The organism is Pseudenemella bisphenolivorans, assembly GCF_051133435.1.
Classification (GTDB): Bacteria; Actinomycetota; Actinomycetes; order Propionibacteriales; family Propionibacteriaceae; genus JAAYAO01.
In genome coordinates this window covers 512,844-560,805 of the sequence record NZ_JBPGNY010000002.1, presented here as the reverse complement: position 1 = coordinate 560,805, position 47,962 = coordinate 512,844, and the positions used below count along the sequence as shown (strand labels likewise).

Here is a 47,962-nt window from a genome sequence, read left to right as displayed (position 1 = left end):
AACTCGGCCAACACCGCCAACTCGACCACCCGATGCCGTGGCCTACCCGCCCGTTTCCTCATAGCCAAACACCTCCTGCACTCAGCATCTGACTGGGCATATCCGGGTCCCGCGACCCGAAATCAGGCCGGTTGCAGCAGCATGGGCGAGGTCCACACCCCCAGGGACCGCCGCACATCTTCAGTCGGCGCTCGGCAGGCACCCCGGGGACCAAAATCCCCAACTCACCCGCGCGAATCGGCCCGAAACACCCAGAACCGCCGGCTGAGTTGGGGATTTTGGTACCCCGACTTCCCCAGGAGAGCCCGAGAGCCCGGCCCTGAGCGAGCGCACGGGACGGGGGACGGTTCGGGGTCACCCCCGATGTGATTGCCGCGCCGCACCGGGCACGATGGAGCCATGATTGCGCGCTACCTGGCCTCCCTGATCGGGCTCGCCGTCGCCACCTGGTTGCTGCCCGGCATCACGATGGCCGACGGATCCCTCACCCAGAAGGTGCTGATCCTCGCGGTCGTCGCGGTGATCTTCAGCCTGGTCAACGCCCTGGCCAAGCCGGTGCTGAAAGTGCTGAGCCTGCCGCTGGTGCTGCTCACCCTGGGGCTGTTCCTGCTGATCATCAACGCCGCGATGATGCTCCTCACCTCCTGGCTGGCCGGAGCGTTTGGCGTAAGCTGGCATGTCGCTGACCTGCTCAACGCGATTGGAGGATCGGTTGTCGTGTCCCTGGTGTCGATGGTGGCGCTGAAACTGTTCGGTGAGGACGAGAAGAAGAGGGATCGCCGATGACCGCCCCGCTCGAGGTCGTCTTCGTCTGCCTGGGCAATATCTGCCGCTCCCCGATGGCCGAGCGGATCGCCGAACACCACGGCGGCGACCGTCCGGTGCACTGGTCGTCGGTGGGAACCTCCCGTGAGAACCAGGGCCTCGACATGGATTCCCGGGCCGCCCGCCGGCTGGAACGCTCCGGCTACCGCGGCACCGACCACGAAGCCCGTCAGGTCACCCGAAGCGATCTGGACGCCGACCTGCTGATCGCGATGGAGGAACGGCACCTGGCCCACCTGCGCCGGATGGGCGCCGATGAGGCCAAGCTGGCCCTGCTCACCGATTTCGACCCCGGGGCCGAGCCGGGCAGCGGTGTGCCCGACCCCTGGTACGGCGACGAGGACGGTTTCGACGACACCCTGGCATCCCTGGAGGCCGCCATGCCCGGCATTATGGCTCGTGTCGACGAGCTACTCGGGCAACGCGCGAGCGCCGTCGATGACGATGATGCAGCACGGCATTAAGGTTCGATCATGGAGATCCTGGTAGTCGACGACGACAAGGGTGTGCGCGAGTCGTTGGCTCGCTCATTGCAGTACAGCGGCTACGAGGTGGACACCGCCGCCGACGGGGTGGAAGCACTCGCCCGGCTGTCGGCCACCCGTCCCGAGGCCGTCATCATGGACGTGATGATGCCGCGGCTGGACGGGCTGGAAACCACGAAAATGCTGCGCTCCACCGGCAATGACGTGCCGATTCTGATTCTGACCGCCCGCGATGCCGTGGACGACAGGGTCGACGGATTGGACGCCGGGGCCGACGACTACATGGTCAAGCCCTTCTCCCTGGACGAGTTGCTGGCTCGCCTGCGGGCGCTGATCCGGCGCGCCGAACGTCAGGGCGAGACCGACGACCCGACCGCGTCCAGCCTCAAGTTCGCCGACCTGACGCTGAACCCGCACACCCGCGAGGTGTTGCGCGGCAGCCGCCACATCACGCTCACCCGCACCGAGTTCGCCCTGCTGCGGGCCCTGATGGAGCACCCCCGCCGGGTACTGGAACGCAGTTGGCTGCTGAACGAGGTCTGGGGTTTCGACTTCCAGACCACCGCGAACTCCCTGGATGTCTACATCGGCTACCTGCGCCGCAAGACCGAGGCCGAAGGAGAACCCCGGCTGATTTACAACGTACGCGGCGTCGGGTACGTGCTGCGTGACACGCCACCGTGATCAGCCTCCCGGCGCGCGAGAGCCGGCGCACCCGGAGCAACGACGATCGGGCCAACCGCAGCCGGGGTAATCGCATCAGGGCCAACCGCATCAGGGCCAATACAGCTCCGCTGCAACGCCGGGTCTTCCAGCTCACCGCACTCGCGGTGACGGCGGCGGTGGCGATCACCTCCATCGCCGGATATGTCGTCGCCCGGATCGCGATCTACCAGCAACTCGACCGCGAACTGCTTCACGCGGCCAATGAGGCTGCCGTGCCGATCGTGCAGGACTACCGCACGATGGGCGGGCTGCGCAACGACAACCTGCGCAGTATCAACGTGGTGGTGTCGCTGGTGCGCGCCGACGGTTCGGTGGTGCTGTCCTCCGCCGGGCCGGACGGCGAACTGGTGATCACCGCCGATGACGTCGCGATCGCGCGGCTGCAAACCGGGTTGTCCACCCGCACCGGTACCACCGTCACCGGGGCGCGACAACGGATCGCCGCCGTCCCACTGCCCGGCTTGGACGGCCGCTATGCCTTGGTGCTCGGACGTCCGCTGGCCCCCTACGACGCGATCCTGCGAACCCTGTTGGTGGTGTTGTTCACCTTCTGGCTGTTCGGCATCACCGCGGCCAGCGTGATCGGCAACCGGGTCGCCCGCTCCAGCCTGCGCCCACTGAGGCGACTGTCGGCGGCGGTCGCGCGGGTGACCGAGACCGACGACCTGCGTCCGATCACGGTGCGCGACCAGGACGAACTGGGCTCGCTGACCCGCTCGTTCAACACCATGTTGCGTTCCCTGGCCGACTCCCGCGACCGGCAACGCCAGTTGATCGCCGACGCCGGCCACGAACTGCGCACCCCGCTGACCAGCCTGCGCACCAACATCGAACTGCTGGTCGCCGACGAGAAAACCGGCATGCTGCCCGAGGGTGCCCGCGGCCAGATTCTCAAGGACATCGCCGCCCAACTGTCGGAGTTCACCTCGTTGATCGGTGACCTGGTGCTGTTGACCCGCGAGGACGGGATGGCTCCCGAGCCCGAGCCGATCGACCTGGCCGAGGTGGTCGACCAGGCCCTCGAACGGGTGCGGCTGCGTGGGCCGGGGCTGAACTTCGACGTTTCATTGGAGCCCTACGAGTTGATGGGCGAGCCCGATTCGCTGCAGCGGGCGGTGCTGAACCTGCTCGACAATGCGGTGAAGTTCAGCCCCGAGGCCGGCACCATCCGGGTCACGCTGCGCGACGGCCGGTTGGTGGTGTGCGACGAGGGCCCGGGCATTCCCGACAGCGACCTGACCAAGGTGTTCGACCGGTTCTACCGGGCCGAGACCGCGCGCAATACCCCCGGCACCGGGTTGGGCCTGTCCATCGTCGCCCAGACCGTCGCCCGCCACGGCGGCACCGTGACCGCCCGCAACGGCGCCACGGGAGGTGCCGAGTTCACCCTGGAACTGCCCCTTCAGTTCGAGGCGGCGGACGACACGTCCACTCGTCCGGGGTAGTAGCGTGTCTGCAACCACGAAGTCGACCACCGAGGCATAACACCGATGGCTCATTCACATTCACACACTCCCAAGGGCGAGTTGAGCGAGGAAGCAATCGCCCGCCAGCGCAAAGCCCTGCGGGTCATGATGGTGATCCTGATCCCGATCGGGATCTGGACCCTGGTCGGGTTGATCGTGATGTGGCCCGGCAATGTCGAGGAGCACATCAAGCAGGACGCCTCGGCCTACACCGTCGACGGTGTGACCATCGAGAACGGCAAGATCGTCGGGGTCGCCGAGGTCGACTGTTCCGGTGTCGAGGGTGGCGGATCGGGCAATACCGAGGCCCCCTGTGCCGACATGACCGTCGAGGTCACCAGTGGCCCCGAAACCGGTCAGCAGGTGCAGATGCAGTTGACCGCCGCGCACTATCAATCGGGTGCCGAGATCGGCCAGAAGGTGCGGATCTTCCGGATTCCGGTCGAGGGCGGCCCGGCCTCCTACCAGTTCTCGGACTTCTCCCGCTCGATTCCGCTGATCATCTACGGCTTGGCGTTCCTGGTGGCGGTGGTCGCGGTGGCCCGGCTGCGTGGTCTGATCTCGGTGCTCGGTCTGGCGTTCGCCGGATTCATCATGGTGAAGTTCATGTTCCCGGCGCTGATTTCGGGGGCGAACCCGATTCTGGTCGGCCTGATCGGATCTTCGGCGATCATGTTCGTGGTGCTCTATGCCGCGCACGGGTTCAGTACCAGAACCACCACTGCTCTGGTCGGCACCCTCTTCGGTCTGGGGCTGTCGGCCCTGCTCGGCTGGGTGGCGACCTCGTGGGGCCACCTCACCGGTGTCAGCGGTGAGGACGACTTCGTGCTGCTCGCCTCGGCCCCCGACATGCAGCTCACCTCGGTGGTGATCTGCGGCATGATCCTGGCCGGCCTCGGTGCCTTGAACGACGTCACGATCACCCAGGCCTCGGCGGTCTGGGAGCTGGCCGAGACCGACCCCGAGGGCGGCAATATCTTCCGCCGGGCGATGCGCATCGGCCGTGACCACATCGCCTCGTCGGTGTACACCCTGGTCTTCGCCACCGCCGGTGCCAGCCTGTCGGTGCTGCTGCTGATCTCGATCTACAACCGTCCGCTGCTGCAGGTGATCGAGTCGGAGCAGTTCGCCGTCGAGATTCTGCGCACCCTGGTCGGCTCGATCGGTCTGGTGCTGGCGATTCCGCTGACCACCGCGATCGGCGCAGCGGTGGTGGGTGCTTCGAAGAAGACCGAGTCGCTCAAGCCGGTGGTGACCACGAGCACCGATCGCCTGGTCGACCTCGACTGATTCCGCAGATGCAACCGTTACTCGTTCCTGCGTCACCTAGTTCATGACGCAGGAACGAGTTTGAGTTGCATGTGCAAAGGGGACGGGGTTACTCGTAAGTATTACTGGCCGGTACTTACACGCGTGTGATTCATCCACACCTGTGGATAACTCTGTGGAACAAGCTCGTGCCGCCGGCCACTATGGTGGGCCTCATGATCACCGAAGCTGACCTGCCCTACCTCGAACAGGCCGTCGACTTGGCCGAAGAGGCTCTGGCCGCCGGCGACGAACCCTTCGGTTCGGTGCTGGTGTCGGCCGCCGGTGAGGTCTTGTTCACCGACCACAACCGGGTCTCCGGCGGCGACCGCACCCGGCACCCCGAGTTCGAGATCGCCCGGTGGGCCGCCGAGAACGTCTCCCCCGAGGAGCGCGCCCGCGCCGTGGTCTACACCTCCGGCGAGCATTGCCCGATGTGTGCGTCCGCGCACGCCTGGGTGGGGCTGGGACGGATCGTGTACGCCACCTCGTCGGAGCAACTCACCGCCTGGCGTCGCGAAATGGGCGGGCCGGCGTCCCCGGTGGCCCCGCTGCCGATCCACCAGGTTGCCCCGGGCATTGAGGTGGACGGCCCCGAGCCCGGGCTGGCCGACCGGGTGCGCCGCCTGCACGAGCAACGACTGGCCCGCTGAGCCCGGGCCTCCCGGAGCGGCGCGCTGCCCCGGGACCCGGACAGCACACTCAGAGAGTGGCGGTGACCTTGAGCTGTACCGGGTCGGCGATCTTCAACGCACCGAGCATCGCGCTGAAGGGCTTGATCCCGAAGTTCGTCTGCACCACGGTGCCGGTGAGGGCATAACCCTCGGGCCCATGAGTGAGGGCGAGCTCCAGCGGAGCGCTGCGTCCGGCCAGATTCAGGGTGCCGGAGACCTGGGCCGCATCCCAGGTACCGGAGATCGTCTGTGACGTGAACTCGGCGCTCGGGTGACTGCCGGTGTTCAACGACTTCGCCGCGTTCTTGACGATCTCGCGGCGGTCCTTGTCGGACAGCGGTTTGGCGCCGCCGGTGCCGTCCACCACCTGCAGTGAGGTGAGGTCGATGGTGGCGGTCACCGAGCAGTCGGCGACCTCCTCGGCCACGGTGACGGTGGCCGTCCAGGTGCCGACCTCGATGGTGAGGTCGTGGCCGAGCTTGCCGGCCACACCTTCCCGGGAGGTGTTGAGGGTCATCCGGCCGTTGGCCGCGGAGAGCTGATGGGTGCCAGTTTCAGGTTTCACCCCTCCAGTGTGGTTCACCGACCCCAACGACCCGCAACCGGACCCGTTGCGTGGAAGGGCTCTTGCCAATCCGGCGTGGGCAAGCCATCGTCCGACCATGCGCACACCAGCCGAGGTTCAGATCCACAACCTGATTCACCGCTATGCCGACCACATCGACAACGCCCGCTTCGAGCAGGCCGCGGACCTGTTCCGGCGAGCGGTGGTGGTGATGGGTGGCGAGGAAACCGACGCCGACGGGGCTTTGGCCAGATGGCGCTCCGTCGTCACACTGCACGACGGCCTGCCGCGCACCCACCACCTGATGCACAACGTGATCATCGACTTCAACGACGACCACACCGCGGCCGAGGTCGACACCAAGTACACCGTCTTCCAAGGCCTCGACGGGACGATCCGGCCGATCATCACCGGCGGATACCGCGACGCCTTCGCCTGCGAGAACGACGAGTGGTTCTTCACCCGCCGCGAATACCGGATGGGCCTGCTCGGCGACCTGTCGCAACACCTCGAGTCCCGGGCGACCTGACTGCCCCGTCCCGGTCGGCGTATGGTGAGCCGACGTGACCCGTCCGCCCGCCACCCGTCGCCTCGACCGGGAGATTTTCGCCCTCGCCCTGCCGGCCCTGGCCACCTTGATCACCGAACCGTTGCTGGTGGTCGCCGACTCGGCGATCGTCGGGCACCTGGGCACCACCGAACTGGCCGGGCTGTCACTGGCCTCCAATGTGATGGGCGTGCTGCTGGGTCTGTCGGTTTTCCTGGCCTACGGCACCACCGCCGCAGTTGCCCGGCGCCTGGGAGCCGGTGATCGACGCCGCGCGATCGAGGGCGGCATCGACGGGATGGTGCTCGGCCTGATCGTGGCCGCCGGCATCGCCCTGCTGGTGTCGGTGTTCGGACGCACCGTGCTCGGCTGGTACGACGCCCCCGTCGACGTACAGGACGCTGCCTGGAGCTACCTGCGGATCACCGCCTTCGCCTTCCCCGGTTTGTTGGTGAACCTGGCCGCGACCGGGGTGCTGCGGGGGCTGCAGAACACTCGCACCCCACTGGTCGTGGCGATCGCGGTGAACCTGATCAATATCGCCCTGACCCTGACCTTCGTCTATGTCGTCGGGTTGGGCCTGCCCGGCGCTGCCTTCGGCACCACGATCGCGGCCACCGGCGGCGGTATCACCCTCGCCACGGTGTTGCTGCGCGGGGCGGTGCGCGAACGAGCCTCGATCGCGCTGCGTCCGCGCGGGGTGGCCGAGGCCGCCCGGTCGAGCAGTTGGCTGATCCTGCGGGCTCTGGCCCTGCAGATCAACATCACCATCACCACCGCCACCGCGGCCACCACCGGGGCGATCGGGCTGGCCGCGCACCAGGTCGCCAACACGCTGTGGAATGCGATGGCCTTCGTGCTGGACGCCTTCGCGATCGCAGCACAGGCCCTGATCGGGCACCGGCTCGGGGCCGGGGACGCCGACGGTGCCCGGGCGGTCACCCGCCGGGTGATGCTGTGGGGTGCCGGATCGGCGGTACTGGTCGGCGCCCTGCTGATTCTGGTGCGGCAACCGATCGCGGGCTTCTTCACCCCCGACACCGAGGTGCAACGGTTGCTGATGTCGGTGCTGGTGGTGTTGGCCCTGGTGATCCCGATCGGCGGGGTCGTTTTCGTCCTGGACGGGGTGCTGATCGGGGCCGGCGACGCGAAGTACCTGGGCCTGGTCGGGCTGATCGTCACCGCGGTCTACGCCCCGGCCGCCTGGGTGGTGTGGCACTACGAGCTCGGCCTGACCTGGTTGTGGGTGGCCTACGGCATCTCGATCCTGGCCCGGATGATCACCCTCGTGGTGCGCCAACGCGGCACCGCCTGGATGCGGCTGGGCGACTGACGCCCCAATACCCAACAAAACACCTGCGGACCGCCCCGTGGTGGGACGGCCCGCAGGTGCAGGTTCGCGGACGACGAACGTCCGGATTCAGCGGGTCAGGCCTTCGCGGTGACCTCGACCGGGATGTGCGCGGTAACCGCTTCGTGCAGCTTGACGCCGACGATGTGGGTACCGACGGTCTTGATCGGCTTGGCGATCTCGACCGAGCGACGGTCGATGTTCGGGCCACCGGCCTTCTTCACCGCCTGGGCGACGTCGGCGGCGGTCACCGCACCGAAGAGCTTGCCCTCGGCGCCGGCGTTGGCCTCGACCGACACCGACAGGCCCTCGAGCTGGCTGCGCACCTCGTCGGCGTGCTCCTGGTTGCGGATGTCGCGAGCATCGCGGGCACGCTTGATGCCCTCGATCTGCTTCTCCGCACCGCGGGTCCAGCGGATGGCGTAGTTGCGCGGCAGCAGGTAGTTACGGCCGTAGCCGTCCTTGACCTCCACCACGTCTCCGGCGATGCCGAGGTGGTCGACAGCAGCAGTCAGAATGACCTTCATGAACGTGTCGTCCTTTCTCAGCGAGCCGTCGAGGCGTACGGCAGCAGGGCAACCTCGCGGGCGTTCTTGATCGCGATGGCAACCTTGCGCTGCTCCTGGACGGACAGTCCGGTCACCCGGCGGGCGCGGATCTTGCCGCGCTCGGAGATGAACCGGCGCAGGGTGGCGGTGTCCTTGTAATCGATGTGCCCGACCCGGGTCGTCTTGACCGGGCCGGTCTTCTTCTTGATCGGCTTGCGTGAAGCGGCCATTGTGGTGCTCTCCTTTTCGAGCCCGGCGTGAGCCGGAATGTGCCTGGTGGTTCAGTGAGCGATCAGAACGGAGGTTCTTCGCTCTGGGCCGAGGCCCACGGGTCGGCACCGGCGCTGCGGTTGCCGCCCTGATCGGACTGCTGCGACGATCCGCCGCCCCAGTCGCTCTGGTATCCGCCGCTGCGCTGACCGCCGCCGCCCCCGCCGCTGGTCTTGGTGACCTTCGCGGTGGCGTAGCGCAACGCAGGGCCGATTTCGTCGACATCGATCTCGAAGACCGTGCGCTTCTCACCCTCGCGGGTTTCGTAGCTGCGGGCCTTCAGCCGGCCTTGCACGATCACGCGCATGCCCTTGGTCAGGGATTCGGCCACGTTCTCGGCCACCTGGCGCCACACCGAGCAGTTCAGGAACAGCGCTTCGCCGTCCCGCCACTCGTTGGTCTGGCGGTCGAAGGTGCGGGGGGTGGACGCAACGGTGAAGTTGGCCACCGCAGCCCCCGAGGGGGTGAACCGAAGTTCGGGATCGGCAGTCAGGTTGCCGACCACGGTGATGATGGTCTCGCCGGCCATGATGTCTCCTGTCGAAGTCGCTGGTTACAGCCTGCCAGTTGGCTCTGACAAAGCTGCTATGGGCAGCTGATCAGTGCAGGTCGGGGCGGATGACCTTCGTCCGCATGATCTGCTCGTTGATGCCCATCAGCCGGTCCATCTCCTGCACATCGGCAGGGTTGGCGGTGACGTTGAGAACCACGTAAATGGCCTCGGACTTCTTGTCGATCTCGTATGCCAGTCGGCGCCGGCCCCACACATCGACATTGTCGACGGTGCCGCCACCCTTGGTGATCGTCTGGGTGTACTGCTCCACCAGCGGGTTGACCTGACGCTCGTCAAAGCTCGGGTCGATGATCACCATGATCTCGTAATTGCGCATGCGCGTACCCCACCTCCTACGGTCTCTGCGGCCACGGGACGTCCCCGTGACAGGAGGGCGTATGCCGACCCGGAGCATTCGAAGAACCGGGCCAGCGCGCCACTTTACCGCCCCCGCACGCTCGGCGGCAAACGCCGGACGGCCCGGGACGGTCGGTTGAAATCGAGCTCGGTTGCTCAGGCCTCTTCGGCCGGTTGCACCTGCTTGCGCACCTCGTCCATGTCGAGTTCGCGCACCGCGCCGATCACCTGCTCCAGCGAGGCCGCGGGCAGCGCGCCGGCCTGGTTGAACACCAGGATGCCGTCACGGAAAGCCATCAGGGTGGGAATGGAGCGAATCTCCAGGGCAGTGGCGATCTCGTGCTCGGCCTCGGTGTCGACCTTGGCGAAGGTGATGTCGGAATGCTTCTCCGAAACCTCTTCGAAGATCGGCCCGAAGGTACGGCACGGACCGCACCATTCCGCCCAGTAGTCGACCAGCACGATGCCGTCCGCGCTGATGGTTTTGCCGAAGTCGTCCTTGGTGAGGTTGATCGTGGCCATCGGTGAGGGCCCCTTCCACGTTGCTGTCGATTCGAATGAGACGGTATCCCACAGGACATCTCACCCAGCTCCAACACCGATACAGCCCAGGGTATTCCCGGCCCACCCACGGCAGTGTTGTGGCGCCGTGTTGTGGTGCCCCCGCGCAGCGGAAGAATTGCCTTCGCGCAGCGGGAGAATTGCGGCGCAACGGGAGAGCTGTGGCGCTCGTCACACGAAGCTGCTAGGTGTGGAACATGCACCGCCGCATCGCGATCGTGGGCGCCGGCCCGTCCGGACTCTTCGCAGCACAGGCCCTGGTCGCCGCCGAAGCGCCCGGGCTCGAGCTCAGCGTGGACCTCATCGACCGGCTCCCGACCCCTTACGGCCTGCTGCGCTACGGCGTGGCCCCCGACCACACCTCGATCAAATCGGTCGCCAATGCCCTGGCCCGCACCTTCGAATCCGAGCGGGTGCGGTTTCTGGGCACCGTCGATTTCGGCACCGATGTCACCCGCGAGGAGCTGCTGGCGTCCTACGACGCGGTGATCTACGCGGTCGGGGCCAGTGAAGACCTGCGGATGAACATTCCCGGCGAGGACATGGCCGGCAGCATCTCGGCCCGCGAGTTCGTCGCCTGGTACGGCGGACACCCCGATGCCCGGCCACAGATCCTGGACGGAGTGACTTCGGTGGCCACCATCGGGGTCGGCAATGTGGCGGTCGATGTGGCCCGGGTGCTGGTCAAGGATCCGCACGATCTGCACGTCACCGACATGCCCCAGGCCGTCCTCGACACCCTCGCCGAGCACACCGTCACCGAGGTACACGTGGTCGGCCGCCGCGGCCCCCAGCACGCCTCCTTCACCAGTAAAGAACTGCGCGAACTGGTGAATCTGGACGGGGTGCAGGTCGCGATCGACCCGGGCGCCTTCGACGGCATCGACCTCGATGAGCTCGACCGGCGCACCAAAACCAACGTCACCGTGCTGCAGGAGGCCGAGACCCGACAGGTCGACAATCCGCGGGCCCGGCTGGTGTTCCACTTCTGGGCCCGGCCGGTCGAAGTGCTGCACGCCGAGGACGATTCGGTCAACGGCCTCGTATTGGAACGCACCACCCTGGACGACAACGGCCGGGTGGCCGGCACCGGAGCGACCTTCGCGATCGCGGTGCAGCGGGTGCTGCGCGCGATCGGCTACCGCTCGGTGCCCCTGCCCGGGGTGCCCTTCGACGACCGCGCCGGCATCGTGCCCAATATCGAGGGACGGGTGGTCGACGCCGAGGGCACAGTGCAACCGCGCGAGTACGTCGCCGGCTGGATCAAGCGCGGGCCGGTCGGGGTGATCGGGACGAACAAGTCCGATGCCGCCCAGACCGTGGGCCATCTGCTGGCCGATCTGGCCGATCAGCCCGCCACCGAGCGTCCGAGCCTGGACGATGTCTTCGCCGCCCGGGGCTTCCGGGCCTCGACCTTCGCCGACTGGCAGGTGATCGACGCCGCCGAGATCAGCCTCGGTGAGAGCCGTGATCGGGAGCGCACCAAGATCGAGGGCTGGGCCCAGTTGCTCGACCTGATCCGGGCCGAACAGGACGCCAACGCCTGAGCGGATGACCCGAGCAGGCCGACCCGGTTCAGCGCAGCATCGACTTCCAGGGACGGCGCAGTTGGTAGGCCCGTCCGGTGATCTCGGTCGGATCGACCCGGATGAAGATGTCCCGCGGCGGAAGGTCACCGGTGGTGTCCAACCAGGGCCGCACGCGAACCTGAGTGAGTTCGATCTCGTCCTCGGCGGCCACCACCGAACCCCGTCCGCGCACGATCACACTGCGGCCGATCTCACCGTCGATCTCGTCGATCTCGATCACCACATCGTGGCCGGTGAGCACCCCGGCGAGTTTGCTGTCGGGGGCGGTGGCGAACACCAACTCCCCCTCGTGGGTGCCGTAATTGATCGGCATCACATGCACCCGATCGTCCAGGAGGTAACCCAGCCGGGCGAGCTCGTGGCGTTCCAGCATCTCCCAGCATTGCTCGACATCGAGGACTTCCGCCTGTGTCATGAGCCACCGCCTCCTTCGCCTGTGCCGTTCAGCCTATCTGTCCGGTCGCAGCGACGGCAGAGCACCGCCCGCGTTCCCGCCTTGACCGGTGTTAGCAAACGCCAGCTAACGCTCTAGACTGGGCTCCGCCAGCGTCGGCAAAAGAGGTCGGCGGGATTCGAAGGAGTTTCATGTCTGACAGCAAAGTCGTCATTGTCGACGGCGCACGTACCCCGGTGGGATCGTTCGGCGGCGTCCTGAAGGATGTGCCGGCCCACGAACTGGGTGCGACCGCCACCCGCGAGGCCCTCAACCGCGCCGGCGTCACCGGAGCAGACATCGACGAAGTGATCATGGGTTGCATCGGCCAGGTCGGCCCCGATGCCTACAACGCCCGCCGGGTTGCCCTCGCCGCCGGGCTGCCGCAGAACGTGCCCGCCTTCACCGTGAACCGACTGTGTGGTTCGGGTCTGCAGGCGATCTGGTCGGGTCAGATGGAGATTCAGACCGGCGCCGCCGACATCGTCGTGGCCGGTGGGGACGAGTCGATGAGCCGGATGCCGTACCTCGATTTCGGCGCCCGTAACGGTTACAAGCTCGGTAACCGCACCCTCTACGACGGCACCGTCGGGATGGTGACCGACCCCTTCAACGACATCCACATGGGTGTCACGGCCGAGAATGTGGCGGCCAAGTACAACGTCAGCCGCGAGGATCAGGACGCTTTCGCCCTCGAATCGCAGCGCCGGGCCGCCACCGATGCCGCCAAGGCCGCCTTCGCCGAGGAGATCACCCCGGTCGAGGTGGGCGGGCGCAAGCCCTACACCGTCGACACCGACGAACACCCCAAGCCGGACACCACCCTGGAGGCCCTGGCGAAGCTGCGTCCGGCCTTCCAGAAGGACGGCACCGTCACCGCCGGTAACGCCTCGGGCATCAACGACGGCGCCGCCGCGCTGGTGTTGGCCCGCGATTCGGTGGTGGCCGAGCGGGGTCTGACCGGTCTGGTCACCATCGAGAAGGTCGTCGTGGCGGCCAACGAGCCCGAGTTGATGGGCTACGCCCCGACCCTGGCGGTGCGCAAGCTGCAGGAGGTCACCGGCACCACGGTGGCCGACTGGGGCACCGTCGAGCTGAACGAGGCCTTCGCCGCCCAGGCGCTCGCGGTGATCCGCGATGCCGGCCTGGATCCGGAGAAGACCAACCCCTACGGCGGCGCGATCGCCACTGGTCACCCGGTGGGCGCCTCCGCGGCCATCCTGACCCTGCGCGCGGCCAAGGACATGGTGCGCCGCGACCTGGAACTGGGCGTGGTCACCATGTGCATCGGTGGCGGGCAGGCCCTGGCCGCCCTGTTGCGCCGGATCTGAGCCTCCGACGTCCTGCGAGGGCGCTGAACGGGTCGGCGCGGCCATGTCGTGCTGCCTCGCCCAGCGCCCTCGTCGGCTAACGCGCCTGGAAGTCCAGAATCCTGCCGACCGCCTCACGCAACACCGACTCCCCCGCCGCCAACGACAGCCGCACCGCGGTGCCGCCGTGCACGGTGTCGAAGTCGACCCCGGGGGTGACCGCCACCCCGGTGGCCTCCAGCAGCGCGTCGGCCCAGGCCCGGGTATCGGCGAAGCCGCCGAGCACCGGGGTGATGTCGGCGTAGACATAGAACGCGCCGTCGGCCGGGGCGATGTCGGCCCAGCCCAGCTCGCCGGCGGCGTCCAGCACGACCTGCCTGGCGCGGGCGTGGTCGGCGACGGCGGCGAACCCTTCGGCGTAACTGGCCTCGGTGAAGGCCTCGACCGCGGCATGTTGGGCCGGTACCGGGGCGCACAGGGCGTAGTTGCCGGCCAGGGCATCCATCGCGGCGCGCAGGTCGTCGGGCACCAGGGTCCAGCCGAGTCGCCAGCCGGTCATGCCCCAGAACTTGGAGAAGGATTCGATCACCAGCGCCGACCGATCGGTCGCCCAGGCGCAGGCCCCGGGGTCGGACGGGTCGGCGGTGATGCCGTGGTAGATCTCATCGCTGACCAGCCGCACTCCGTTGTCGGCACACCAGGCGGCAATCTCGGCGAGGTCGTCGGCCGACACCATCGTGCCGGTCGGGTTGGCCGGTGAGGCCAGCACGAAACCGGCCAGCGGCGCCTCGGCATGGGCGGCGGCGAGTTGTTCCACCGTGGGTCGGTAGTGCTGCTCGGGGCCGCAGTCGAGTTCGACCACCGTGCAGCCCAGGGAGCTGAGGATGTTGCGGTAGGCCGGGTAGCCGGGACGGGTCAGTGCAACCCGGTCACCGTGGTCGAAGGCGGCCAGGAACCCCACCAGGAAGGCGCCGGAGGCGCCGGTGGTGATCAGGATGTTGGCCGGATCCACGTCCAGGGAGTACCAGCGTCGGTAGTGTCCGGCGATCGCCGCACGCAGTTCGTGCAACCCGAAGGTGGTGGAGTACCCCAAGGGGGTGCCGTCGGTGAGCACCTCGGCGGCCCGGCGGCGCACATCGGCCGGGGCTCCCTGGGCCGGTTCCCCGGCGCACAGCGAGATCACCTCCCGGCCCGCGGCCCGCAACGAGGCGACCTTGTCGAGCACGGTCATCACTTCGAAGGCCGGCACCTGGGAGCGTTGGGAAGCCATGACGGTCAGCGTAATCCCACCGGCTCCGGCCCGGGTTCAGTGCCCGGGCTCGTCCGTCCGGTTTGGATCGGGTTCCACGATCGGTTGGGGCGGAATCTCCGGAAAGGTGAAGCCCGGGACGGGGTGGCCGTGTTTCTGCTCGTACCAGGCGGCGTAGGCGGCGACGGCGGTGGGCAGGGTGGCGTAGAGGTGTTCCCCATTCTCATCGGTGAAACCGGCAGCGGTGAGTTCATCGCGCACCTCTTGTTTCACCCGGGCCATCGCGAAGACGATGCCGCGGGCCTCGAGTTGTTCGCGTAGCTTCTTCAGCGCGTCCACTGCGGTGAGGTCGATGTGGGTGTTGGCTTCGGCGTTGAGCAGGAACCATTCGGTGGGTGTTTCGGCGACGGCCACCGCGATCAGTGCCCGTTCGGTGAAGTCCTCGGCGTTGGCGAAGAACAGCGGGCTGTCGTAGCGGTAGGCGACCAGGCCGGGAATCTGGGTGGTGTGCTCGTGGTCGTCGATGTCGTGCATGCCGGCCATGCCGCGGACGTAACCCAGGATCGCGTCGTGCGGGCTGGTGATCCGGCGGAACAGGTCGAGCAGCGACAGCGCGATCGCGATACCGATGCCGGCCAGCACGTCGAACAGCAGCACCGCGACGGTGGTGCCCAGGGCCAGTACGAGTTCGCTGGTGCGAAAGCGCGCGATCCGTTTCAGTTCGGCGATGTCGACCAACCGGATCGCGGCATAGACCACCACGCCCCCGAGGGCCGCCATCGGAAAGGCGGCGAGCACCGGCCCGGCCAGATACATCGCGGCGATCACCGTCATCAGGGTGACCAGTGAGAACAGTTGGGTGCGCGAGCCCATCGAGTCACCCAGGACGGTGCGCGACCCGCTGCTGCTGACCGGAAAGCCCTGCATCATGCCCGAGGCAACGTTGGCCGCACCGAGGGCCAGAAACTCCTGGTTGCTGTCGATCGTCTCGCCGCGCTTGGACGCAAACGCCCGTCCGGCGAGCACGTTGTCGGAGTAGCCGACCACCGCCACACCCACCGCGGCCGGGATGAGTTGCCACAGGTCGATGCCGTCGAAGGACGGCACTTGGGGCATCGGCAGGCCACGGGGTACCTCGCCGATGACGGTCAGGCCGAAGCGTTCGAGACCGAACAGTGCGACCGCGGCTGCCGACACCAGCATCGCGATCAGGGGGCCCGGCCAGTTCGGTGCCCAGCGTTGGAAGACGAACAGGGTGACCACGACCAGCCCGGCCATCACCACCGTGGGCAGGTGCGCCTGCGGGAGTTGGTTGATCAGGCTCCACAGTTTGGCGGGCAGGTGGGAGCCGTCCAGTTCGAGTTTGGTGATCTCGTCGAGTTGGCTGACGATCATCAGCGCCGCGATGCCGGCCATGTACCCGACCAGCACCGGACGTGACAGCAGTTCGGCGAGGAAGCCGAGCCGGGCGATGTAGCCCAGCAGGCAGATCACCCCGACCGCGATGGCCAGTACCGCGGCCACGGCGGCGTACCGGTCGGGGCCCCCGGCGGCACCGAGCAGGGCGGCCACGGCGGCGGCCGACATCAGCGCGGTACTGGATTCCGGGCCCACCGACAGTTGCCGCGAGGAACCGAGCAGGGCGTAGGCGAGCAGCGGTCCGATCGCGGCCCACAGGCCCACTATCGGTGGCAGGCCAGCCACCTCGGCGTAGGCCATCACCTGAGGAATCAGGTAGGCGGTGACGGTGATTCCGGCCAGCAGATCACCGCGCAGCCACCTGCGGTCGTAGTGCCGCAGCACGTGGACGCCCGGCATGACGCGTCCCCACCACGGCACGTCGTGATTGCGACGTTGGGCGCGGCGCCGTTCCTGGTCCTCCGCGGAGTGCGGCATGGCCCGAATCTATCCGCACCGAGCGTCCATCGGCACCGGGCTCTATCGACAGCCCCGCCCCCTTCTCGCAAATGCAACCCGTACTCGTTCCTGCGTGGCCTACTACGTGACGCAGGAACGAGTACGGGTTGCGCGAGCGTGAATGAGCGCGGTTGCCGGACTGCGCTACTGGACGACCGCCGAGCTGTATTCGAAGGGTCCGCCCAGGAAGGCGCGCGGCCCGACCGGGGTACGGCCGTCGATATCGGTGATACCGAGTTCGGCGCCGACCTCGGCCGAGATCACCACGGTGCCGGAGCGCTCCATCAGGTCGTCGGCACGCCAGAGCCCGTCGATCACCCGTCCGACGAACTCGGGGGTCTCCGAACCGTCGGCGGCACCGGCGTAACGCTCATCGTCGGATTCGAAAATGTGGGCGGTGCGTTCGGTGCGCAGCAGTCCCATCCACACCGACATCGCCGCCACCCCGTGGGGCTTGAAGTCGACGGCCATGTCGTGGGCCATCTTGTCGACCCCGGCCTTGACCATGCCGTACACCGGCCCGTGCATGTACGCGTTGGCACCCGCCGAAGAGGTATTTACCACCAGGCCGCGCTCGGAGTTCACCAGCAGTGGGGCGGCGTACCAGCTCGCCACGTAGCTCGACCGCAGCCCGACGTCCATCATCTGCAGCATGTCCAGCGGCTTCTCCCAGAAGGGGCCGGGCGTGGTCAGGTCGTCGTGGATCATGTACGCGTTGTTGACCAGCAGATCAACGCGGCCGTGCTCGGTGCGGATCTGCTCGAAGAGGGCCTCGACCTGGGAGTCGTCGGCGTGATCGACGTGTACCGCGATACCTCGTCCGCCACGTTCGTTGATCTCCTCGGCGGTGCGGCCGACCGATCCGGGCAGAGGCGCGTCGCCGTCGTTGCGGGTGCGGCCGGTGACATAGACGGTGCTGCCGGGAGTACCCAGGGCCAGGGCGATGCCCTTACCGGCTCCTCGGCTGGCTCCGGTGACGACGACGATGCGTTCGTTGTCCGACATGGGTGTCCTCCTGGGTTCGGGTGCGCCCCACGGTAGAGAAGGATCACTCCGGCGAGGAATGTCGGCTCCCGGGCACCGGGAAAGCGGTTACGTGCGTCGAGATCGGTTCAGTTGAGCGGTACGCGGGGTTCCTGGCCGGGACGGGCCGACCCCCGATAGGTGGTCACGACGAGTTGGTCGTCCATCACCGCGATCCAGAAATCGTCGATCTTGCCGACCTTCTGCTCGAGCGCGTCCCGTGCCGCCATCACCCGGTCACCGGTGATCTTGGTCAGGTCGAACTCCGGATCGAAGTCCCACGAGGACTCGCCGCGGTCACAGGTCGTGAGCAGGTGACCGAGGTCGTTCGAGTTCGGGCCCCCGTACCGGGTGACGCTCGGAGTGCAATTTCCTCGTCGCGGTCCGTAGCCGTGCACGTCGTGGGTCTCGGTGGCTGCCGGGTCGGAGCCGCCCGGGCCGGTGAACATCACCTTCACCGCCTTGTCGCCGACCGAACCGCGGATGATGCCCAGGGCTTCGTCGATCGCTTCGGGCGACCAGTCGTCGACCGGGCCGAGTTCTTTGCCGTCGAACTCGGTGGTCCAGGTGCCGAACTCCGATCCCTGTGCGCAGGTGCTGCGCACCACCATGCCGCCACCGAGCAGCGAGTCACTGTGCACCACCGGCACCCAACCGTCCTCGCAGTCGAGCTTGTCGCGGATGGCGCCCAACTTCTCGAGATCGAAGTCCGCCAGTGGACGGCGACGCTGTTCGTAACGCTGCTCGACCCGGGTGACCTCGCCCTTCTCGGCCCCGATCTCGGCGCCGGCTTCACGGTCGAGGCTGCGGATCGTCAACCGGGTGTCGATCAACGTCACGCTGGTCACCTGATCGTCGCCCAGCTCCTCGGCCAGCATCTCGGCGGTGTCGGCCATGTCCTTGCCCGGCGCACCACACCCGGCCAGTAACACAGCAGTAGCCATGGCCAAGGTGATCGCACGGCGTTTCATGCGCTCACTGTAATCATCGAGCGTCTCAGTGCCGCTTCCTCCGACAGCCCTGCTGCAACCTGCCCGTTTTCGGGCGAGCAAGCCATATCCGGGGTCGGTGCCCGATTCTCAGGCTGTTTGCAGCAGCACTGTTGGTTCCCAGCACCTAGACTTGGCCCATGGCGTGGACGCAGAAGCACCCGATCACCCGCTGGGCGGTACCTGCTGCTGCCGTGGCCGCGATCGCGGCGATGACCGTGATCCCGATGGCCGGGGCGGACCCGAAGCTGCCCCCGAAGAGCCCCGAGCAACTCCTGGTCGACATCCACAACTCGAATGTCGACGAGTTCCACGGCACCGTCGAGACCAGCGCCGACCTCGGTCTGCCCGCCCTGCCGGGCGATTCGGACTACACCGCACTGCTGTCGGGCACCCACACCGTGCGGGTCTGGCAGGACGGTGCGGACAAATCCCGGGCCTCGCTGATGGGTGAGGACAGTGAAACCACCGTGGTGCGCAATGGCGACGACGTGTGGCAGTGGTCGAGCAAGGACAAGACCGCCAAGCACGCCACCGTGCCCGAGCACGAAGGCGAATCGGGCAAACACGCCGGCGACACGACACCCCAGCAGGCCGCCAAGGAGATCCTGGCCGCGGTCGAACCCAGCACCGAGGTGACGGTGACCGATTCGGAACGGGTCGCCGGACGCCCGGCCTATGTGCTGGTGCTGGAACCGAAGTCCGACCAGACCCTGGTCGAGCGGGCGACCATCGCGGTCGACAGCGAAACCAGCACTCCGCTGCGGGTGCAGGTATTCGCCTCCGGCACCGAGCGGCCGGCGATCAGCGTCGGCTACCGGTCGGTGGACTTCACCGCACCCGACCCGTCGGTCTTCGACTTCACCCCGCCGTCGGGGGCGACGGTCGAGGAAGTCACTCCCGAGAAGCACCCCGACAAGAAGCACGAGAAGTCGCAGCCGGAACCGACCACGGTCGGTGAGGGCTGGAACCGGGTGACGGTGATGACCATGCCGCCGATGCCGCCCCCCTCCGAGCCGTGTGCCAAGCCGACCGATCTGGAACAGTGGCTCGACCAGTTGCCCGAGGTCTCCGGCTCCTGGGGCAAGGGCAAAGTGGTGAAGACCAACCTGGCCACCGCGGTGCTGACCGATGACGGCCGGCTGGCGTTCGGCCTGGTACCGGTCGACACCGTGGTCGACGCCATTTCGTGAACGAACCGGAATCGGCCGTCCTGACCTCGGGGCTGACCAAGAACTTCGGCGCCCAACGCGTGGTCGACAACATCGACCTGCAGGTTCCGCGCGGTTCGGTGTACGGCTTCCTGGGCCCCAACGGTTCGGGCAAGACCACCACGATCCGGATGCTGCTCGGGCTGATCCGCCCCAGCTCCGGCACCGCCACCGTGCTCGGTGAACCGGTCGGTCGCGGCGACGCCCGGGTGCTCGGCCGGGTCGGTGCCCTGGTCGAAGGGCCCGGCTTCCACCCCTACCTGTCCGGACGGGAGAACCTCACCCGGCTCGATGCCGCTGACCTCAACGCCGACCCCGCAACCTGCCGCACCCGGGTTGATCAGGCCCTCGACCGGGTCGGCCTGGCCGCGGCCGCCACCAAGCGCTACCGCGCCTATTCACTGGGCATGCGCCAGCGCCTCGGCATCGCCGCCGCCCTGCTACAACCCCGCGACCTGCTGATTCTGGACGAGCCCACCAATGGTCTCGACCCGCAGGGCACCCGCGAGGTGCGTTCCCTGCTGGCCGATCTGAATGCCGACGGGCTGAGCGTGCTGGTCTCCAGTCACCTGCTCGGTGAGGTCGAACAGATCTGCTCCCACGTCGGCATGATGCGCACCGGCGTGCTGGTCAGCCAGGGCCCCCTGGCCGAGGTGCGTTCCAGCGCCCAGCCGCGGGTGAATCTGCGCACCCCCGATCAGGAAACCGCCGCCCGGGTGCTGACCGGCCTGGGCGTCGTCGATGTAGAACCGGTCGAGGACGGGGTCACCGGCTTCATCGATGCGGACGAACCCGCCGAGAAACTCGTCGTCGCCCTGGTCGACGCGGGAGTGGCGGTACAGGGTTTCGAGGTGGCCCGGCCGAGCCTGGAAGACCTGTTCATCGCCCTGACCGGGGAGGGTTTCGATGTCAGCGGGTAGGGCTCTGCGGCTGTTCCGGTCCGAACTGCGCCTGATCGCCGGACGGCGCCGCAACCAGGTGGGCCTGGCCGTGTTGGCCGCGGTGCCGGTGGTGATGGCGCTCGCGATCCGGGTGTCCCGTCCGACCGGACGCGGCCACGGCCCGGATTTCATCACCGACATCAGCGAGAACGGCTTCTTCGTCGCACTCAGCGCACTGAGCGTGATGATCACCTTCTTCCTGCCCCTGGCCGTATCCGCCCTGTGCGGTGACGCGATCTCGGGGGAGGCGAACCAGGGCACCCTGCGCTACCTGCTGACCGTCCCGGTGCACCGCACCCGGCTGCTGATCACCAAGTACGCGGCCCTGGTGGTGGGAGCGGTGATCGCCCCACTGGCGGTCGCGGTGGCCGGGCTGCTGGCCGGCTGGTTGTTGTTCGGGCTGAAACCGGTGCGGCTGTTGTCGGGCAACGAGATCCCACTGGTGGAGGGCTTGGGCCGACTGGCGCTGCTGGTCGGTTACCTGGCCATCTGCCTGGCCGCGCTGGCCGCGGTCGGGTTGTTCATCTCGACCCTCACCGAGCAGCCGGTGGCCGCCACCCTCGCAACCGCCGGGGTGGTGATGGTGCTGTGGATCCTGCATGCGGTGCCCCAGTTGGACTGGCTGCACCCGTGGTTGCTCGTGCACCACTGGACCGACGGGGTCGATCTGTTTCGCGAACCGATCTTCACCGACAACCTGACCCGCGGAATGCTGCTGGCGGCCGGTTACATCGTGGTCTTCGGCAGTGCCGCCTGGGCCCGGTTCGCCGGTAAGGACATCACCAGTTGATTCGGCAACGGCTCAGTCGCGGCCCAGCACCGCGACCAGGAACCCCGATTCGTCGGTGAACGGACGCAGATCCCAGGTCGACAGCAGATGCTGCGCAGCGAGCCCCACCGACCGCGCATCGGAGAGGAACTGGGCGAAGTCGTAACCACGTCCGGCCCCGAAACCGACCACCGCTCGTCCCCCCTCGGCCAGATGCCGGGCGAAGCCGTCCAGCACATTCACCTGGGTGTCGGGCGCGAGGAAGGTCATCACGTTGCCGGCGCAGACGATCAGGTCGAAAGGGTCCGGCACGCCACGGGCGGGCAGGTCGAGTTCGGCCAGGTCCGCCACCAGATAGGTCGGCCCGGGGTGGTCGACCTCGGCGGCGGCGATCAGCTCGGGGTCCACATCGACTCCCACCACCGTGTGCCCCTGCCGGTGCAGGTGGCCGGCGATCCGGCCCGGCCCGCAGCCGGCATCCAGAATCCGCGAATCCCGGTCGGCCATCGCATCGATCAGCCGCGCCTCACCGGCCAGGTCCTGACCGTCGGCCGCCATCGCCCGGAACCGTTCGATGTACCACTTCGAGTGCTCGGGGTTCTCGGCGGTGATCTTCTCCCACTGACTGGGGTTCTGCTTGCTCACGGTGCTCCTGGACGACGGGGACGGGTGACTCGAGCCTAGGCGACCGCACCGTGAAAGAACGGCTACCGGCTTGGTCGTCGAGCACGGGCGGGTACCGTTTCAACCATGAGAGCCGACCCCGTCGATCTGCTGGCCGAGGCGGAGAGGATCACCGTGCTGAGCGGCGCGGGGATTTCCACCGAATCGGGTATTCAGGACTTCCGCGGCCCACAGGGCCTGTGGACGCAGAACCCGAAGGCCGAACTCATCTCCCATCTGGATTCCTACCTGGGCGACCCCGAGGTGCGCCGGGCCGCCTGGCAGTACCGTGCCGCGTCCCCCGTCTGGCAGGCCCGTCCGAACCCGGCCCACGAGGCCCTGGTCGAACTGGAGAAGCAGGGCCGCTTGCAGGCGATCATCACCCAGAACACCGACGGCCTGCACCAGGTGGCCGGCAATGCCGACGACAAGGTGCTGGAAGTCCACGGCTCGGTGCGCGAATGGCAGTGCGATTCCTGCCCCGCCACGGGCCCGATGATCGATCAGATCGAACGGGTGCGCGCCGGCGACCCCGACCCGGATTGCCCACGCTGTGGCGGCATCACCCGGGCGACCACGATCCTGTTCGGCGAAATGCTGGTTCCCGAGGTACTGGACGCGGCGTTCGCGGCCGCCACCGACTGTGATGTGTTGCTGACCGTGGGCACCAGCCTGACCGTCCAGCCGGTGGCCGGCCTGGTGCCGACCGCCCTGAGTGAGGGCGCCCGGGCGGTCATCGTCAACGCCGAGGAGACCCCCTTCGACGATTGGGTGCACGCGGTGGTGCGCGGCCGGCTGGGTGAGGTGCTGCCGCGGCTGTTGGGTGTGGCGGCGTGATTGCCATGCTGACCGTGGATTGGCCCGAAACCGCGATCGTCATCGCGGTCACCCTGCTGGTGGCGATCCTCGGCCGCTGGGTGGTGGTGCGGGCGATCCGCCGGGTGGTGGCCAACTCCATCGCCCGGGCGGACAAGCGCGCGGCGGAACGCCCCGGGGTGCTCGCCCGGGCCGCCGGGTTGACCCACGAGCGCCACAAACAGCGCACCGCGACGATGGGGTCACTGCTGACCAATGTGGCCACCATCGTGATCGTGGTGCTCGCCCTGTTGACGATCATGTCGGCGGTCGGGCTGCCACTGGGGCCGCTGCTGGCCTCGGCCGGTATCGGCGGCGTGGCACTCGGTTTCGGCGCGCAATCGCTGGTCAAGGACTACCTGTCGGGGTTGTTCATGCTGTCGGAGGACCAGTACGGCGTCGGTGATCTGGTCGACACCGGGGAGTGCAAGGGCACCGTCGAGGAGGTGACCCTGCGGATCACCCGCCTGCGCGATGCCGAAGGAGTGATCTGGTACGTCCGCAACGGTGAAATCACCCGGATCGCGAACCACTCCCAGGGCTGGTCCACCGCGATCATCGACCTGCCCGTCGCCAACGACGAGGCCCCCGCGAAGGCGATCGCGGCACTGCGGGACGCGATGACCGAACTGACCGAGGGCGGCACTCTGGCGGACAAACTGCTCGATGCCCCGACCGTCCTCGGGGTGGAATCGCTCAGCGGCAACACCATGACGCTGCGGATCATGGCCCGGTGCGAGCCGAACCAGCAATGGGGGGTGCAGCGGGTGATCCGGGAGAAGGGCCAGGAGGCCCTGGCGGCTGCCGGGGTGCGCGCCCCGAGGTACCCGGGTCTGCCACCCACCCCCTGAACGCGTCCGTCCTCAACGTTGCGGTGGCCCGGGGGCCGTCCAGGGCGGTTGGATGCCGGGTACCGGTCCGCTCGGTTGCGGGGTCCACACCTGACCGGTCTGCTGGTGCACCGCGACCTCGACCTCGAGGGCCTCGTCCTCGCGGGTCTCGACTCTCCGCGCGTCCCCGCCGGTGATGATCTGCAGCACCAACAGCACCAGCACCGCCGCCAACAGCGGTGTGCCGAACATGTGGTCGCCGGTGTTGGCGTAGGCGGCCGGGTCGATCACCGAGGCCGTCCGGCGGGTCAGGGCCACCCAGGCCATCACCGCGGCGGTCAGCACGATGTTGGCGGTGAACAGCAGCACCCGCGCGGGAGCAGGTGCGACGCGGCTGGACCTACGGGTGAATCCGGCCCCGGACAGCAGTTGCCAGGTGACCCCGAAGATCACCAGAGCGCCGCCGGCCTGACCGGCGATGCCGTCGATCGGTTCCCCGACCAGGTGCCGGAAGGGGTACGCCACGGTGAGGGCCAGCAGGCCCACGAGTCCGATCAACGTCCGCTGGTCGATCTTGCGGCGCACGGCCCGGACGATGAAGGTCACCCCACCGACCAGCACCGCGATCTGGATCAACGCCTCCCCGGTGAACGTGTAGCGCCATCCGGTCGCGGTACCCACCGCACCCGTTGCGATCACCGCCGCTGCCGCGATTGCAGCCAGGGGGCCACCCATCCGGCCCCTCCGGGCGAACAGCCAAGCAGCCACCACGAATCCGATCGAGAGCAGAATTCGCCAGATCGCTCGGGCCATGGGGGTCTGGGTGAACGAGGGCAACTCGATCAGCTTGTTGGCCATGTCGGGCCCGAACAGGATTCCAGCCACCGGAGCGATTTGGGTGAGCATGAAGACCGGCAGATTCTGGGCCACCAGGCCCAGGGCGATCGGGTACAGCCATGGGCCGAACCCCTCGTCCACCTCTGCCACCGGCGGTAGACCCGCACCTCGGGCCCGCACCCACAGCGGCAGAGCCAGCACCACCAGGACGATCAGCAAAACCGCCGAGGTCAGCATCGCATCGAAGGTCCACAGCTCATTGCCCTGCCACCAATGCCAGCCGATCAGCGCCAGTGCCGGTACTGCCAGCACCGCGGCCACCACGGCCAGCGCCCGGCCGTCCAGGGAGGGGCCGAGATCTGTGGCCAGGCGAGTGGTGACCTGCGCCATCGCATAGCCGGTCACCAGCAGCAGCGGCATCGCGAACAGCACGAAGCTGATCAACGTTCCCTCGATGTACAGCGGCCGATGGTCGAAACCGTAGGTGGATGAGCCGGTGGCCCGCACCAGTGGTGCCAGCGTGCCGAGTGACACCGCGATCGAGGCGAACAGAAACTCCACCGGGTGGAACGACTTGCGCCACCTCACCACGATCAGCACGAGCAACGACAGGCTGCCGGCGGCCAGCAGTCCGAAGGCCACCACGGGTTCGTTCGCCAGCGGCGGCAGGAAGGTGACCATCAGGAAGGTCAACGCCAGCCAGCCGAAGAGGCGCAGCACCGGGTGCAGGTGCAGGATCGCGGTCGCCGCCAGGCTCATCGCCACGACCAGAATCCACAGCACCAAGGGGGCCGACCACGAGGGCAGCACCAAATGCTGGGCTCCGACCGCCAGTTCGGTCTCGGCCCGCAATGGTGTTGACAGAAGGGTCAACGCGGCCGCGAGCAGGAACGCCAGCGCGCCCACCGCGGTCACCGCGCGTAGTCCATGGGACCACTGCCTCGGCTGGGGCACGCCGCTGCGCACGGCGTCGATCACCGCCAGGTTCACCCAGCGCCGCAGGATCGTCCACAGTTGTTTCATGGACGGGCCTCGCTGATCCGTCCGACCCCATCGATACAGGCCACCCCGTCGGGCAGGGCGCCGCAGTAGAAATCACTGGTCGCGTACTCGACCGGCAGCGCCCATTGGTGCATCACCTCGCCGCCTCGCAATACGGTCAGGTGCGATTGGGCGTACACCACCAAGTACTCCCCATCGGTGACCAGTTGCCGGGCGTCGAGGTCGTAGCGCCACACCACCTGGCCGGTCTCGCGATCCATCCCGACCACCTGATCGGAGTCGCCGTAGACCACCTCCCGGTCGGTGACCACGATGTGGGCGGTGATTTGGGTTCCGTCGGTCTGGGTGGACCATCTGGCCGTGCCATCGGTGCCGAAGGCGAACATTCGGCCCGAGTCACCGACCGCCACCAGCAGATCACCTGCGCCACCGACGGCCACCGGGTTATCGGGCAGTTCGACCGTGCCCAGGGTCTTGCCATCGGCCTGATCCAACGCCGTGATCTGCTGTCGGCCGCTGACCACGAAGACGCGGCCGTCCCGCACCGTGACGGCGAAATCGGCCGCGCCGGGGTAGTTGCGCTGCCACACGACCGCTCCGTCGTCGAGGGCATGCAGGGACACCCGGCCGTTGGAATTGACGCTGACGAAGTGGTCGGGGCCGGCCGGGATCAGTTGCACGATCACGTCCGGCACCTCGATCTGCCATCGCCGCCACAAGGTGTCGGTGACCGCGGTGATCGTGCGTTCGGAGGTCGCGATCAGGCTCAATTCCTGAACCTGGGTGGCGGCAACGACCTTGCCCCCGGGACGATTCACCCCCCGGTAGATCCAGTTGTCATCGAAGGCCAGCACGTCCTGGGTGGTGTACGGCGCCGCGGAACGTCCGGTGGTGCCCAGCGGTTGCGAGATCGGATTGATCCGGAGTTCATTGCCCTCGAGCTGCTGCGATACCGGTTGCTGGTATTTCCAGTTCTGCGGATTCCACTTCTGCTCGACGTATTCGCGCTGCGGCCGGTCGATTTCGGTGACTGCCAGGTCACCGTCGGCAACCACGCCGCGGCCCGGGCACCACACCAGGTTCTGCTCGATCTCACCGATGCCTTCGACCTCATCGGTATGCCGAATCCGGACACACTCGGCACCGAATTCCTCGGCCTCGGAGGCATCGGCCCTGGACGTGTAGGCGTAGCTCTTGCCTTCGTACACATGCATCCGGCCCTCGAAATCCCACTCGTCCCCCGGCGCGACATCGGCGGGCACGTCCAGCCGGCCGGGCACGTAGGCGATGACCAGCTTGTCGGTCATCGTCAGATGCAGGTGCAGCCCGGTCTTGTCGAGGGAATAGAGCACATGGGCCTGGGACCCATCGGCGAGCGTGGTCGTGTGTCGAATCCATTGGGTGCGCAGGGCCTCGTCCAGGGTCATCCCACCCTCGTCCTGGAGTGTCGGCAGGTAGAAGAACTCGTACGGGCCGTTGAAGGCCTCGAAGCCGTACAGATGCGCCCATTCGCGTTGCTCCGCCTGCTCCCCCTGCGGGCCGGCCAAGACCTGGGAGTGTCCATCGGCACCGATCAGTTCGGCCGCCCGGCCTCCCTCGAGCCGGCCCGACGGGGCCGCAGCCACCAGCGATGCCGCGAGCATTCCGATCGCGACCAGGGCCACCATGACCACCGTCCAGCCCCGTCGGGCGGCCGCGCGGGATCTGACCGGACGTCCGGTGGGTGGGGCCCACTGCGGATGGGGGGACGACCACTCCTGCTGCTGGGGCGCGGGTGCCGCGGGTGAATGGTGCGGCGGGGGACCCCAGGACGGCTGCGGTGGGGTGGCGGAAGGTTGCGGGTTCCACTGTGGGTGCGGGGCCGGCCAACCCGACCCGGGAGGCCCGTCCGGCGGACCGGGTCGTGGGTCGGGACGAGGGCGCGGCGGCTCGGGCGGTGGATACACCTCAACACACCTCCACGAACCGGCCCGGGTGGCCGACAGGCCATATCCTGCCCCGTTCCGCGGTCAGATTGGCTGAGAATCAGGTCACGATCGGCAACTATCACCTTTCGTTGACGTTGCTGTTTCCCGTTCGCAACCGAGCGTGCGCCATTCGGGCAGTGGCGTGGGCCCGGTACCGGCTCAGAAGAAGTCGAAGTCGCAGCCGTCGCAACCATCGCCGAGGTCGGGCAGCAGATCGGCCGAACCGACGAAGTCACCCACCCCCTCGGCGAATCCGGCCAGACCGTCGGTGGCCCCGGCGACCATTCCGCCGAAGTCGACCGCGGAGACCAAGTCGATCATGTCGCCACCGAAGAGCGAGGTGTACCACAGCACATCGGTCGCGGCATCGAGCACGAACCAACTGAGGTCGAGGGCAGTCACATCGACGCCCGCCATCCGGGCCCGGGCGGCCACTTCACCGAAGACCTTGGCCCAGTGCTCGGCCACACCGAAGACGATCGCGTAGGGCAGATAGCGGCTGAAGATGTCGGCGGCTTCCTCGAACTTGATCTGATCGGCCTCGGCGGTTTCCAGGTATTGCTTGAATCCCAGGGCCTGAATCCGCACCGCGGTGCCCTCGGCGGTACGCGGCACCCGACCCCGTCCGAAGCGCCACAGCAGAATGAACGCGGCCAGGATCATCGCACCGCAGAGCGCGCCCCAGATTCCGGGCAAGCCGGCACCGGCGAACATCAGGAAGGCGAGGATGCCGACCACCACGCCGAGCCGGCCCAGGCATGAGGGCCCGGATTGGCGGGGGTGTTTCGGATACCACCCGCGGGTGACGACCTCGTGGTAGAGATTCTGTTGGGCCTCGCGCATCGCCATGCCGAACCGGCTGGTGAGTTGCGACATCATCACCCGCGGCCCGTGGGCGAACATCTGGCTGAGCAGACGCTTCTCGATCGGCGACAGCAGGTTGGGGTTGATGTCGGTGCGCTGGGTGATCAACCAGTCGCGCCGGCGCTTGTCCTTGCCCTGCATTTCTTCGGGGCGGTCGACCTTGGTGCCGTCGGCATTCACCGTTTCGATCGTGCAGTAGCCGCGCACGGCCAGGTCGACGATGGTGGCGGTGACATCGTGCATGTGGGCGACACCGTCCACCACGGTGCCGACCAATCCGGGGCTGAGGCCGGGCGGAGGGGTGAACTGCACCGCCACCGGGCCGGAGTACTCCTGGCCGCCTTTGACCCGGGTCCGGGGGGCATCCTGCCCGGGCATCGGGAACTGTCCGGGGGTGATTCCGGTGAAGATCTGGTCGCGACGGAACAGTCGCAACACCCACACGATCAACAACGCCAACAGCAGCGCGAAGACACCAATGATCAGGAATCCGAGATCGGTATTGCTCACGCACTCACCCCACAAGTCATATCCACGACATTACCGGCTGGTTCGAAGCCACCCGTTGCGACGGCGAGCACCCCGTACCGGCTCCCGAAACCATCCCAGTCGCCCGCTGCCGGCACTCCCCTGCTGCAAAGTGCACAATCTCGGCACGGAAAACCGCATGCGGGTTCGGAGGGCCGAAATCGGGCAGGTTGCAGCAGCGACCACGTCAAGCCGGTAGCCACTTGGGTGGCACTGACCCCACCAGCCCCGCGCGGTGCCGTGGGTGGCGCGGGTTCCCGGGCGCAACGGCGCAGTGCCCCACCGGCGCGTCACAATGGGATCCATGACCGACATCAGCCGTGCCCGCGTTCGTCTTCCCCGGATCAGCTCCCGAGCCTGGGAACACCCCGCCGATCGGGGAGCATTGACGGCCCTGCGCAAGCTCAAGGGCTTCGATGTGGTGGTGCGCAAGCTGTCCGGGGTGATCCCGGAGCGGATGGTGCGGATGAACTACCTCGGCTCGGCGGTGCGGGTCGGTGACCGGCAGTACCCGCGCATCTACCAGCTCTATGCCGAGGCCGGGGTGGTGTTGGACATCGCCGATCTGCCCGAGCTGTACGTGGTGGCCGACCCCACCCTCAATGCCATGTGCATCGGCATGGACAAGCCGATCATCGTGTTGAACTCGGCCCTGGTCGATCTGATGGACGACGACGAACTGCGTTTCGTGCTGGGCCACGAACTCGGGCACGCGGTCAGCGGGCATGCCCTGTACCGCACCCTGTTGTTGCTGATCATGGGCATGACCAGATCGTTCGGCTCGATTCCCTTCTCGGGCATCGCCTTCCGGGTGATCACCGCGGGTTTGATGGAGTGGCAGCGCAAGTCCGAACTCTCCGCCGACCGGGCCGGGCTGTTGGCCACCCAGGACAAGGGGGCCGCGATCCGCAGCATGCTGAAACTGGCCAGCGGCGGGCACCTGGAACAGCTCGACACCGCCACCTTCCTGGAGCAGGCCCGCGAATACGCGGCCACCGAAGACCTGCGCGACTCGGTACTCAAGTGGGTGATGCTGGAGACCGCCTCGCATCCCTTCGCGGTGATCCGCGCCGGTGAGTTGCAGAAGTGGGCCACCTCCGGGGAGTACATCAAGATCATCGGCGGCGAGTACCCCAAGCGTGACGACGATGACAACGCCACCATCAGCGAAGAGGCCCAGGCGGCCGCCGAGAGCTACTCCGAAGCCTTCGCCAAGTCGGAGGACGCCGTCACCAAATTGCTGCGCGATGTCGGCGACACGGTCGGCAACCTGCGCGACTGGGTGATCGGCCGCAAGAAGGACTGACTCCCTCGTCGCTAGCATGCGGATATGGATTCGACCCATGACGACGGCCTTCGGGTCAGCAATCTGCAACGGGAGAACGCGGCGGCACAGTTGCGCGACGCGGCCGGCGACGGGCGCATCGGCTTCGACGAGCTGACGCCGCGATTGGACCGGGCCTTCGGGGCGGTCACCCGAGCGGACCTGATCGATGTGCTGAAGGACCTGGTCGAGGCCGACAAATTGCACGAGGTGATCACCGACGAACGGGTGGCCGGCGACGGACCCGGCTACCGCTGGGACACCCCGCTGGTGCTGGACACCAAGGAGTCGCTGACCAAGATCGGCGAATGGGAAGTGCCGCCGTTCCTGGAGGTGGTCACCGGCTGGTCGACGGTACGGCTGAACTTCATGCAGGCCCGTCCGGCGACGAAGCTGATCGACCTGGTGTTGATCAGCGGGGGCGGGACGATGATTCTGGTGGTACCCGAGGGTTGGGGTGTGGACACCGAGCGCCTGCAGGTCAGCGGCGCGAGCTCCGAGGCGAAGTCCCGGGTCAGTACCCGTCCGACCGGTGACAATCCCCGGCTGATCGTGCGCGGCCGCTGCGCCGGTCGGCTCACGGTGCGCCATCCGCAGGGATTCGACCGGTGGCAACTGCGCCGTCACGAGAAGAAGCTCGGGCACAGCGATAGGGCCGCGATCGAGTCCTGAGCGCGGACGAGCGCCGCTCCCCTCGCGCCGAGGTCAACTTGACCAGACGCCGGTGAAGAACAGCCGGGCCCACCACAACATGGCGGCCACCCCCAGGCACAGCAGCACTGCGACCACCACGTCATGAGCACCCCGGGCCACCCGGTTGCTCGGGCGCCAGGTGATCAGGGCGGCGAGCATCATCCAGGTGGGAAACCACAACAGGACGGCCCGGTTCACCGAGATCCACCACACCGAGGTCGAGAAGGCGAGCACTTGCACCGCCACCCAGGCGGCCTCGGCCCACAGCCGCCGACCCAGACACCAGCCGACGGTGATCAGGCCGACCGCCATCGACACCACCTCGGCCCGCATCACCGCACCCCAACCCATCTGGTCGGCATAACCACCGGGCACGACCGACTCCAGGGTGCGCAGCGCCGACTCCCAGGGCCAGGTCATGGTGCGATGCCAGCCGTCGGCCTGGGCGGTGTACCAAGCGGTCCAGGACCCGGTCTGCAGGTACAGGAAGAGGGCGTAGCCGAACAGCGCCGCGAGCGGAATCAATAACCAGACCCCGCGCCGCGACCAGGCCCGCAACCGACCGCCGAGCCCACGCCCACGGCCGTGCCGGGTGAGCACCATCACCGCCAGGGCACCGAGCAGGAACAGCCCCGACACCCGGACGGTGCAGGCAGCCCCGGCCAACACCCCGGCCGCCCACCAGTTGTCCCGCCGGGCCCACACCCAGGCCCAGAAGGCCAGTGCGCAGAACAGGGCCTCGGTGTAGGGCACCACGGTGAAGACCGCGACCGGGGCGAACAGCCAACCGACACTGGCCCACGGCCCACCGAGGCGCACCAGGGCCATCGCCGCGATCAGCGAGCAGACCGTGGACACCACCACCCCGGTGAATGCCGGCGGCAGGCCCAGCAGGTTGCCCCCTGCCAGCACCATCGGGAATCCCGGGAAGAAGGCGACATCCTCGGTGCCCGGCGGATAGCCGCGATCGGCGATCGCGAAGAAATGCTGGGCATCCCAGTTGCCGACCAGATCGACGAAGGTGCGCTCGGTGGTGAGAGCCAGCACCAGACCCACCAACAGCAACAGACCGCGGCTGCCCAGCCAGGCCTGCAGCATGGTGCGCCAGTCGCTGTCGATCGGCCGGTACAGGCCCGAGGCGGCCGACCAGCGTCCGGTGGGTTGTTTCATGCGCTGCGGCTCGTGGGCAGCCGGGTGAACCAGCCGGCATCGGGGGCGTGATCGAGTACCCCACCGACCTGGTCGTCCTCACCGGGGCCGCGCAGCACGTCCAGTCGGGGGTCGAGAATGTCGCGCACCACGATCGCCGACAGGGCCAGTTGCACGATCACCCGGATCGCGATGGCCAGGATGTACAGCGATGGGGTGCCGTCACCGGGTTGGAGTTGCCCGGCCAGGTGCAGCCAGATGGCGCCGAAGTAGATCATCTCGGCGACGGTGAACACCACCCATTCGCCCCAGCGCGGCCGGGCCAGCACCAGCAGCGGCAGCAGCCACAACACGTACTGCGGGGAATACACCTGGCCGGTCACCACGAAGACGATCACCACCAGGAAGGCCACCTGACCCAACCGGGGACGCCTCGGCGCGAGCATGATCAACAATCCGATCAGGCCGCATCCGATCAGCAGCAGCACCAGCGACCAGCGGCTGATGTGGGGCACGTCCACCCCGGCCAGGGAGAGGGCGTACCAGATCGACCCGAGGTCGGCGCCGCGGTCGGAGTGGAAGGACCAGAAGGCCATCCAGGCGTCGCGGGCGAAGAGGAACACCGGGGCGTTGACCAACACCCAACTGAGCACCGCGGCACCGAGGGTTTTGGCATAGGCACCCATCCGGTTCGCGCGCAGACACAACAACAGGAGTGGTCCGAGCAGCAGCACCGGGTACAGCTTGGCGGCGGTGGCCAGTCCGATCAGCACTCCGGCCAATACCGGACGCTGTCGCGCCCAGGCCCAGATCGCCAGCGAGGTGAGGGCCACCGCGGGCATGTCCCAGTTGATCAGACCGGTGAGCATCACCACCGGTGCCGCCGCCACCATCAGCACATCGGCGGGACGTTGCCGGCTGATCCGCAGATGGGCGAGCACCAACAGCAGGAAGAACCCGAACATGACCACCGCGTTGACGTCGAAGAACGCCCTGGTCGACAGCGCCTGCTCGGTGCCGTTCAGGCCGGGCCCCTGGGGGGCGATGATCGAGGTGATCAGCCGTTCGATCTCCAACAACAGGCCGGTGAGTACCGGATACTCCAACACCGTGTAGTCACCGGAGTCGAAGTAGGGGGTGTTGCCCGCCATCAGACCCCGGCCCGAGTACAGCGGCTGGACGTCGGAATAACACATCAGCGCGAAGACATCCGGTCCGGGCCCGGCCAGCGGCGTCCGGCAGGGCAACTGACGCAGGATCAGCACGATCCAGGTGCCCACCGCGGCCGCCACGACGAGACTCGGCCAGGTCAACCACTGCCGGACGGCGCGCCGGGTGGCGGCCTGGTGCTTGCGCGCCCGGGAGGGAAGAGTCGTCGTCACGGGGGCAAGTATGACCGCAGCGGTCGAACCAACCAACTCATCGCGCCCGAATCACCCGGGCGGGCCGGGGGTCAGCCGGCAGGCTCGGAAGCCCCTTGCCGCTGACCCTGTTGGGTGGCCTTCGGTGGCTGGCTCGGCTGTTGGGTGGGTTTCTGCGTCGGTTGCTGGGTGGGTTTCTGGGTCGGTTGTTGCGTCGTCGGCTGCTGAGTCGGCTGTTGCGTCGGCTGCTCGGTCGGCTTTTCGGTGGGTTGCTGGGTGGGTTTCTCGGTCGGCTGTTGCGAGGTCGGTTGCTCGGTCGGCGACTCGCTCGGTGCGTTGGTCGGCGACTCGGTCGGCTCGGTGGTTTCGGTCGGCTCGGCAGACCTCGTGGTCGGTTCCGGCTCCCGGGTACGCGGACGGGTGGTCTCCTGCTGCCGGCCCTTGGGACGCTCGCGGTTCACCCAGGCCGGCCCGTCGAATTCCTCGATCGGCATGCCCTTGGTGGCGGTTTCCATGAAGTCCAACCAGGCCATCGCCGGGTAGGTGCCGCCGAAGAAGGTTCCGTCGCCGGGGCGTCGGTACTGGTGCAGGTCACCGTTGCCGTCGTCACCGGCGATGAACAGCACCGAGGTGGAGACCTGCTTGGTGTAGGCGACGAACCAGGCGGTGCGAATCTCGTCCTCGACACCGGCGGTACCGGTCTTACCGGCGATCGGACGCCCCAGAGCCGCCACCCGGGCACCGGTACCGCTCTGGACCACCGAGGTCAGGGCGTGGGTGACATCGCGGGAGATGTCCTCGTCGACCTTCTGTTCCCCCTCGGTGTCGGCGGTGTAGAGCACCTTGCCGTTGGCGTCGCGCACCTCGCGGACGATGTGCGGGGTGTGGTGGCGTCCGTTGTCGGCGTAGGTGGCGTAGGCCGACGCCATCGCCAGGGGGCTGGCCTCGGCGGTACCCAGACCGATCCGGTTGTTCTTGTCCCAGCCCGGCCCGGTGGGCACGCCGGCATCATTGGCCGCCTTGATCACCTGCTCGGGCCCGTTGGTCATCTGGACGGTGAGGTCGACGAAGGCGGTGTTGATCGAGTCGGCGGTCGCCTTCAGCAGCGACACCTGGCCGTACTGGTGGCCGAACTCGTTGCGCACCGGCACCCCGTCGCCGGGCGGGGTGAAGGTGTTGCCGCGCAGCATGCTGCGCAGGGTGAACCCGTCCTCCAGGCCGGCGGCCAGGTTGAAGGTCTTGAAGGTGGACGCCGCCATCCGCGGCGTGGTCGCCCAGTTCCGGGAGTTCTTGATGTAGTCGGCGCCACCGTAGAGGGCCCGGATCTCGCCGGTCGCAACATCGACCGAGGCGATCGAGGCATGGATACCACTGACCGGCTTGTCAGCGGCCTCGGCGGCCTCCTTCTCGTACTTCTGTGCGGTCTTGACCGCGGCGTCCTGGCTGGGCTTGTCGATGGTGGTGACGATGGTCAGGCCACCACCCTGTACCTGACTCTCGTCGAAACCCTTCGCGGCCAACTCCGACTGCACCATGTTCAGCAGGAAACCGTTCGGGCCGCCGTAGCGCTCGTTGATCGGGATCTCGGGGAACTCCGGCAACTGCTTGGCGTATTCGTTGCGCTGGGCCTGGGTGATGCTGCCCATCTCGACCATCCCGTCCAGCACATAGCGGTACCGCTCGAGCAGCCGGGCCCGGGCCTCCTCGCCGCCGCTGGGGTCGTACATGCCGGGGTTGTTCAGCACGCTGGCCAGCACTGCGGCCTGCGGGACGGTGAGGTCCTTGGCGTCGACGTTGAAGAAGGACTTGCTGGCGGCCTGGATGCCGTAGGCACCGCGGCCGAAGTAGATCGTGTTGAGATAGCCCTCGAGGATGTCCTGCTTGGGTACCTCACGGTTCATCTTCACCGCGAGGAAAAGCTCGCGGATCTTGCGGGTCATCGTCCGCTCGGAGTCGAGGTACATGATCTTGATGTACTGCTGGGTGATCGTCGACCCGCCCTGCATTTCCCCGCCGGTGGCGATCGCCCAGGCCGCCCGGATCATGCCGAGCACCGAGATGCCGGGGTCGGTCCAGAACGAACGGTTCTCCGCCGCGACCACCGCGTCCTTCATGGTCTGCGGCATCTGGTCGTAGGGGATGGATTGCCGGTTCTGCACCGCGAAGGAGCCCATCGGTGAGCCGTCGCGGTACTGGACGAAGGTGGTGTTGGTCTGGAAGTCGGCGTTCGGGTCGGGGATGTCGGTGGTGTTGTAGCCGATCACCACCGCGGCGGTGCCGAGCACCGTGACGGCCAGGAAGGCGATCAGTGCGGTGAGACCGATTCGCCGCATCACGCGGGCGATCCGGGAACGTGGCTTTCTGCGGCGCTTTCCGGATGTGCCACCCGAGGTGGCTCGTGAACCACGTGAACCGTTCTTGCCGCGGCGAGCCTCAGCCATAAATATCCTCAACCGTTCGTTGACGACGCGGGGGACGACGCTTGACCCCGTCCCCGAGCAGATAACTGTGGATCATGTGATTCCAGCCGCAATCGGGGCAGACCTCGACCACACAAACCTTGAACTCACCGAATTCGCTCTGCATTGAATCGAGTTCGGCCGATGACTTGATTCGGCCCGAGTACTGGCCGAGTTGATCACCGAAGACATAGCGCAGCAGCACCATGTGCGAGGAGGCGCACACCGGGCACTGCGTGTCGGTGGCTTCACCGTGATGCAGGGCAGCCCGCACCAACATCGGATCGGCATCGCAGACATCCGCGTGCGAGAGCGTGCGAATGCTGCGCCGCAGTGCCTCCAGGGTGTGGCGGCGTTGCAGCGCATAGTCGACGACCTCGCGCATGGACCACATGACAACCAGCGTACGAAATCGCACAAGAGTCTCGAAAACTCGCATACTCCCGGGGCTGTCGGCCTCACGGCTGTTACCGTCCAATCATGTACCGGGTTTTGCGATTGCTGGCGCTGGTGGGGCTGGTTCTCGGTACCGTCCTGATGACTCCCGGAACCGCCCACGCCGCCAATGACGAGATCCGCCGTCTCGACGTCCGGTTCGACGTACAGCCCGACGGCAGCATGCTGGCGCGTTTCGAGTTGGAATGGCGGTTCGCCGAGAAGGGCCGACATGGCATCAAATTCGGCATCGTCACCAGGGAATCCTGGGAGCCCGAACCCGACAAGGACGTCGTCTACGAGATCGACCAGATCGAGGTGTCCAGCCCGTCCGGAGCCCCGGCCATGTTCACCCAGGAGTCCCAGGGTTGGGGCTCCAACGAAGAGATCAACCTGCAGATCGGCGACCCGGACACCGCATTGAAGACCCGTGATGCGACCTATGTGATCAGTTATCGGGTGCGGGGTGCGATGCGCACCTTCGACGGCGTCCCGGAACTGCAATGGGACGTGATCAGCGACAACTACCCCACCATCAAGGAGCTGAACGTCCGGGTCAGTGGCCCGGACGGGGTGACGCGTGGCCGCTGCGACACCGGGCCGATGCACGGCGCATGCGGCAACGAGGTTCGCGATGGGGTGGCGCAGTTCCACGGCAAGAACATCGAGCGGGCGACCACGGTCTACGTCCAATTTCCGCCGGGTTCGATCGACAACGCCGAGCCGACTCTGGAGAAGCGCAGGATCTCTTCGGCCGAGGTGGCCAGCGCGAAAACTGACGTCGAGGTGAGCCCTGACGGTTCGGCCCGGGTGCGGTACACGATGGGTTATCTGCTGCCCACCGAGGACGAGTCCGAGACCCTGCGGTTGCAACTCGCGACCCGGCTGCCCTGGGACGAGAGCCGGGATCAGACGATCGACATCTCGGATCTCTCCATCACCGACGGCGACGGCAATGCTCTCGAGTGGGAGGACACCGGCCAACGCGACGCCAACAGCTTGCAGGAACGGCAGTTGAGCGTGTACGTGCCGATCGACCGGGCCGACCCCACCATCGACGTGATCGTCCAATACAAGGCCACCGGTGCGGTCGCAGTGGACGGCGACCTGGCGGCCGTCCGGGTACCCATGCTGGCCTCAACGTCCCTGGCCTCGGCCGACATCCCGCGCTCGGCGCGCTTCGAGGTGCCGGGGCCGGTGCAATCGGCGCGGTGTCTACGATCCAGGTACAAGGAAGTCGGGGTGGAGGACTGCTTTTCCTCGTCGGAGCTGAAGACCGACGGCAATACGGCAACCGGGGCCTGGGACGACTACCACGGCCCCACGAGTTCGGCGGAGATCCTTTCGGTGGCGTTTCCGGCATCGAGTTTGACCGGGTCGGTGCCGCCACTGGCCAAGAGCCTGGACGCAGAGCATCGGCGCAACACCCGTCTGGGCCTGGTCACCAACATCGGCGGTGGTCTGGCATTGGCCGCCCTCGGATTGGCCCTCGGTCGGGTGCAGTTCGTACGTGATTTCCGGTATGCCCAGGTAGCGCCCGGGGTGGTCGACTCCCGCGGGCCGGTGCGTCCGGCGCGGCGTCGCGATGAGATTCCGGTGGCCTTCAACCCGCCGGAGATTCCGCTGCACATTGCCGGTTTGCTGCAGGACCGCAAGTTCCAACCGAGCCACATGGCGGCGGTGCTGGTGGATCTGGCGGTCAAGGGTGCGGTGACTTTGCGCTCCGACCCGATCGGCGTGGCGCGGGCCGAGGAAGTCGAAGGGCTGACCCAGAGCGAACAGCAGATCGTGCGGTGGGCCACCGACAAACCCGGCCGGGTCCTGCCGATCACCAGCGCCCGGAAGATGCGCACCACGCTGGAGCACGACCAGTTGAACTACCTCAAGGACCGGGCCTGGTTCCAGGAGCAACGCACCTGGGTGCGTTGGCTGGTACCGGCGCTGGTGCTCGGGGTGCTGCTCGCGGCCGGACTGTGGTTCGTAAGCACGCTGGGAACCGATCACGACATTCCGCCGTGGATCGGACTGGTGATCGGCGCCGGCGTCGGCTTCATCCTGTCGGCCAAACCGGCCGAACAGGGCCTGCAGGCCCGTGGCCGCGCGGCCCTGGATCAGGTGGAGGGATTCCGCACCTACCTGGCAACCGCGGAGGCAGAACAGTTGGCCTTCGAGGCCGACCAGGACATCTTCCGGCGCTACCTGCCCTGGGCGGTGCTGTTCGACCTGACCGATCGATGGACGCGAGTCTGCCGCGAACTGGCCCGGGACAGCGGGATCGACGCGCCCGATGTTTCGTTCATCTCCGGTGCCACGCTCTCGTCATTGAACAACGACATGCGCTCGTTCGCCTCCGAGATGCGGACTGCCTCGGCTCCGCCCTCGACCAGCAGCAGCAGTTCGGGTGGTTCCGGCGGCGGTTCGTCCGGCTTCAGCAGTGGCGGTGGCGGCGGTGGCGGCGGAGGCGGCGGCACCAGCGCGAGTAGTTGGTAGCAACGCGAATCGGTTTGGGTGCCGGTGGCTCGCCGGAGATGGGCGCCGGAATACGTTCCGCTTTGGGGAACATCGGAATTCGTACGGCGAAGGAAAGTGGAGCATAGGGGACTCGAACCCCTGACTTCCAGCTTGCAAAGCTAGCACTCTACCAACTGAGTTAATGCCCCGCGGATCTGCCGATCCGAGGGCCAATGGTACGACGCAAGCCGGAACGAATGCCAGTCGACCGTACGACCGCACTGCCGCGGAAAGGAACCACAGCCATGGCCCAGCCCACCCGGCTCACGATTCTTCCCGACGACCTGACCATCACGGTTCAGCCCGGGGAGACCCTCTTGGACGCCATGCGGGCCGCGGGTCTGGGCTGCCGGTTCGCCTGCCGGCGAGGCGGTTGCGCCTTCTGCAAGGTCGATATTCATGAGGGCGAGGTCGACTACGAGTACGACATTGCCAGCAGCGTGATGTCGGACGAGGAGTACGCCAACGGCACCTGCCTGGCCTGCCGGGCCGTCCCCAAGGGCGATGTCTCGATCGAACTGCGCGACGAGCGGCTGCTGGTGAAGTCCAGCATGCTGTTGAAGATGCGTCAGGTTGCCAAAGCGGAGGCCGAGGACGCCACCGACGCCTGAGGTTTCCCGTTCAGGCGATTATCGTGTGACTTTTTGTTCGCCTGTCGCACAAGATGTCACACGTTCTTGCGCTGAACAGGTGCCGACAGTGTCGGTGTGTGCGGGTCACAACCAACCGGACCCGAACCCCGTGCGCTCTCCCTGAATTCACCGCTGCTACTGCTGCCGCGCAGCATGCCTTGCCGGGCTCCGTGGATACCCCAACGCGCCGGCTTCGGCTCCCGCTGCTGCTCATATGGCCCTTGCCCGCCCATGTCGGGTCTGACGTGCTCCAAGAACCCATCGTCTAAAAAACCTGAAGGAATCTGCCCGATTCTGCCCGTTTCTGTGGATTTGGTGTAATGTGCCTCACACAAGGAGGTGTCATGCTCCCTGAAGAGCGGCGGCTACGGATCATCGATGGGTTGCAGGCTTCGAGTAGCTTGCGAACTGAGCAGCTTGCGAGTTCCTTGGGCGTGTCCATCGAAACAATTCGACGAGACTTCCGCGCCCTGGAGAAGAAGGGCCTCCTGAGGAGAGTTCACGGCGGCGCCGTCTCTCTGGATGGCCACCAGATGGAGGCGCCCTACCCCGACCGGGCACTGGAGCAGAACGAAGAGAAGTCGGAGATCGCGACAGCGGTTGTTGACTTGTTTCCCTCCGGGGGCACGGTGTTCCTTGATCTGGGCACAACCGTGGCGGCAGTGGTCACCGCTCTCCCACGCGACTATCAGGGCACGATCGTGACTACTTCCGTGTATGTCGCAATGCTCTTGGCCCACCATGACCACCTCACGGTTCTGGTTGCGGGGGGACGCATGCGCCGGGGCGATCTCAGCCTGTCCGGCGGTGCAACATTGCGGTTCCTCGATGGCGTCTACCCCGACATGGCGATCATCTCCACCGGAGCGGTAGACCCCCGCGCCGGGATCACCGACTACAACCCGGACGAACTCGAAACGAAACGCGTCATGCTGCGAAATGCCAAGAGATCTCTCGCCGTCGCGGATTCCACGAAGTTCGGTCGGGTCGCACCGTTCCAGATATGTCCTATCGATGAGCCGGACCTGATCGTGACGGACTCAGGTCTAACCAACGACCAGCGCATGGCCACTGCCGCCGCTGGAGGAAAGCTCCTCGTTCCATAACACCCTCCCCTTTTCAGGGGGTTCTCCACACGCCAGCAATGCCGCTGGCCCGGTACAGGAAGCAGGAAGACAATGGCGATCCTTGCTCTAGACCAAGGCACCTCCGGTTCGAAGGCTGTTGTCGTGGATGACGATGGCGTCCACGCAGTCGCGGAGAATTCGATCAACCCCGACTACCTACCCGGTGGTGCGGTCGAACAGGACCCCGAAGAGCTTTACAACTCGCTGATCGAAGCGGGGAAAGAAGCGATTGAAAAAGCCGGAAAGCCCATCGAGGGCGTCGCATTGGCCAACCAAGGTGAAACGATCCTCGCCTGGGACCCCAACACGGGAGAGCCCCTGAGTCGATGCATCGTTTGGCAAGACCGTCGAGCTGAGACCGTCGTCGAGAGATTGCGCGAGCACGCTGATCTGATCCACGAACGCACCGCCCTCGTGCTGGACTCGTACTTCACCGCACCGAAGATGACCTGGCTTCGCGAGAACGTCACCAAGGAAGGTGTGGTTACGACCACTGATACGTGGATCGCCTATCGGCTGACCGGCGAATTCGTCACAGACACCTCGACAGCCTCGCGTTCGCTGCTCTTCAACATCGATCAGGTCGACTGGGACTCCGAACTCATCGAGATCTTCGGCCTGCAGAATGAGAAGTTCCCCCGACTTGTGGCTTCCGACGAGATCGTCGGACAGACCTCTGTATTTGGCGAAGAGATCCCGCTCGGCGGCCTCATCGTGGACCAGCAGGCTGCGCTCTTTGCCGAGAATTGCCTCGAGCGTGGCGAAGGTAAGTGCACCTACGGTACCGGTGCATTCATTCTGGTCAATCTGGGAAAGACAGCACCCAGGTTCACCAATGGATTGACGACATCCGTAGCTTGGACACTGAGGGGCGAGACCGACTACTGCTCGGATGGTCAGGTCTACACGGCGGCATCAGCCGTGCGGTGGATGCGGGAACTGGGCATCATCCCCTCGGCCGAAGCCATGGACTCACTCGCTCCTGAGTCCTCGGACGGCATTATTTGCGGTCCGTCATTTGCCGGGCTGGCCGCCCCTTGGTGGAAACCCGAGACGGGTGCCTTCATCACAGGGATGAAGCTCGCGACCGGGAAGCCCCAGATCCTCCGTGCGGTCATGGAAGGGATCTGCGCTCAGATTGCCCACTTGGCCGGCCTGGTCAGTGATGAACTCGGGGGCGAGCTACAAGCACTTCGTGTCGACGGAGGACTCACGAACTCCAAGGTCCTGATGCAGATCCAGTCCGATCTTTTACAGGCCCCCGTCGAAACGTATCCATCTGCACACGCGACAGCACTGGGGGCTGCAGCCGCCATGCGCCTTGCTCTCAACCCGGACCTGCCTGTCTCCGAGGGCCCCTTCGATTGGTCTCCAGAAGCCCGGTACGAACCCGGAATCAGCAGTGAAGAGGCCGAGAGATTCATCGACCGATGGGTCGCCGCGGTCGAAGCGAACATGGGGCTGTAACCATGGGTATCAACGAGATCATCATCGTCGCGATCGCAATCTTTGCTCTCGTGGGAGCACTTGATCGCGCAATAGGTGACAAGTTTGGCTTGGGCAAAGAGTTTGAAGAAGGACTCGTCACATTCGCCCCACTGGCCCTCTCGATGGTCGGCATGATCTCACTCGCGCCGATCCTCGCGAAGGTTCTGAATCCCGTCGTCGTCCCCGTCTACACCTTGTTGGGGGCCGATCCCTCGATGTTTGCCGGGACGTTACTGGCGAACGACATGGGAGGTTTCCACCTCGCCCAGGAAATGGCTCTCAACGAGCAAGCTGGGCTGCTGGCCGGTGCGATCCTCGCAGCCATGCTGGGTTGTACCGTCGTGTTCACCATCCCCGTGGGGCTTGGCATCGTCGAAGTCGAAGACCGGCCGGAATTCGCACTGGGCGTCCTCGTGGGCGTTGTCACGATCCCGCTCGGTGTACTCGTCGGTGGCCTTGTGGCCGGCTTTCCCCCGGCATTGGTGCTGTCGAACCTCGTTCCAATCATCATCGCGTCAGTTCTCATCGCACTGGGCCTGTGGCGGATTCCGAACGCGATGACCAAGGGCTTCTTGGTTTTCGGCAAGATCCTGGTGGCGATCATCTCCATTGCACTCGGCATCGGAGCCTTCGAGTTCCTGACGGGCTGGCAAATCATGCCGTCCGGTTGGGAACTGGTCCCGGTGACGGAAGGTATGCAAATCGTTGCCGAGATCTGCTTGTTCCTCATGGGCGCGTTCCCGTTGATGTACATCATCGTGAAGTTGGGCAAGAAGCCCCTGTCGGCCGCTGGCCGGCTCCTGGGTATCAATGAAGTGGCGTCCGGCGGTCTCATTATCTCCTTGGCCAATGCCATCCCGACCTTCCAGATCATGAAGGACATGGACAAGCGCGGAGTGTTCATCAATACCGCGTGGGCGGTCTCAGCCATGGCTGTACTCGGCGATCACCTGGGATTCACTGCCGGTGTCGCCCCTGACATGATCGTGCCGATGATGGTCGGCAAGTTCGTCGCCGCAATCCTTGCGGTCGTAGTGGCAATGATCATCGCACGGAAGCGTTACCCCCGGACCGCAACTGCCGAGTCTGCCCAGATGGCCGGCACGACAACGGCGGATCCGGAGAACCCGAACGAGGAACCGGAAACGGAGGCCTGATGCCGGAGCTATCACGCGCTCGAGGCAGGAAGACAATGGAAACCGGGAGCTTTGATGTTGTAGTCATCGGGGCTGGGGTGGTGGGTGCCGCCATCGCCCGCGCCCTGTCCGCTCGCTACGGCAGCGTCGCTCTGATCGATGCGGCTGCCGACGTGTGCGCGGGGACATCAAAGGCCAATACCGCAATTCTCCACACCGGTTACGATGCGAAACCCGGGACACTGGAGGCCAAACTGGTCAGGCGCGGCTTCGATCTAACGCTCCACTACTGCGCTGACACCGGCATATCCGTCGACACGACCGGGGCGATTCTGGTCGCGTGGGATCAGGAGCAAGCAAGCTCGCTGCCGTCGTTGCTGGCCAAGGCAGAAGAGAACGGTTATGACCGGGCATACCTGATGAGCCCGGAGGAGGTTTACGAGGAACTACCCCACCTCGGGACCGGAGCGGCAGGCGGCTTGGCTGTCCCCGATGAGTCCATCATCGATCCGTGGTCAGTCGCACTCGGCTTCGCGTCCGACGCGGTCAACCGCGGCTGCGAACTCGTCCTGGAATGTCGAGTCATCGGAGTGGACATCGGTGAAGACCGGACGGTGCTACAAACAACATCCGGCGAAATCAAGACCGATTGGGTGGTTAACGCGGCAGGCTTGGGCGCAGACCACATCGATCACATGTTCGGCTTCGAGCGCTTGGAGGTGACTCCTCGCCGCGGTGAGTTGCTGGTGTATGACAAGCTCGCCGCCCCCATGGTGCCGAAGATCGTTCTGGCCGCGCCCTCAAAAGTTGGTAAAGGCGTACTCATCAGCCCAACGATCTTCGGCAACGTAATGCTGGGACCGACGGCGGACGATCTTGAAGACCGTACTGACACGGCCACCAGTGAAGAGGGCTTCGATTTCCTCCTGGCAAAGGGCGAGAAGATCATGCCGGCCCTCCTTGACCAAGAAGTAACCTCCGCCTACGCCGGACTTCGAGCGGCCAACAACCAATCGGACTACCTCATCGAAGTGGACGTTGAGCGGCGCTACGTAATTGCGGCAGCGATTCGATCAACAGGCTTGACCTCTGCCATAGCGGTGGCGGAGTACATCGAAGGGCTCCTGCAAGACAAGGGCGTCCTCCCACCGGAGCGGCCGAGCATTCCCCCTCCGGTGAAGCTGCCCTCGCTCGGCGAGACGAGCCGACGTCCCTATCAGGATGCTGAGCTCGTCAAGACGAACGGCGATTACGGGGAGATCGTCTGCTTCTGCGAGCGTGTCACTCTCGGGGAGCTTCGCGACATGATGACCTCGCCGATCCCACCACCAATTCTTGAAGGTGTCCGTCGGAGAACGCGAGCCATGAATGGCCGCTGCCAAGGATTCTTTTGCGGATCACGAGTAAGACAGATCTTCGAAGACCGCGGAACGGAGCACCATCGTGGCTAGGAATACTGAACGGTTGAAGCCCACCGTTGCGATCGTCGGTGGCGGGCCCGCTGGTCTCAGCGCCGCTGCAGAGTTGGCACCGCATTGCAGTGGCGAGGTACTCGTCATCGAAAGAGAATCGGAGGCTGGTGGCATCCCGCGCCATTCCGACCACTTGGGATACGGAATCCGCGACCGTAAATCCTTCATGACCGGGCCCAAATACGCAAAGAAGCTCCTGCGGGAAGCACAAGCAGCCGGAGCGCGTATCTGGACTCAGGCTCAGGTGACCGGTTGGGCGGAAACAGGCGCTCTTCAAGTCACATCACGAGACGGGCTCTTCGAGGTGGACGCTGAGGCCGTGCTCCTGGCCACCGGCGCACGGGAACGTCCTCGGGCAGCGCGCATGGTTTGGGGAGACCGCCCCGAAGGCGTCTACACGACAGGACAACTGCAGAACGCCGTCCATGTTCATCACCAAACCATTGGTAAAGAAGCCATCGTCGTAGGAGCAGAACTTGTGTCCTGGTCTGCAGTCCTGACGCTCAAAGAGGCGGGCTGCGCCACAAGGGCCTTGATATCGGAACACCCGCGGGCCGAGTCATATGCGCTCTTCAATCACCTCGGAAAAGCGTTCTTCCGAACCAAGGTGGTCCAGAACTCCAGAGTCATCGCGATCAAGGGAAAGCACCGAGTCGAAGCAGTCGAAATCGAGGATGCCATCACAAAGGAGCGACAACACCTCGCGTGCGACACCGTGGTATTCACGGGAAACTGGGTGCCTGACTACGAACTCGCTTGGTCTGCTGGTTTGGAGATCGACCACGCAAGCGGAGCCCCTGTGGTCGACAACAGTATGCAAACCTCCAAGCCCGGAGTCTTCGCGGCGGGCAACCTCAACCATCCGGTCGAAACAGCGGATGTGGTCTCTCTGGAGGGACAGTTTGTAGCCGAACGCATCCTTGAGTACCTCACCACTGCCAGTGGCTCGGGGCCATCGGTAAGGCTCACGACTGAGGGATCGCTGAAGTGGGTGTCACCATCACGTTACGCACCCACTGGTCCGGCCCCAGCGCGCGAAAAACTCGTGTGCTGGGTCGACAAGTTAACGATGGTGCCCACGATCGAGGTGCATCAAGCCGGGATACGCCTAGCAAGAATCAGATCACCCTGGCCGGCTTCCCCTGGTCGGGCTTTCAGGATTCCGTCATCTGTGCTGAAGCATGTTCGGAGTGACATGGGCGATGTGACGATCTCAGTCTCTTGATCGGTCGCAGGATCGTGTGACATTTTGTTCGCCTGTCGCACAAGATGTCACACGATCTTTGTGACCCCGGCCTGGTCGATCACCTGCATCGCCCATCGGGACACCTCGAGGCGTTCGTGGTGCACGTCGCCGGCTCGTACCAGGGCGGCGAATCCGGCGACAGCGTGCTCGAACTTGTGATCGGGGCCGGTCGATTCCTCGGCCAGGACGATCTCGCTGCGGCCGTCGCGGTATTCGATGGACACCGAGGTCGGCGAGATCATCGAGTCGATCAGCATCGAGGCGTCCTCACCCTCGATCACGCTGGGGCGCACGCTGCTGGAGATCTTCGAGTAGCTCAGTTCGACGTAATGCTGGGCGTAGTCGAGCAGAATCGCGCCGGCTCCGTCGAAACCGTTGGCCAACCGCACCGAACTGGTTTGCACGCGCTGCGGTTCGCCGAAGAGCTTCAGCGCCGGGTGCAGGCAGTAGACCCCGATGTCCAACAGCGCGGCATTGGCCAATTCGGGGTTGAAGGCATTGAGCACTTCACCGCGACGGAAGTCGTCGTAGCGTGAGGAGTATTGGCACAGCTCGAAGGCCGCCCGGCGAATCGTGCCCAACGCGGATAAGCGCTCGGCGATCCGGTCCCAGGCCGGGTCGAACATCGGACGGACCTCTTCGACCACGACCCGGTCGTTGCGTTCGGCCGCCGCCACGATGGCTTCGAACTCGGCGAGGTTCACCCCGAGGGTCTTCTCGCACAACACATGCTTGCCGGCTTCCAGGGCTGCGATGGTTTGTTCGGCGTGCAGTTTCATCGGGCTGGCGATGTAGACCGCATCCAGATCGTGGGCCAGGAACTCGTCCCGGTCGGTGAAGACCCGCTCGATGTCGTGCTCGCGGGCGAACTCCGCACCGGTCTCGGCCGACCGGGAGTGGACCGCCACCGGGTCGACCTCGCCGAGGCGCCGACAGGCGTTCACCGTCCAGCCGCTGACGAAGTTCGTGCCGATGATTCCGATCCGCATACCGCCACCTTTCACCGGTTGTCTATAGGTCTCAGGCTAACCCGACGGCGATGGAAGGCCCCGTTCCGGGCCGAGGCGCTGCGGTACGATGAAGCCTGATCTAGACAAGTGGTGGGGGAAGGGGCGGGGAGCATGAGCGAAACCCAAAAGCGCCCCCGCAACGAATCCCAGTACAAGGTGATCGAGGCCTGGCTCGAAGAACAGTGCCGCCTGCTCGGCCCGGGCAGCCCACTGCCCTCGGAAAAGCAGCTGTCCGAGAAGTTCCGGGTCAGCCGGATGACGGTCCGCCATGCCATGCAGGGCCTCACCAGCAGCGGGCGGATCGAACGTCGCCAGGGCCGTGGAACCTTCGTCGGTTCCCCCGATGTGCACCGGCAGGAGTCGGTGCTCTGCTCGTTCTCCCAGGAAATGGCCCAACGCGGCATCCGGGTCACTTCGCGGGTGCTGGCCACCGACGTGGGTGTGTGCCCGACGGTCGCGGCGATCATGGGGCTGCCCACCGACGCCTGGGTGGTGACCGTCGACCGGGTACGCCTTGCCGACGGGGTACCGCTGGCCCGCGAGCAGGTGTTTCTGCCGAGGAAATATCAGGACGTGTTGGAGCGGGATCTGGCCAACGGTTCCCTGCACGAAGCACTGCTCGACCTGGGCGTGGCCTTCGCCGGCGCGACCGCCGCCGTCACCGCCCGGCTCGCCACCGACGAAGAGCTCGGCCTGCTGAACATAG

Annotated in this window: 45 protein-coding genes and 1 tRNA gene (1 of these 46 running past the window's edge); 25 read left to right on the top strand and 21 right to left on the bottom strand. The window is 66.3% G+C overall.

Features of this window, described 5'->3' with window-relative positions; translation table 11 throughout:
- Positions 1-399: 399 nt before the first annotated feature.
- The 6 genes from ACR4XW_RS07455 (at position 400) to ACR4XW_RS07430 (ending at position 5,463) form a co-directional block, all read left to right on the top strand.
- Complete coding sequence (locus tag ACR4XW_RS07455) at positions 400-786, top strand: phage holin family protein (RefSeq protein WP_434759901.1); 387 nt, start codon at positions 400-402, stop codon at positions 784-786.
- On the top strand, positions 783-1,289 hold the full coding sequence (locus tag ACR4XW_RS07450; protein WP_434759900.1) for a low molecular weight protein-tyrosine-phosphatase: 507 nt from the start codon (positions 783-785) through the stop codon (positions 1,287-1,289). Before ACR4XW_RS07455 ends, ACR4XW_RS07450 begins: the two co-directional genes overlap by 4 nt.
- Before the next feature lie 9 nt (positions 1,290-1,298).
- Positions 1,299-1,994, top strand: a complete 696-nt coding sequence (locus ACR4XW_RS07445) for a response regulator transcription factor (RefSeq protein WP_434759899.1) — start codon at positions 1,299-1,301, stop codon at positions 1,992-1,994.
- The gene (locus tag ACR4XW_RS07440) at positions 1,991-3,481 is read left to right on the top strand and encodes a sensor histidine kinase (protein ID WP_434759898.1); all 1,491 of its coding nucleotides are present in this window, start codon (positions 1,991-1,993) and stop codon (positions 3,479-3,481) included. Before ACR4XW_RS07445 ends, ACR4XW_RS07440 begins: the two co-directional genes overlap by 4 nt.
- Positions 3,482-3,562: 81 nt before the next feature.
- A complete protein-coding gene (locus ACR4XW_RS07435) occupies positions 3,563-4,792 on the top strand; it encodes a YibE/F family protein (protein WP_434759897.1) in 1,230 nt (409 codons plus the stop codon).
- Positions 4,793-4,986: 194 nt separating this feature from the next.
- Positions 4,987-5,463 (top strand): nucleoside deaminase, encoded by a 477-nt coding sequence (locus tag ACR4XW_RS07430; RefSeq protein WP_434759896.1) that lies wholly within the window; start codon positions 4,987-4,989, stop codon positions 5,461-5,463.
- A 49-nt stretch (positions 5,464-5,512) separates the two neighbouring features.
- Here the strand turns inward: ACR4XW_RS07430 and ACR4XW_RS07425 are convergent, their stop codons facing one another.
- The gene (locus tag ACR4XW_RS07425; protein WP_434759895.1) at positions 5,513-6,049 is read right to left on the bottom strand and encodes a YceI family protein; all 537 of its coding nucleotides are present in this window, start codon (positions 6,047-6,049) and stop codon (positions 5,513-5,515) included.
- Positions 6,050-6,146: 97 nt separating this feature from the next.
- Between ACR4XW_RS07425 and ACR4XW_RS07420 the strand changes: the two genes are divergently transcribed.
- Both ACR4XW_RS07420 and ACR4XW_RS07415 read left to right on the top strand, forming a co-directional pair.
- Positions 6,147-6,578, top strand: coding sequence for a nuclear transport factor 2 family protein (locus tag ACR4XW_RS07420; RefSeq protein ID WP_434759894.1), 432 nt, complete (start codon positions 6,147-6,149; stop codon positions 6,576-6,578).
- 34 nt (positions 6,579-6,612) lie between these two features.
- Positions 6,613-7,929, top strand: a complete 1,317-nt coding sequence (locus ACR4XW_RS07415) for an MATE family efflux transporter (protein ID WP_434759893.1) — start codon at positions 6,613-6,615, stop codon at positions 7,927-7,929.
- A 95-nt stretch (positions 7,930-8,024) separates the two neighbouring features.
- Here the strand turns inward: ACR4XW_RS07415 and rplI are convergent, their stop codons facing one another.
- The 5 genes from rplI to trxA all read right to left on the bottom strand — a co-directional run bounded on the left by rplI (position 8,025) and on the right by trxA (position 10,197).
- Complete coding sequence (gene rplI / locus ACR4XW_RS07410; RefSeq protein WP_434759892.1) at positions 8,025-8,474, bottom strand: 50S ribosomal protein L9; 450 nt, start codon at positions 8,472-8,474, stop codon at positions 8,025-8,027.
- A 17-nt stretch (positions 8,475-8,491) separates the two neighbouring features.
- Positions 8,492-8,725, bottom strand: a complete 234-nt coding sequence (rpsR, locus tag ACR4XW_RS07405) for a 30S ribosomal protein S18 (RefSeq protein WP_434759891.1) — start codon at positions 8,723-8,725, stop codon at positions 8,492-8,494.
- A 62-nt stretch (positions 8,726-8,787) separates the two neighbouring features.
- Positions 8,788-9,294, bottom strand: coding sequence for a single-stranded DNA-binding protein (locus ACR4XW_RS07400; protein ID WP_434759890.1), 507 nt, complete (start codon positions 9,292-9,294; stop codon positions 8,788-8,790).
- A gap of 70 nt (positions 9,295-9,364) precedes the next feature.
- Positions 9,365-9,655 (bottom strand): 30S ribosomal protein S6, encoded by a 291-nt coding sequence (gene rpsF / locus ACR4XW_RS07395; protein WP_434759889.1) that lies wholly within the window; start codon positions 9,653-9,655, stop codon positions 9,365-9,367.
- A gap of 176 nt (positions 9,656-9,831) precedes the next feature.
- Positions 9,832-10,197 carry a thioredoxin gene (gene trxA, locus ACR4XW_RS07390; protein WP_434759888.1) on the bottom strand — a complete coding sequence of 122 codons (366 nt, stop codon included), beginning with the start codon at positions 10,195-10,197 and terminating at the stop codon, positions 9,832-9,834.
- Between the two features lie 236 nt (positions 10,198-10,433).
- Between trxA and ACR4XW_RS07385 the strand changes: the two genes are divergently transcribed.
- Positions 10,434-11,783 carry an FAD-dependent oxidoreductase gene (locus ACR4XW_RS07385; RefSeq protein WP_434759887.1) on the top strand — a complete coding sequence of 450 codons (1,350 nt, stop codon included), beginning with the start codon at positions 10,434-10,436 and terminating at the stop codon, positions 11,781-11,783.
- A 28-nt stretch (positions 11,784-11,811) separates the two neighbouring features.
- Here ACR4XW_RS07385 and ACR4XW_RS07380 read toward each other — a convergent pair whose 3' ends face one another.
- Positions 11,812-12,240, bottom strand: coding sequence for a pyridoxamine 5'-phosphate oxidase family protein (locus tag ACR4XW_RS07380; protein WP_434759886.1), 429 nt, complete (start codon positions 12,238-12,240; stop codon positions 11,812-11,814).
- Between the two features lie 170 nt (positions 12,241-12,410).
- Here ACR4XW_RS07380 and ACR4XW_RS07375 point away from each other — a divergent pair, with 170 nt between their 5' ends.
- The gene (locus ACR4XW_RS07375) at positions 12,411-13,589 is read left to right on the top strand and encodes a thiolase family protein (protein WP_434759885.1); all 1,179 of its coding nucleotides are present in this window, start codon (positions 12,411-12,413) and stop codon (positions 13,587-13,589) included.
- A 76-nt stretch (positions 13,590-13,665) separates the two neighbouring features.
- Here the strand turns inward: ACR4XW_RS07375 and ACR4XW_RS07370 are convergent, their stop codons facing one another.
- From ACR4XW_RS07370 to ACR4XW_RS07355, 4 genes are all read right to left on the bottom strand, one after another.
- Complete coding sequence (locus tag ACR4XW_RS07370) at positions 13,666-14,838, bottom strand: aminotransferase class I/II-fold pyridoxal phosphate-dependent enzyme (protein WP_434759884.1); 1,173 nt, start codon at positions 14,836-14,838, stop codon at positions 13,666-13,668.
- Between the two features lie 36 nt (positions 14,839-14,874).
- Entirely contained in the window at positions 14,875-16,713 is a 1,839-nt protein-coding gene (locus tag ACR4XW_RS07365; protein WP_434759883.1) for a SulP family inorganic anion transporter, read from the bottom strand.
- A 165-nt stretch (positions 16,714-16,878) separates the two neighbouring features.
- Complete coding sequence (locus ACR4XW_RS07360; RefSeq protein WP_434759882.1) at positions 16,879-17,739, bottom strand: SDR family NAD(P)-dependent oxidoreductase; 861 nt, start codon at positions 17,737-17,739, stop codon at positions 16,879-16,881.
- A gap of 107 nt (positions 17,740-17,846) precedes the next feature.
- Positions 17,847-18,728 carry a hypothetical protein gene (locus ACR4XW_RS07355; protein ID WP_434759881.1) on the bottom strand — a complete coding sequence of 294 codons (882 nt, stop codon included), beginning with the start codon at positions 18,726-18,728 and terminating at the stop codon, positions 17,847-17,849.
- A 158-nt stretch (positions 18,729-18,886) separates the two neighbouring features.
- Here ACR4XW_RS07355 and ACR4XW_RS07350 point away from each other — a divergent pair, with 158 nt between their 5' ends.
- From ACR4XW_RS07350 to ACR4XW_RS07340, 3 genes are read left to right on the top strand one after another with little or no spacing between them, the layout of a single operon-like run.
- A complete protein-coding gene (locus ACR4XW_RS07350; RefSeq protein ID WP_434759880.1) occupies positions 18,887-19,939 on the top strand; it encodes a LolA family protein in 1,053 nt (350 codons plus the stop codon).
- Positions 19,936-20,877 carry an ABC transporter ATP-binding protein gene (locus tag ACR4XW_RS07345; protein ID WP_434759879.1) on the top strand — a complete coding sequence of 314 codons (942 nt, stop codon included), beginning with the start codon at positions 19,936-19,938 and terminating at the stop codon, positions 20,875-20,877. Before ACR4XW_RS07350 ends, ACR4XW_RS07345 begins: the two co-directional genes overlap by 4 nt.
- Complete coding sequence (locus ACR4XW_RS07340; protein ID WP_434759878.1) at positions 20,864-21,688, top strand: ABC transporter permease; 825 nt, start codon at positions 20,864-20,866, stop codon at positions 21,686-21,688. The genes ACR4XW_RS07345 and ACR4XW_RS07340 overlap by 14 nt, the downstream gene beginning before the upstream one ends.
- A 12-nt stretch (positions 21,689-21,700) precedes the next feature.
- Here the strand turns inward: ACR4XW_RS07340 and ACR4XW_RS07335 are convergent, their stop codons facing one another.
- Positions 21,701-22,312, bottom strand: coding sequence for a class I SAM-dependent methyltransferase (locus ACR4XW_RS07335; protein ID WP_434759877.1), 612 nt, complete (start codon positions 22,310-22,312; stop codon positions 21,701-21,703).
- A gap of 105 nt (positions 22,313-22,417) precedes the next feature.
- Here ACR4XW_RS07335 and ACR4XW_RS07330 point away from each other — a divergent pair, with 105 nt between their 5' ends.
- A complete protein-coding gene (locus ACR4XW_RS07330) occupies positions 22,418-23,167 on the top strand; it encodes an SIR2 family NAD-dependent protein deacylase (protein WP_434759876.1) in 750 nt (249 codons plus the stop codon).
- A gap of 5 nt (positions 23,168-23,172) precedes the next feature.
- Entirely contained in the window at positions 23,173-24,036 is an 864-nt protein-coding gene (locus tag ACR4XW_RS07325) for a mechanosensitive ion channel family protein (RefSeq protein WP_434759917.1), read from the top strand.
- 12 nt (positions 24,037-24,048) lie between these two features.
- Here the strand turns inward: ACR4XW_RS07325 and ACR4XW_RS07320 are convergent, their stop codons facing one another.
- From ACR4XW_RS07320 to ACR4XW_RS07310, 3 genes are all read right to left on the bottom strand, one after another.
- The gene (locus ACR4XW_RS07320; protein ID WP_434759875.1) at positions 24,049-25,875 is read right to left on the bottom strand and encodes a hypothetical protein; all 1,827 of its coding nucleotides are present in this window, start codon (positions 25,873-25,875) and stop codon (positions 24,049-24,051) included.
- On the bottom strand, positions 25,872-27,518 hold the full coding sequence (locus ACR4XW_RS07315) for an outer membrane protein assembly factor BamB family protein (RefSeq protein WP_434759874.1): 1,647 nt from the start codon (positions 27,516-27,518) through the stop codon (positions 25,872-25,874). The genes ACR4XW_RS07320 and ACR4XW_RS07315 overlap by 4 nt, the downstream gene beginning before the upstream one ends.
- A 462-nt stretch (positions 27,519-27,980) precedes the next feature.
- Complete coding sequence (locus tag ACR4XW_RS07310) at positions 27,981-29,195, bottom strand: DUF2207 domain-containing protein (protein ID WP_434759873.1); 1,215 nt, start codon at positions 29,193-29,195, stop codon at positions 27,981-27,983.
- Positions 29,196-29,517: 322 nt separating this feature from the next.
- Here ACR4XW_RS07310 and ACR4XW_RS07305 point away from each other — a divergent pair, with 322 nt between their 5' ends.
- Positions 29,518-30,519 carry a M48 family metallopeptidase gene (locus ACR4XW_RS07305; protein ID WP_434759872.1) on the top strand — a complete coding sequence of 334 codons (1,002 nt, stop codon included), beginning with the start codon at positions 29,518-29,520 and terminating at the stop codon, positions 30,517-30,519.
- 24 nt (positions 30,520-30,543) lie between these two features.
- On the top strand, positions 30,544-31,209 hold the full coding sequence (locus ACR4XW_RS07300; protein ID WP_434759871.1) for a DUF1707 SHOCT-like domain-containing protein: 666 nt from the start codon (positions 30,544-30,546) through the stop codon (positions 31,207-31,209).
- A 33-nt stretch (positions 31,210-31,242) separates the two neighbouring features.
- Here the strand turns inward: ACR4XW_RS07300 and ACR4XW_RS07295 are convergent, their stop codons facing one another.
- From ACR4XW_RS07295 to ACR4XW_RS07280, 4 genes are all read right to left on the bottom strand, one after another.
- Positions 31,243-32,400 carry a hypothetical protein gene (locus ACR4XW_RS07295; protein ID WP_434759870.1) on the bottom strand — a complete coding sequence of 386 codons (1,158 nt, stop codon included), beginning with the start codon at positions 32,398-32,400 and terminating at the stop codon, positions 31,243-31,245.
- On the bottom strand, positions 32,397-33,761 hold the full coding sequence (locus tag ACR4XW_RS07290) for a glycosyltransferase family 87 protein (RefSeq protein ID WP_434759869.1): 1,365 nt from the start codon (positions 33,759-33,761) through the stop codon (positions 32,397-32,399). Before ACR4XW_RS07290 ends, ACR4XW_RS07295 begins: the two co-directional genes overlap by 4 nt.
- Before the next feature lie 71 nt (positions 33,762-33,832).
- A complete protein-coding gene (locus ACR4XW_RS07285) occupies positions 33,833-36,181 on the bottom strand; it encodes a transglycosylase domain-containing protein (RefSeq protein ID WP_434759868.1) in 2,349 nt (782 codons plus the stop codon).
- Positions 36,174-36,593 carry a DUF5318 family protein gene (locus ACR4XW_RS07280; RefSeq protein WP_434759867.1) on the bottom strand — a complete coding sequence of 140 codons (420 nt, stop codon included), beginning with the start codon at positions 36,591-36,593 and terminating at the stop codon, positions 36,174-36,176. Before ACR4XW_RS07280 ends, ACR4XW_RS07285 begins: the two co-directional genes overlap by 8 nt.
- An 86-nt stretch (positions 36,594-36,679) precedes the next feature.
- Here ACR4XW_RS07280 and ACR4XW_RS07275 point away from each other — a divergent pair, with 86 nt between their 5' ends.
- Positions 36,680-39,124 carry a DUF2207 domain-containing protein gene (locus tag ACR4XW_RS07275; RefSeq protein WP_434759866.1) on the top strand — a complete coding sequence of 815 codons (2,445 nt, stop codon included), beginning with the start codon at positions 36,680-36,682 and terminating at the stop codon, positions 39,122-39,124.
- Between the two features lie 97 nt (positions 39,125-39,221).
- Here the strand turns inward: ACR4XW_RS07275 and ACR4XW_RS07270 are convergent.
- Positions 39,222-39,294: transfer RNA gene (locus ACR4XW_RS07270), tRNA-Ala, on the bottom strand.
- A gap of 96 nt (positions 39,295-39,390) precedes the next feature.
- Between ACR4XW_RS07270 and ACR4XW_RS07265 the strand changes: the two genes are divergently transcribed.
- From ACR4XW_RS07265 to ACR4XW_RS07240, 6 genes are all read left to right on the top strand, one after another.
- On the top strand, positions 39,391-39,756 hold the full coding sequence (locus ACR4XW_RS07265) for a 2Fe-2S iron-sulfur cluster-binding protein (protein WP_434759865.1): 366 nt from the start codon (positions 39,391-39,393) through the stop codon (positions 39,754-39,756).
- A 365-nt stretch (positions 39,757-40,121) separates the two neighbouring features.
- Positions 40,122-40,883: a DeoR/GlpR family DNA-binding transcription regulator gene (locus ACR4XW_RS07260; protein WP_434759864.1), complete on the top strand. Its 762-nt coding sequence runs from the start codon at positions 40,122-40,124 to the stop codon at positions 40,881-40,883.
- 72 nt (positions 40,884-40,955) lie between these two features.
- Complete coding sequence (locus tag ACR4XW_RS07255; RefSeq protein ID WP_434759863.1) at positions 40,956-42,371, top strand: FGGY family carbohydrate kinase; 1,416 nt, start codon at positions 40,956-40,958, stop codon at positions 42,369-42,371.
- A 2-nt stretch (positions 42,372-42,373) separates the two neighbouring features.
- Positions 42,374-43,549, top strand: coding sequence for an ethanolamine utilization protein EutH (locus ACR4XW_RS07250; protein ID WP_434759862.1), 1,176 nt, complete (start codon positions 42,374-42,376; stop codon positions 43,547-43,549).
- Positions 43,550-43,584: 35 nt separating this feature from the next.
- A complete protein-coding gene (locus tag ACR4XW_RS07245; protein WP_434759861.1) occupies positions 43,585-44,979 on the top strand; it encodes an NAD(P)/FAD-dependent oxidoreductase in 1,395 nt (464 codons plus the stop codon).
- A 13-nt stretch (positions 44,980-44,992) separates the two neighbouring features.
- Positions 44,993-46,225: an NAD(P)/FAD-dependent oxidoreductase gene (locus ACR4XW_RS07240; protein ID WP_434759860.1), complete on the top strand. Its 1,233-nt coding sequence runs from the start codon at positions 44,993-44,995 to the stop codon at positions 46,223-46,225.
- Between the two features lie 47 nt (positions 46,226-46,272).
- Here the strand turns inward: ACR4XW_RS07240 and ACR4XW_RS07235 are convergent, their stop codons facing one another.
- Positions 46,273-47,235, bottom strand: coding sequence for a Gfo/Idh/MocA family protein (locus tag ACR4XW_RS07235; protein WP_434759859.1), 963 nt, complete (start codon positions 47,233-47,235; stop codon positions 46,273-46,275).
- Between the two features lie 132 nt (positions 47,236-47,367).
- On the opposite strand from ACR4XW_RS07235, the gene ACR4XW_RS07230 reads away from it, so the two are divergent.
- A protein-coding gene (locus ACR4XW_RS07230; protein WP_434759858.1) for a GntR family transcriptional regulator crosses the window boundary here: on the top strand, positions 47,368-47,962 show its 5' portion. 176 nt of this gene lie beyond the right edge of the window; 595 of the gene's 771 nt are visible here — the first part of the coding sequence; it begins with the start codon at positions 47,368-47,370; the stop codon falls past the right edge of the window.

Excerpts from the sequence above, each read along its gene's own strand:
- ACR4XW_RS07455 (WP_434759901.1), top strand. The coding sequence starts at position 400 with ATGATTGCGCGCTACCTGGCCTCCCTGATCGGGCTCGCCGTCGCCACC.
- ACR4XW_RS07450 (WP_434759900.1), top strand. The coding sequence starts at position 783 with ATGACCGCCCCGCTCGAGGTCGTCTTCGTCTGCCTGGGCAATATCTGC.
- ACR4XW_RS07445 (WP_434759899.1), top strand. The coding sequence starts at position 1,299 with ATGGAGATCCTGGTAGTCGACGACGACAAGGGTGTGCGCGAGTCGTTG.
- ACR4XW_RS07430 (WP_434759896.1), top strand. The coding sequence starts at position 4,987 with ATGATCACCGAAGCTGACCTGCCCTACCTCGAACAGGCCGTCGACTTG.
- ACR4XW_RS07420 (WP_434759894.1), top strand. The coding sequence starts at position 6,147 with ATGCGCACACCAGCCGAGGTTCAGATCCACAACCTGATTCACCGCTAT.
- rplI (WP_434759892.1), bottom strand. The coding sequence starts at position 8,474 with ATGAAGGTCATTCTGACTGCTGCTGTCGACCACCTCGGCATCGCCGGA.
- rpsR (WP_434759891.1), bottom strand. The coding sequence starts at position 8,725 with ATGGCCGCTTCACGCAAGCCGATCAAGAAGAAGACCGGCCCGGTCAAG.
- ACR4XW_RS07400 (WP_434759890.1), bottom strand. The coding sequence starts at position 9,294 with ATGGCCGGCGAGACCATCATCACCGTGGTCGGCAACCTGACTGCCGAT.
- rpsF (WP_434759889.1), bottom strand. The coding sequence starts at position 9,655 with ATGCGCAATTACGAGATCATGGTGATCATCGACCCGAGCTTTGACGAG.
- trxA (WP_434759888.1), bottom strand. The coding sequence starts at position 10,197 with ATGGCCACGATCAACCTCACCAAGGACGACTTCGGCAAAACCATCAGC.
- ACR4XW_RS07385 (WP_434759887.1), top strand. The coding sequence starts at position 10,434 with ATGCACCGCCGCATCGCGATCGTGGGCGCCGGCCCGTCCGGACTCTTC.
- ACR4XW_RS07380 (WP_434759886.1), bottom strand. The coding sequence starts at position 12,240 with ATGACACAGGCGGAAGTCCTCGATGTCGAGCAATGCTGGGAGATGCTG.
- ACR4XW_RS07375 (WP_434759885.1), top strand. The coding sequence starts at position 12,411 with ATGTCTGACAGCAAAGTCGTCATTGTCGACGGCGCACGTACCCCGGTG.
- ACR4XW_RS07370 (WP_434759884.1), bottom strand. The coding sequence starts at position 14,838 with ATGGCTTCCCAACGCTCCCAGGTGCCGGCCTTCGAAGTGATGACCGTG.
- ACR4XW_RS07365 (WP_434759883.1), bottom strand. The coding sequence starts at position 16,713 with ATGCCGCACTCCGCGGAGGACCAGGAACGGCGCCGCGCCCAACGTCGC.
- ACR4XW_RS07360 (WP_434759882.1), bottom strand. The coding sequence starts at position 17,739 with ATGTCGGACAACGAACGCATCGTCGTCGTCACCGGAGCCAGCCGAGGA.
- ACR4XW_RS07355 (WP_434759881.1), bottom strand. The coding sequence starts at position 18,728 with ATGAAACGCCGTGCGATCACCTTGGCCATGGCTACTGCTGTGTTACTG.
- ACR4XW_RS07350 (WP_434759880.1), top strand. The coding sequence starts at position 18,887 with ATGGCGTGGACGCAGAAGCACCCGATCACCCGCTGGGCGGTACCTGCT.
- ACR4XW_RS07340 (WP_434759878.1), top strand. The coding sequence starts at position 20,864 with ATGTCAGCGGGTAGGGCTCTGCGGCTGTTCCGGTCCGAACTGCGCCTG.
- ACR4XW_RS07330 (WP_434759876.1), top strand. The coding sequence starts at position 22,418 with ATGAGAGCCGACCCCGTCGATCTGCTGGCCGAGGCGGAGAGGATCACC.
- ACR4XW_RS07325 (WP_434759917.1), top strand. The coding sequence starts at position 23,173 with ATGCTGACCGTGGATTGGCCCGAAACCGCGATCGTCATCGCGGTCACC.
- ACR4XW_RS07320 (WP_434759875.1), bottom strand. The coding sequence starts at position 25,875 with ATGAAACAACTGTGGACGATCCTGCGGCGCTGGGTGAACCTGGCGGTG.
- ACR4XW_RS07305 (WP_434759872.1), top strand. The coding sequence starts at position 29,518 with ATGACCGACATCAGCCGTGCCCGCGTTCGTCTTCCCCGGATCAGCTCC.
- ACR4XW_RS07300 (WP_434759871.1), top strand. The coding sequence starts at position 30,544 with ATGGATTCGACCCATGACGACGGCCTTCGGGTCAGCAATCTGCAACGG.
- ACR4XW_RS07295 (WP_434759870.1), bottom strand. The coding sequence starts at position 32,400 with ATGAAACAACCCACCGGACGCTGGTCGGCCGCCTCGGGCCTGTACCGG.
- ACR4XW_RS07285 (WP_434759868.1), bottom strand. The coding sequence starts at position 36,181 with ATGGCTGAGGCTCGCCGCGGCAAGAACGGTTCACGTGGTTCACGAGCC.
- ACR4XW_RS07280 (WP_434759867.1), bottom strand. The coding sequence starts at position 36,593 with ATGTGGTCCATGCGCGAGGTCGTCGACTATGCGCTGCAACGCCGCCAC.
- ACR4XW_RS07275 (WP_434759866.1), top strand. The coding sequence starts at position 36,680 with ATGTACCGGGTTTTGCGATTGCTGGCGCTGGTGGGGCTGGTTCTCGGT.
- ACR4XW_RS07265 (WP_434759865.1), top strand. The coding sequence starts at position 39,391 with ATGGCCCAGCCCACCCGGCTCACGATTCTTCCCGACGACCTGACCATC.
- ACR4XW_RS07260 (WP_434759864.1), top strand. The coding sequence starts at position 40,122 with ATGCTCCCTGAAGAGCGGCGGCTACGGATCATCGATGGGTTGCAGGCT.
- ACR4XW_RS07255 (WP_434759863.1), top strand. The coding sequence starts at position 40,956 with ATGGCGATCCTTGCTCTAGACCAAGGCACCTCCGGTTCGAAGGCTGTT.
- ACR4XW_RS07250 (WP_434759862.1), top strand. The coding sequence starts at position 42,374 with ATGGGTATCAACGAGATCATCATCGTCGCGATCGCAATCTTTGCTCTC.
- ACR4XW_RS07245 (WP_434759861.1), top strand. The coding sequence starts at position 43,585 with ATGGAAACCGGGAGCTTTGATGTTGTAGTCATCGGGGCTGGGGTGGTG.
- ACR4XW_RS07235 (WP_434759859.1), bottom strand. The coding sequence starts at position 47,235 with ATGCGGATCGGAATCATCGGCACGAACTTCGTCAGCGGCTGGACGGTG.